59 protein-coding genes (1 of these 59 running past the window's edge) are annotated in these 57,671 nt (G+C 43.4%); 13 read left to right on the top strand and 46 right to left on the bottom strand.

From position 1 onward, the window contains the following. A protein-coding gene (locus tag AC04MN_RS09835) for a flagellar basal body-associated FliL family protein (RefSeq protein ID WP_475383031.1) crosses the window boundary here: on the bottom strand, window positions 1-122 show its start. It extends 397 nt beyond the left edge of the window; the window shows 122 of its 519 coding nt (coding positions 1-122); its start codon is at window positions 120-122; its stop codon lies off the left edge, out of view. Between the two features lie 219 nt (window positions 123-341). Between AC04MN_RS09835 and AC04MN_RS09830 the strand changes: the two genes are divergently transcribed. Then, the gene (locus AC04MN_RS09830; RefSeq protein WP_475383030.1) at window positions 342-1,346 is read left to right on the top strand and encodes a L,D-transpeptidase family protein; all 1,005 of its coding nucleotides are present in this window, start codon (window positions 342-344) and stop codon (window positions 1,344-1,346) included. Window positions 1,347-1,381: 35 nt separating this feature from the next. Here the strand turns inward: AC04MN_RS09830 and AC04MN_RS09825 are convergent, their stop codons facing one another. From AC04MN_RS09825 to tpiA, 19 genes are all read right to left on the bottom strand, one after another. Continuing rightward, window positions 1,382-1,561, bottom strand: a complete 180-nt coding sequence (locus AC04MN_RS09825; protein ID WP_475383029.1) for a hypothetical protein — start codon at window positions 1,559-1,561, stop codon at window positions 1,382-1,384. A gap of 90 nt (window positions 1,562-1,651) precedes the next feature. Next, a complete protein-coding gene (locus AC04MN_RS09820) occupies window positions 1,652-2,413 on the bottom strand; it encodes a rhomboid family intramembrane serine protease (protein ID WP_475383028.1) in 762 nt (253 codons plus the stop codon). 1 nt (window position 2,414) lies between these two features. Further along, a complete protein-coding gene (locus AC04MN_RS09815) occupies window positions 2,415-3,041 on the bottom strand; it encodes an HIT family protein (RefSeq protein WP_475383027.1) in 627 nt (208 codons plus the stop codon). 5 nt (window positions 3,042-3,046) lie between these two features. Continuing rightward, complete coding sequence (gene sppA / locus AC04MN_RS09810; RefSeq protein WP_475383026.1) at window positions 3,047-4,012, bottom strand: signal peptide peptidase SppA; 966 nt, start codon at window positions 4,010-4,012, stop codon at window positions 3,047-3,049. 229 nt (window positions 4,013-4,241) lie between these two features. Next, window positions 4,242-6,038 (bottom strand): 30S ribosomal protein S1, encoded by a 1,797-nt coding sequence (locus AC04MN_RS09805; RefSeq protein ID WP_475383025.1) that lies wholly within the window; start codon window positions 6,036-6,038, stop codon window positions 4,242-4,244. Between the two features lie 167 nt (window positions 6,039-6,205). Then, the gene (locus AC04MN_RS09800) at window positions 6,206-7,060 is read right to left on the bottom strand and encodes a S1 family peptidase (protein ID WP_475383024.1); all 855 of its coding nucleotides are present in this window, start codon (window positions 7,058-7,060) and stop codon (window positions 6,206-6,208) included. A 148-nt stretch (window positions 7,061-7,208) separates the two neighbouring features. Then, on the bottom strand, window positions 7,209-10,766 hold the full coding sequence (locus AC04MN_RS09795; RefSeq protein WP_475383023.1) for a hypothetical protein: 3,558 nt from the start codon (window positions 10,764-10,766) through the stop codon (window positions 7,209-7,211). 78 nt (window positions 10,767-10,844) lie between these two features. After that, a complete protein-coding gene (locus AC04MN_RS09790; protein ID WP_475383022.1) occupies window positions 10,845-11,465 on the bottom strand; it encodes a tail fiber domain-containing protein in 621 nt (206 codons plus the stop codon). Between the two features lie 152 nt (window positions 11,466-11,617). After that, a complete protein-coding gene (locus AC04MN_RS09785; RefSeq protein ID WP_475383021.1) occupies window positions 11,618-14,068 on the bottom strand; it encodes a hypothetical protein in 2,451 nt (816 codons plus the stop codon). A 263-nt stretch (window positions 14,069-14,331) separates the two neighbouring features. Continuing rightward, window positions 14,332-14,985, bottom strand: coding sequence for a (d)CMP kinase (gene cmk, locus AC04MN_RS09780; RefSeq protein ID WP_475383020.1), 654 nt, complete (start codon window positions 14,983-14,985; stop codon window positions 14,332-14,334). A 13-nt stretch (window positions 14,986-14,998) separates the two neighbouring features. Then, window positions 14,999-16,123 carry a histidinol-phosphate transaminase gene (gene hisC / locus AC04MN_RS09775; protein ID WP_475383019.1) on the bottom strand — a complete coding sequence of 375 codons (1,125 nt, stop codon included), beginning with the start codon at window positions 16,121-16,123 and terminating at the stop codon, window positions 14,999-15,001. A 39-nt stretch (window positions 16,124-16,162) separates the two neighbouring features. Further along, window positions 16,163-17,968 (bottom strand): TonB-dependent receptor plug domain-containing protein, encoded by a 1,806-nt coding sequence (locus AC04MN_RS09770; RefSeq protein ID WP_475383018.1) that lies wholly within the window; start codon window positions 17,966-17,968, stop codon window positions 16,163-16,165. Between the two features lie 53 nt (window positions 17,969-18,021). After that, window positions 18,022-18,615: an energy transducer TonB gene (locus tag AC04MN_RS09765; protein ID WP_475383017.1), complete on the bottom strand. Its 594-nt coding sequence runs from the start codon at window positions 18,613-18,615 to the stop codon at window positions 18,022-18,024. 88 nt (window positions 18,616-18,703) lie between these two features. Beyond that, a complete protein-coding gene (locus tag AC04MN_RS09760; RefSeq protein ID WP_475383016.1) occupies window positions 18,704-19,546 on the bottom strand; it encodes a cation:proton antiporter in 843 nt (280 codons plus the stop codon). Next, entirely contained in the window at window positions 19,546-20,133 is a 588-nt protein-coding gene (locus tag AC04MN_RS09755; RefSeq protein ID WP_475383015.1) for a hypothetical protein, read from the bottom strand. Before AC04MN_RS09755 ends, AC04MN_RS09760 begins: the two co-directional genes overlap by 1 nt. A gap of 1 nt (window position 20,134) precedes the next feature. Next, on the bottom strand, window positions 20,135-21,343 hold the full coding sequence (ilvA, locus tag AC04MN_RS09750) for a threonine ammonia-lyase (protein ID WP_475383014.1): 1,209 nt from the start codon (window positions 21,341-21,343) through the stop codon (window positions 20,135-20,137). Beyond that, complete coding sequence (locus AC04MN_RS09745) at window positions 21,340-21,588, bottom strand: hypothetical protein (RefSeq protein WP_475383013.1); 249 nt, start codon at window positions 21,586-21,588, stop codon at window positions 21,340-21,342. The genes ilvA and AC04MN_RS09745 overlap by 4 nt, the downstream gene beginning before the upstream one ends. A gap of 302 nt (window positions 21,589-21,890) precedes the next feature. Then, window positions 21,891-22,613, bottom strand: a complete 723-nt coding sequence (locus tag AC04MN_RS09740) for a substrate-binding periplasmic protein (protein ID WP_475383012.1) — start codon at window positions 22,611-22,613, stop codon at window positions 21,891-21,893. Between the two features lie 78 nt (window positions 22,614-22,691). Next, the gene (tpiA, locus tag AC04MN_RS09735) at window positions 22,692-23,423 is read right to left on the bottom strand and encodes a triose-phosphate isomerase (protein ID WP_475383011.1); all 732 of its coding nucleotides are present in this window, start codon (window positions 23,421-23,423) and stop codon (window positions 22,692-22,694) included. A 193-nt stretch (window positions 23,424-23,616) separates the two neighbouring features. On the opposite strand from tpiA, the gene AC04MN_RS09730 reads away from it, so the two are divergent. After that, window positions 23,617-24,045: a hypothetical protein gene (locus AC04MN_RS09730; RefSeq protein WP_475383010.1), complete on the top strand. Its 429-nt coding sequence runs from the start codon at window positions 23,617-23,619 to the stop codon at window positions 24,043-24,045. Between the two features lie 145 nt (window positions 24,046-24,190). Here the strand turns inward: AC04MN_RS09730 and AC04MN_RS09725 are convergent, their stop codons facing one another. Continuing rightward, window positions 24,191-25,414 carry a phosphoglycerate kinase gene (locus tag AC04MN_RS09725; RefSeq protein WP_475383009.1) on the bottom strand — a complete coding sequence of 408 codons (1,224 nt, stop codon included), beginning with the start codon at window positions 25,412-25,414 and terminating at the stop codon, window positions 24,191-24,193. Window position 25,415: 1 nt separating this feature from the next. Next, window positions 25,416-26,420 carry a type I glyceraldehyde-3-phosphate dehydrogenase gene (gene gap / locus AC04MN_RS09720; RefSeq protein ID WP_475383008.1) on the bottom strand — a complete coding sequence of 335 codons (1,005 nt, stop codon included), beginning with the start codon at window positions 26,418-26,420 and terminating at the stop codon, window positions 25,416-25,418. 171 nt (window positions 26,421-26,591) lie between these two features. Here gap and AC04MN_RS09715 point away from each other — a divergent pair, with 171 nt between their 5' ends. Next, complete coding sequence (locus AC04MN_RS09715) at window positions 26,592-27,059, top strand: hypothetical protein (protein ID WP_475383007.1); 468 nt, start codon at window positions 26,592-26,594, stop codon at window positions 27,057-27,059. Here AC04MN_RS09715 and AC04MN_RS09710 read toward each other — a convergent pair. From AC04MN_RS09710 to AC04MN_RS09690, 5 genes are all read right to left on the bottom strand, one after another. After that, the gene (locus AC04MN_RS09710) at window positions 27,056-27,820 is read right to left on the bottom strand and encodes a TatD family hydrolase (protein WP_475383006.1); all 765 of its coding nucleotides are present in this window, start codon (window positions 27,818-27,820) and stop codon (window positions 27,056-27,058) included. The two genes, AC04MN_RS09715 and AC04MN_RS09710, sit on opposite strands and share 4 nt — an antisense overlap. Then, window positions 27,810-28,763, bottom strand: coding sequence for a DNA polymerase III subunit (locus tag AC04MN_RS09705; RefSeq protein ID WP_475383005.1), 954 nt, complete (start codon window positions 28,761-28,763; stop codon window positions 27,810-27,812). Before AC04MN_RS09705 ends, AC04MN_RS09710 begins: the two co-directional genes overlap by 11 nt. Next, complete coding sequence (tmk, locus tag AC04MN_RS09700) at window positions 28,764-29,414, bottom strand: dTMP kinase (RefSeq protein ID WP_475383004.1); 651 nt, start codon at window positions 29,412-29,414, stop codon at window positions 28,764-28,766. It abuts the gene before it with no gap. 7 nt (window positions 29,415-29,421) lie between these two features. Beyond that, window positions 29,422-30,606 carry a hypothetical protein gene (locus AC04MN_RS09695; protein ID WP_475383003.1) on the bottom strand — a complete coding sequence of 395 codons (1,185 nt, stop codon included), beginning with the start codon at window positions 30,604-30,606 and terminating at the stop codon, window positions 29,422-29,424. Window positions 30,607-30,734: 128 nt separating this feature from the next. Further along, window positions 30,735-31,232, bottom strand: coding sequence for a hypothetical protein (locus tag AC04MN_RS09690; protein ID WP_475383002.1), 498 nt, complete (start codon window positions 31,230-31,232; stop codon window positions 30,735-30,737). A 128-nt stretch (window positions 31,233-31,360) separates the two neighbouring features. On the opposite strand from AC04MN_RS09690, the gene secG reads away from it, so the two are divergent. Both secG and AC04MN_RS09680 read left to right on the top strand, forming a co-directional pair. After that, a complete protein-coding gene (gene secG / locus AC04MN_RS09685) occupies window positions 31,361-31,747 on the top strand; it encodes a preprotein translocase subunit SecG (protein WP_475383001.1) in 387 nt (128 codons plus the stop codon). Between the two features lie 44 nt (window positions 31,748-31,791). After that, a complete protein-coding gene (locus tag AC04MN_RS09680) occupies window positions 31,792-32,598 on the top strand; it encodes an AgmX/PglI C-terminal domain-containing protein (RefSeq protein ID WP_475383000.1) in 807 nt (268 codons plus the stop codon). A 31-nt stretch (window positions 32,599-32,629) separates the two neighbouring features. Here AC04MN_RS09680 and AC04MN_RS09675 read toward each other — a convergent pair whose 3' ends face one another. Both AC04MN_RS09675 and AC04MN_RS09670 read right to left on the bottom strand, forming a co-directional pair. Further along, window positions 32,630-33,706, bottom strand: a complete 1,077-nt coding sequence (locus AC04MN_RS09675) for a phosphatase domain-containing protein (protein WP_475382999.1) — start codon at window positions 33,704-33,706, stop codon at window positions 32,630-32,632. Window positions 33,707-33,741: 35 nt separating this feature from the next. Beyond that, window positions 33,742-35,295 carry a penicillin-insensitive murein endopeptidase gene (locus AC04MN_RS09670; RefSeq protein WP_475382998.1) on the bottom strand — a complete coding sequence of 518 codons (1,554 nt, stop codon included), beginning with the start codon at window positions 35,293-35,295 and terminating at the stop codon, window positions 33,742-33,744. Window positions 35,296-35,401: 106 nt separating this feature from the next. Between AC04MN_RS09670 and AC04MN_RS09665 the strand changes: the two genes are divergently transcribed. Together AC04MN_RS09665 and AC04MN_RS09660 are read left to right on the top strand one after the other, a co-directional pair. After that, window positions 35,402-36,322: a CorA family divalent cation transporter gene (locus AC04MN_RS09665; protein WP_475382997.1), complete on the top strand. Its 921-nt coding sequence runs from the start codon at window positions 35,402-35,404 to the stop codon at window positions 36,320-36,322. A gap of 30 nt (window positions 36,323-36,352) precedes the next feature. After that, on the top strand, window positions 36,353-36,994 hold the full coding sequence (locus AC04MN_RS09660; RefSeq protein ID WP_475382996.1) for an RDD family protein: 642 nt from the start codon (window positions 36,353-36,355) through the stop codon (window positions 36,992-36,994). Here the strand turns inward: AC04MN_RS09660 and AC04MN_RS09655 are convergent. From AC04MN_RS09655 to AC04MN_RS09625, 7 genes are all read right to left on the bottom strand, one after another. After that, window positions 36,991-37,917: a DUF429 domain-containing protein gene (locus tag AC04MN_RS09655; RefSeq protein ID WP_475382995.1), complete on the bottom strand. Its 927-nt coding sequence runs from the start codon at window positions 37,915-37,917 to the stop codon at window positions 36,991-36,993. The two genes, AC04MN_RS09660 and AC04MN_RS09655, sit on opposite strands and share 4 nt — an antisense overlap. After that, on the bottom strand, window positions 37,863-38,876 hold the full coding sequence (locus tag AC04MN_RS09650) for a GHMP family kinase ATP-binding protein (protein WP_475382994.1): 1,014 nt from the start codon (window positions 38,874-38,876) through the stop codon (window positions 37,863-37,865). Before AC04MN_RS09650 ends, AC04MN_RS09655 begins: the two co-directional genes overlap by 55 nt. Continuing rightward, on the bottom strand, window positions 38,854-39,855 hold the full coding sequence (locus AC04MN_RS09645; RefSeq protein ID WP_475382993.1) for a DUF4340 domain-containing protein: 1,002 nt from the start codon (window positions 39,853-39,855) through the stop codon (window positions 38,854-38,856). Before AC04MN_RS09645 ends, AC04MN_RS09650 begins: the two co-directional genes overlap by 23 nt. Before the next feature lie 12 nt (window positions 39,856-39,867). After that, window positions 39,868-41,394, bottom strand: a complete 1,527-nt coding sequence (locus AC04MN_RS09640; RefSeq protein ID WP_475382992.1) for a GldG family protein — start codon at window positions 41,392-41,394, stop codon at window positions 39,868-39,870. Between the two features lie 3 nt (window positions 41,395-41,397). Then, complete coding sequence (locus AC04MN_RS09635; RefSeq protein ID WP_475382991.1) at window positions 41,398-42,171, bottom strand: ABC transporter permease; 774 nt, start codon at window positions 42,169-42,171, stop codon at window positions 41,398-41,400. A 12-nt stretch (window positions 42,172-42,183) separates the two neighbouring features. Further along, the gene (locus AC04MN_RS09630) at window positions 42,184-43,125 is read right to left on the bottom strand and encodes an ABC transporter ATP-binding protein (protein ID WP_475382990.1); all 942 of its coding nucleotides are present in this window, start codon (window positions 43,123-43,125) and stop codon (window positions 42,184-42,186) included. Between the two features lie 104 nt (window positions 43,126-43,229). After that, window positions 43,230-44,522, bottom strand: coding sequence for a DUF814 domain-containing protein (locus tag AC04MN_RS09625; RefSeq protein WP_475382989.1), 1,293 nt, complete (start codon window positions 44,520-44,522; stop codon window positions 43,230-43,232). A 90-nt stretch (window positions 44,523-44,612) separates the two neighbouring features. On the opposite strand from AC04MN_RS09625, the gene AC04MN_RS09620 reads away from it, so the two are divergent. Then, a complete protein-coding gene (locus AC04MN_RS09620; RefSeq protein ID WP_475382988.1) occupies window positions 44,613-44,876 on the top strand; it encodes a DNA-dependent DNA polymerase in 264 nt (87 codons plus the stop codon). Here AC04MN_RS09620 and AC04MN_RS09615 read toward each other — a convergent pair. The 4 genes from AC04MN_RS09615 to phoU are packed head-to-tail and all read right to left on the bottom strand — an operon-like array spanning window position 44,855 to window position 48,606. Further along, entirely contained in the window at window positions 44,855-45,742 is an 888-nt protein-coding gene (locus tag AC04MN_RS09615) for an RsmB/NOP family class I SAM-dependent RNA methyltransferase (protein WP_475382987.1), read from the bottom strand. The two genes, AC04MN_RS09620 and AC04MN_RS09615, sit on opposite strands and share 22 nt — an antisense overlap. A 33-nt stretch (window positions 45,743-45,775) precedes the next feature. Then, on the bottom strand, window positions 45,776-47,209 hold the full coding sequence (locus AC04MN_RS09610) for a sensor histidine kinase (RefSeq protein ID WP_475382986.1): 1,434 nt from the start codon (window positions 47,207-47,209) through the stop codon (window positions 45,776-45,778). A gap of 46 nt (window positions 47,210-47,255) precedes the next feature. Then, window positions 47,256-47,948, bottom strand: coding sequence for a response regulator (locus AC04MN_RS09605; RefSeq protein WP_475382985.1), 693 nt, complete (start codon window positions 47,946-47,948; stop codon window positions 47,256-47,258). Beyond that, window positions 47,941-48,606 carry a phosphate signaling complex protein PhoU gene (phoU, locus tag AC04MN_RS09600; protein WP_475382984.1) on the bottom strand — a complete coding sequence of 222 codons (666 nt, stop codon included), beginning with the start codon at window positions 48,604-48,606 and terminating at the stop codon, window positions 47,941-47,943. The genes AC04MN_RS09605 and phoU overlap by 8 nt, the downstream gene beginning before the upstream one ends. 172 nt (window positions 48,607-48,778) lie before the next feature. Between phoU and AC04MN_RS09595 the strand changes: the two genes are divergently transcribed. After that, window positions 48,779-49,699 (top strand): Ppx/GppA phosphatase family protein, encoded by a 921-nt coding sequence (locus AC04MN_RS09595; protein WP_475382983.1) that lies wholly within the window; start codon window positions 48,779-48,781, stop codon window positions 49,697-49,699. On the opposite strand, the gene sixA is transcribed toward AC04MN_RS09595, so the two are convergent. Both sixA and ppk1 read right to left on the bottom strand, forming a co-directional pair. Further along, entirely contained in the window at window positions 49,696-50,208 is a 513-nt protein-coding gene (gene sixA / locus AC04MN_RS09590) for a phosphohistidine phosphatase SixA (RefSeq protein WP_475382982.1), read from the bottom strand. The genes AC04MN_RS09595 and sixA overlap by 4 nt on opposite strands. Then, window positions 50,208-52,373, bottom strand: coding sequence for a polyphosphate kinase 1 (ppk1, locus tag AC04MN_RS09585; RefSeq protein ID WP_475382981.1), 2,166 nt, complete (start codon window positions 52,371-52,373; stop codon window positions 50,208-50,210). The genes sixA and ppk1 overlap by 1 nt, the downstream gene beginning before the upstream one ends. An 85-nt stretch (window positions 52,374-52,458) precedes the next feature. On the opposite strand from ppk1, the gene thiL reads away from it, so the two are divergent. Beyond that, the gene (gene thiL, locus AC04MN_RS09580) at window positions 52,459-53,403 is read left to right on the top strand and encodes a thiamine-phosphate kinase (RefSeq protein WP_475382980.1); all 945 of its coding nucleotides are present in this window, start codon (window positions 52,459-52,461) and stop codon (window positions 53,401-53,403) included. A gap of 43 nt (window positions 53,404-53,446) precedes the next feature. Beyond that, the gene (locus AC04MN_RS09575) at window positions 53,447-53,983 is read left to right on the top strand and encodes a PilZ domain-containing protein (protein ID WP_475382979.1); all 537 of its coding nucleotides are present in this window, start codon (window positions 53,447-53,449) and stop codon (window positions 53,981-53,983) included. Here the strand turns inward: AC04MN_RS09575 and AC04MN_RS09570 are convergent. Continuing rightward, window positions 53,980-54,876, bottom strand: coding sequence for a LysR family transcriptional regulator (locus AC04MN_RS09570; protein WP_475382978.1), 897 nt, complete (start codon window positions 54,874-54,876; stop codon window positions 53,980-53,982). The genes AC04MN_RS09575 and AC04MN_RS09570 overlap by 4 nt on opposite strands. A gap of 97 nt (window positions 54,877-54,973) precedes the next feature. Here AC04MN_RS09570 and AC04MN_RS09565 point away from each other — a divergent pair, with 97 nt between their 5' ends. Then, window positions 54,974-55,564: a YceI family protein gene (locus AC04MN_RS09565; protein ID WP_475382977.1), complete on the top strand. Its 591-nt coding sequence runs from the start codon at window positions 54,974-54,976 to the stop codon at window positions 55,562-55,564. Next, the gene (locus AC04MN_RS09560) at window positions 55,564-56,340 is read left to right on the top strand and encodes a DODA-type extradiol aromatic ring-opening family dioxygenase (protein WP_475382976.1); all 777 of its coding nucleotides are present in this window, start codon (window positions 55,564-55,566) and stop codon (window positions 56,338-56,340) included. The genes AC04MN_RS09565 and AC04MN_RS09560 overlap by 1 nt, the downstream gene beginning before the upstream one ends. On the opposite strand, the gene AC04MN_RS09555 is transcribed toward AC04MN_RS09560, so the two are convergent. From AC04MN_RS09555 to AC04MN_RS09545, 3 genes are all read right to left on the bottom strand, one after another. Beyond that, complete coding sequence (locus AC04MN_RS09555) at window positions 56,311-56,763, bottom strand: P-loop NTPase family protein (RefSeq protein WP_475382975.1); 453 nt, start codon at window positions 56,761-56,763, stop codon at window positions 56,311-56,313. The genes AC04MN_RS09560 and AC04MN_RS09555 overlap by 30 nt on opposite strands. 245 nt (window positions 56,764-57,008) lie before the next feature. Beyond that, window positions 57,009-57,263: a hypothetical protein gene (locus tag AC04MN_RS09550; protein ID WP_475382974.1), complete on the bottom strand. Its 255-nt coding sequence runs from the start codon at window positions 57,261-57,263 to the stop codon at window positions 57,009-57,011. A gap of 14 nt (window positions 57,264-57,277) precedes the next feature. Then, window positions 57,278-57,671 (bottom strand): RHS repeat-associated core domain-containing protein (locus AC04MN_RS09545; protein ID WP_475382973.1); only part of this gene is annotated, 394 nt, incomplete at its 5' end.

The raw sequence follows: 57,671 nt of genomic DNA, 5'->3' as shown, positions 1-57,671 counted from the left end.
TTGTAGACAAGAAAGGTTCCATAACCCATCACACCTAGGTTGATGACCGCAAAAATAATCTGTAAAAGCATACCTTTATTTTTGGGTTTTTCTGGTGCCTGTTCTTTTGCTGCTTCAGCCATGCGAACCTCTCTAATTTATCTTCAACAAATTTATCGGAGATTAAAGTCGAGTCCTTAATGCCAAGGTCTAAGAATCATCCACTTTTTTATAGTTGTTACTTCGGCTCATCAAACAACTGCGTGAATAGACAGAAATGTTCATCAAAATGACTAGGTTTTAAACAGGCCTCATAGACCGGTCTTGACACGGGACCGCCTATTCAAGGCATAATAGAGTAAATGCGCTTATTAGATCTTAAACCTATCTACAAAGTGATCGCGGTGGCCGCCCTCGTGGGAGCTGCCTCTTTGATTAGTCCTTACGCAATCTCAGCGGCAGAGTCTCAAAAAGAGACATCTGAAGAACTTTTCCCATCAGATTTACTTTCAATCACCGAAACAGATGCTTTTTCTAAATTTGTTTTTGTTGTTGATAAGAGCGCTCGCAAGCTAACCATCTACGAACGTAATGGTAAGCAAATCAAAAAAGTAAATGAGTTCCCAGCAGATATCGGAAAATCGGATGGCAATAAAACCAAACGAGACGATCACAAAACTCCAGAGGGAATTTATTTTCTTCAAAAAAGACTGACCCAGCCCGAAATTCCATTTCAGCTTTATGGTGACCTGGCTTTTACCACCAACTACCCAAATCTTTTTGATCAACGCGAAGATAAGACCGGATCGGGAATTTGGCTTCACGCCATTCCAGACAGCGTCCCACTAACTCGTGGAAGTCGAGGTTGCGTAGTGGTACGTAACAACGTCATCAAACAAATTGCAGAGTATATTAAACTAGGTGAAACGCCGATCCTAATTTTCGATAAAGTTGATTACGTTGGACTGACCGAACACGAAAAGCGCCGTGAAGAGATCAGTCAATATTTGCAAGCATGGACTTCGGCTTGGGAGTCCATGGATGTTGAAAAATATATCTCTTATTATGATGAAAAATTCGAAGCTCCTGGATTCAACTATAAAACTTGGAAAGCCCACAAAACCAATTTAAAAGCCAAGTATAAGTACATCAAAGTTCAACTTTACCAGCCCTATATTTTACTTAATAAAAATCAGTTAATTGTAAAGGCCCTGCAAAGATACGAATCCGATCAATTCACTGACTACGGTGTCAAAACCATCTATGCTTTGAAAAACAAAAATTCCTGGAGAATTATTCGAGAAGAGTGGGCTCCTGCTACAGACCGTTTGGCACAAAATCTAAAACCCACTAGCGATCAAAATTAAGCGTAAAAAAACCGGCCTTCAGCCGGTTTTTTTATTTAGTGAACATCATCACCGTCTTCGCGATCAATATTGATCAAATCAATATTTTCCGCCATATCAGGAAGCTCTTTTAACATTTTATCGTACTCTTCTTTAGACAAAGTCCCGTTTTGAAGATTTTTTTCAATCATGCGCTTGTCCCATTTAAGGTTCAACAATGCTTTATCTAATGACATCTTAGGCTCCTTATAATGTGCTATCTTACCTGAATCCCCATATTTAAACCATATTTTTCAGGAAATCCAGCGTCTTCAATCTAAAAAAAATCAATTCCAATACTTTGGCGGCTTATCTTTGGGGTCTTTCTCATTATCGACAACCAGGCGCAGATTTCGGCCCTTTTTCTTCGATTTTTGCTTATTTTCCCAATTTATAAAGGATCCTCGGCTTAACAACAGAGTATATCCTGACACAAGGCCCCCAAGATGGGCTAGATAAGCCACTTCACTGCCAGCCACCCCAGAGGTCATCATAGAAGCCAACTGAACAGCCCCCATTATAGCCACAAAGTATTTCGTCTTCATCGGAAAGACCATAAAGAAGTAAACAATACGTTCACCAAATAAAATCCCATGAGCCAACATCAAACCGAATACAGCGCCACTCGCTCCGACCACGGGAATCGCCAAAGACATCTGCCCCTGACCCGTCGCTAAAACCCAGCCGACGATCCCAGTGACGTAAAGAATAGCCGCCCCAATTCCCGAACCAAGATAGTAAAACAAAAAGAATTTACCACCCCAACGCTGCTCAAGCTCGGCTCCAAAAAACCACAACATCAGCATATTAAATAAAATATGCGTCACCGAGTTCGAGTGCAGAAACATATAAGAAAAAAGCTGCCAAATATTATAATCGTACACAACCTTGCCTGGAAAAAGGCCAAAAAGATTTGTGATCACCGGCAGGTTCATCATATTTTCTAGGATCACCTGCAAGAAAAACCAAACTCCAACATTGATGATCAAAAGCCACTTCACAACCGGAGTCATTGGCACCGACATATTCATTGAAACTCGTTGACTCATTTTATGAACCCTTTCTGGAATTAAAATACTGACTCAGTTTTTCGTAGGTCTGCTCTAGGCTCTCGACCATAACCTTTGTTTCCGCAATCAACGGAAAGAAATTAAGATCCCCACTCCATCGTGGGATCACATGAAAATGAAGATGCTCTGGAATCCCGGCACCAGCAGCGGCCCCGTGATTTAAACCTTGATTGATACCACTGGGCTGATAGACGTCCATCAATGCGGCCATAGTTCGTCTTAACAACATCATTAAGTCGGAATATTGCTCGTCGCTTAATTTTAAAATATCACCACAATGCTGCCGAGGCAAAACAAGTACATGGCCACTGTTATAAGGAAACTTATTAAGTAAAACCATCGAGTGTTCTGTTTTATAAACACACAAAGTTTCCATCGAAGGAGCCTGCGCCTCGGCCTGACAAAATACACATCCGCTTTGAGGGATTAGCTTTCGCACATACTTCAACCGATCCGGGCGAAACAAAACATCTTTTTCCAGCGGCCATATATCTTTATCTATTTGTATAAATGCAGAAGACTTCGCCGGCTTAACTTTAGGCGAAGTCTTCACTTTTTTCTTGGGCAAAGCTTTTTTCAAGCTTTTTTGTGCTGGCTTTTTGGCCATTCGACCTACTCCCAATAACCTGGCATCAAATAAAGAGGTTGATTCAACAACTCGGTACGCAGAACTTTTTTACTTACAGCCTCAATTGCCGAGCTTTTAGAATTAAGAGCTTTTGCAACTTCAGACAATCCATTTAAAGAATCCTCTTCATCAGTTTCGCCAAGATCGAAAATCGACATCTTGCGCTTTGGAACTTCAAAAAGTGTATAGTCATCACCCAATTGAGCGATCTCTGCAGTTAGCTTCACGGCATCTTTGAAGTAGCCTTCTTGATCTGCAAAACCCAACTTCACCGCCGTCGTGCCAGTGAAGACACGGCCATCAGCATACTCTAACATTATTTCTTCTTTTAAATTACGTGACTCCATGACCGTCTTCTTAAACTGCCCATAGACCTCGTCGATCATAGATTGAAACAAGGCACGCTCATCGTCCCTCATGGCGCGGAATTCGGCCCCAGAGTCTTTAAACTTTCCCGACGTTATCGTGAAGCGACTGATGTGAGCCCAATCATACAGCTTCTCTAAGTTGGCAAATTCCATGATGACACCAATCGAGCCAACAAGGGCTCCGGGAGCCACGACAATTTTATCACAAGCGACTGCTGAATAGTAACCACCGCTTGCCATGATGCCCGTCGTGACACAAATAATTGGTTTTTTAAGTTCTTCACGCACCATCTTAATAGCGTGATAGATTTCCTGCGAAGGCCCAACAGCCCCGCCCGGAGAATTGATTTCGACAACAACTGCTTTGACCTTGTCGTTCTCGGCATATTTGTCTAAATTTTTAATAAACTTTTTACCGTTTAAGATAACACCCTTCAGCTCAACATGAAGAATCGTATTTTTTGCAGTTACACTTTTGTCCGAAGAATCAAACCATTCGCTGGCCATTCTCAACACAGCACCAATTCCAATAAACACAAAAACGATAATAAAAAACTTTTTAAATGAACTTGTACGACTCATCTCAAACTCCGATTTCCCCGATGGGGTTTAGGTCCTATGATGATGACAAGGGCTTAAAGAAGAGTCATGACGCTTGGCAATGTGCATTTTCGCCCAACGGCCACTGTCTAGCGATGAATCGCCTTTCGCCTGACGGCCGCTGTCTAGCACTTCGTGCTTTTCGCGCGGCACGCGCCAAAAAAAAGGGACTCCGAGGAGTCCCTTATAAATCTTATGAAACGTTCAGCAATTAGTTTTTGCCGTCTGTTTTAAGACCTTTCAATTGCTCAGCAAAAACATCACCGAATGAAGTTTTTGAAGTTGCAGTTGCTTTCTTCACATAGTCATCAACGTCTGCTTTCGCATCACGAAGTTTAACTAGTTTAGAAGACAAACCGATCTTACGAGCGTCTTTGTCGATAGAGATAACTTCAGCTTTAACAGTTCCGCCTGCTTTAACAAAGTCTTCCACTTTCTCAATCTTATCAGTTGTAAGCTCAGAAATGTGGATCAAACCTTCGATATCAGACTCAAGCTCAACGAAAGCACCAAACTCAGTTGTTTTAGTTACTTTAACGTCGTGTTGTGAACCGATAGCATATTTAGCTTCGATGTTAGCCCAAGGATCGTTCTCAAGTTGCTTGATACCCAAAGAGAATCTTTCGTTCTCGATGTCTACACCAAGTACAACTGCGCGAACTTTTTGTCCTTTAGCGAACATTTCAGAAGGATGATTTACACGCTTAGTCCAAGAGAAGTCAGAGATGTGAACTAGGCCGTCGATACCTTCTTCGATACCAATGAAGATACCGAAATCAGTCACAGACTTGATTTCACCTTCAATGATAGTTCCTGGAGCGTACGACTCTTTCAACTCAACCCATGGATTTGGCATCAATTGCTTCATGCCCAAGCTAATGCGGCGGTTTTCAGTGTCTACGTCAAGAACAACAACGTCTACTACAGAGTCTACGTTAACAACTTGTGAAGGATGCTTCACGCGTTTAGTCCAAGACATTTCAGAAACGTGGATCAAACCTTCTACGCCTTCGCCAAGTTCAACGAATGCACCGTAGTCAGCCAATGAAACCACTTTACCTTGAAGCTTCTTGCCGATTGCGTATTCAGCTTTAACGCTTTCCCAAGGATCTTCAGTCATTTGTTTCAAGCCCAAAGATACGCGTTCTTTGTCTTGATCGTACTTAAGAACTTTAACATTGATATCGTCACCAACATTCAACACTTCAGAAGGGTGTTTTACACGGCCCCATGACATGTCTGTGATGTGAAGAAGTCCATCCATACCGCCCAAGTCAATGAACGCACCGTAATCAGTGATGTTCTTAACTGTACCAGTAACGATTGAACCCTCTTTCATAGTATCAAGAGTTTGAGATTTCAAAGTATCGCGTTCTTCTTCAAGAAGTGCACGGCGAGAAAGAACAATGTTACCGCGTTTTTTATTGAACTTGATAACTTTGAATTTATATTTCTTACCGATGTAAACGTCCATGTTGCGAACTGGGCGTAGATCGATTTGCGAACCAGGCAAGAATGCCTTAACGCCGATATCAACAGAAAGACCGCCTTTAACTTTAGCAACAACAGTACCTTCGATAACTTCTTCGTTTTCAGCAGCTTTAGAGATATCAGACCAAGCACGAAGCATATCTGCTTTGTCTTTAGAAAGAACGATCATGCCGTTTTCGTTTTCGATACGGTCGATCAATACTTCTACTTTATCGCCAACTTTAACTTCGCGAACGCCGTCAACAATACGGAATTCGTTTACAGGAATTAGACCTTCTGATTTGTAGTTGATATCAACTAGAACATAGTCAGATTGAACTTCTACTACAGAACCAGTGACAACATCACCGACCTTGAAATCTTGTTCATTCATTGATGCTTCGAAAAGTTTATCAAAATCAGTCTTTTCGATTTTTGAATCCGCACCTGGATTGGCAGGGATCTTCGCGTCTTCTGCATCAAGAAGTGCGAGGACTTTTTGTTTTTCAAGTTCAGCTTTGCTTAATTGTTTACCCATTATTGTATTATATACCTCCCACGATGTGGCGCCTCTGGGTGTTTGGGCCCCACTCGTTATTTTTTATTACTCTGACTGTTTAAATGACTAATTCAGAGCGAAGCATTGATTTATAGGTGCTTCACCCTGAATGTCAAAGGAATTAACGCTTGGCGTCCTAAGAATTATTACTTCGCCACAGAAGCTAGGCCCAGAGCCTTAAACACGGGAGCCTGAGCTCCTAATTTCCTAGCTCCATCAATTATGAAATCCTTGAAAATAGACGCATAAGTGTACTCGCCGTAAGCATGACAGTGCTGCGCAGCCTCATGAGGCCCTCGAGTGATACCTAAAACAACGAGTTCGTTGCCAGACTTAAGATACGCGGGACCGCCAGAGTCCCCTGCGCAAGCGCCCGAACCATTACGCTGGTCCGTTACCAGTATCTTGCCATCCATTACACGGACCATACTGACCTCGACTTGATTCAAGCCCGAAGCGGGGATTCCCATAACGTCGTTTATCAAACCAAATCCAGCTAACAAAAGCTTAGCACCTGCAGCTGGTTCAGATGAGGGGTCTAAAATCTTAACAGGAGTCGCCCCAGGAAGAGCCTTGCTAAGTTTTATCAGCGCGATATCGTTATAAGCCGTCTTGAAGTTCCCGTCCTCAGTCAATACGATTTCGTATTTATCGTGGCGTTCGATAGCCTCGACCTCTTGCAAACGGGCATCCGTCATTTGAGTCGGTAATGTTGTACCCAAGAAAACATGTATGTCAGACTCTTCAAACTCTTCGACACAGTGAAAAGCTGTCATAATCAAATCTTCAGAAATAACTGTACCTGTACAAAAAGAAGCCGGTTCGCCACCGTTATCAAGCATTAAAGAAACTGTCGATTTAGCAGCCAAATCAGACCAAGCTACTGCTTTACCACCGATGATAGAGTCAGAAGTCGCTTTTGCTTGAAAAGAACTTTCTAATTTATTTCCGTTACAAGCCGCCAACGACAAAGCCAAAAATGATAAAGCGATTTTTTTCAAACAAGCCTCCTAAAAGATGGACCTTTATAGCCTACTTGCAGGAAAGATTCGCCTCAAAAACCGAGTTCCACTGAATTTATAAACGGGACAGATAAAAAAGAAAGGGCTGTCTAAAAATAAGACAGCCCCCTTTAAGTAAAATCAAAAATTAGGGTGGCGGCGGAGGCAACGAAAATACATAAGCAGCTCCCGAGTTATTACTGCCGGAATCATACCCAATCGACGAGTTATCGCCGTTCTGCACATCGCCAGCCGCCGTAGCTTGTTGAGGCGCCCCTACCACTAAGATTCGTTCACTGGAAGAGCTAGGTGTCCCCAACGCTAAAGAATGCCCAAATCTTTCGGCATTACCAAAGGGAGAAAGAATAGTTTGGGTCAAGCTAAAGGTCCCCCCACTTGCTGCAGAATAACCATAAATGGCTCCACTTTCAGAGTTTGTACCCGGCGCTCCAACAAAAATATGATCATTTGTTCCATCTCGCCGAATCGCGGCTGTGAAGCCAAATTTATCCGCCCCAGACACTCCTCCGGGCAATGTGAAATTCGACACCAAGCTATTTGCAGGAGTCACAATATCAAAACGAATAAGCTTAGCCACGCTGGCGTCAGGAATCGTAAATAAAATCAACCGACCATCATCTGAAATAGAAACCTTGCCCGGACTGCTCGAAGAATCATTGATCTGCTGTACCGAGTTGGTAAAGCCATCATCTGATTTAAAAATTTTTACCTGAGTTGGAATAAGAAATGAGAGGTTACCGCTAATCAACGCCAGGACAACCCCATCTCGGCTCAGAGCAATCTCGCTTGCCAAAGAACGGTTTGCAACATCCCCCGTCATAGAAGGAGACAATTGAGTGTCCCCCGTCGTAGAGTTGAAATTAAACTTATACAAAGCGCCAATTCGGGAAAGACCACTTGAGTATGTGGGGTCACCGACAACTACTGTCCCTGTGACCGGAGAAAAATCCATCGCAGCTCCAAATTGATCCTCCGAGCTCGTCAAAGAATTAGAATAGACTCGAAACGAAGGCGTAAAGTTCGTACCATCAAAGGTGTAGCCATAAACAGAAGCTTGATTCCCTGCCGAGATCGCCAACGGAGCCGATACCAAAAGTTTTTGTCCCTTAAAAACAACTTTCTTTCCAAAGTTCTTAGCAACAGAACCCGGATTGTTCATTCGCGCCTTATAGACCCAACCCGTGACGGTCTTCTTAAAGAAGAAAACCGCTCCGCTGCCTGCATTGTAAAAAGGAGCTCCAACGGCCAGAAGATTTCCATCCATCGCCATCGAAAGACCTGCCTTTGCGTTTGCGGCAAAGTCATTCGCCTTCAAGTAGCTCTGTCTACATAACAACGCATTTCCACAAAACTGACGCCATCCCAACGTCAGCGGACTCGAGTAGTTTTCAGCAGCATCCCGCCCTTTAACTGATAAATAGTAATTTTCACCATTCAAAAACGATGAGCTTAAACCATTTAGGCCAGACGAGCTGACCGCCGAACCAAGTTGAAATGGGTAATATCCTAAATCAAAAGCTCCTGCTGTTGATCCTACGTAAGCCATAAACCCAGTTGCTGGATTGGAATCCGTGTAAATCGCCGAAAATGCGGGGCTCGTTAAGGGATTAACATGGTAACCAGAATAGGAAGTCCAATTTAACGACGACAAGATCGGAGCAATATCATCGTGAGTGATATTCTGACCAAAACACGAACTCACATTGTTCACGCCGTCCGTGATTTTGAAGTAGACAGTATTCACGGCATTCGTTAAAGCAAGATTAACAGGAACATTTGAAACAACTGAGTTTAAGGATTGCCAAGTGTTTGAAGAGTTGCAAGCTGCTAGACTTGAAAATGGTCCCGCATATTTATGTTCTGGATGCTCAGTAACAGCCACCACCGGCGGAGAAATCGTCACAGACGGACCTGTCATCACGGGCGAATAGAAAGATCCATTCGCAGACTTCAGACCATTCCAACTCAAATTTATCCCAGAGGGTGCCTCGTCATCGGACTTTAAATACGCAAGAAACTCCATGGCATTTGAGGAAATCCCACTCGCACTTGTTGCGGCGCCAGCATCGATGGAGATATCAACAGCACCCATACCCGAACATGAATTGACATGCACTTGATACTGTCCCAAACCAACAGTCACCAATCCAAAAGAGCACGGAGCACCCGCGCCCGAAAAGTGAATCATCGATGAAATTAAATTATAAGTCGAAGCCCCTGATATCGTGAGTGTCAAAGTGTTGGAATAATTAGGTCCGATCCAGTCTTCAGTTTTCGACATTGAAATAGCCGGAGGAGTTCGGTTCACTGTGAATTCGTAAATAGTTGCAGATGCAAATGCCTGCCATAAATCTAATGTGTTCTTACCAACCAAACAAAGGCGGTAGTTGCCGTTTGTCGGTGGCGGAGGCATCACCATCGTACCAACCAATTCATTGGTGTAAGTAGCCGTTCCACAGTCCCCACCAGAACTTATCACAGAATACCTATAGGCCGATAAGCTAGGGCCAGCCCCGGAATTTCTAACGGTGTCGGTAAAATCATTCACCCCCAACACCGGGATCGAGCCAGACTGTAAAACAGCGATAGGAGTTCGTGAGTCTAATTGGTAGGCCAGTGCCGAGGAACATGCACTGCGATTTCCAACTGAATCAACCGCCTGAATAAAAAATTGATAACTTCCATCAGTCAAAGTCGGCAATGGCAAAGTTTGAGAACTGCCCGATGCCGTCCAAGTCGAAAATGGAGTCCCAGAACAATTATCTTTGAATAAGTGAATGTAATCTCCAGCAACTAAGCCCGTAGCAGAAAACTCGGGACTTGCGTCCGCCGAAGGCGAGGCCGCAGGCATGTAGTAACCTAGCGATGGTGTCGCTGGAGCCGTAGTGTCGATACGAATATCTTTTTGCGCAGCTAGCCCATAGGCCACAGCAGCCAAACTACCATCTACGGCTTCTCCGTAAACATCCTTTAAGGACGCCGCGGAATAAACTAAACTAATAAAATCAAGGTCACCTGAATTTTGACCATTTAAAACGGAATAATTAAAAAATAATTTATCGCCCGAAGTCGACTGCAACGGGATTCCGCTTCCCACGTCCAGACTCATAGTAACGGTTCCAGTAACAATAACTGGATTCGAGAACTGTGCTTGTAAAGAAATTACGCTACCGACTCCGTACGCTTGGTCCGCAGCTGATGAAGTCACTGACAACAATTTTGTTTGATAGGCCCTGGTCCATCTTTTCTCTATAAGATAATCGTTCCAGCCTAAATTATTTGAAGAAGCACTGGTAGCCCACAGACACAAAAGATAGGTCCCCTGAGGTAATCCCGTAGTCGTGATCGTCGTGTTTGCCGAGATCTCAATCAATGTCCCAGAAGGAGTTGCACTGCACACCGGAGAGACAGACGTTGAATTCAAGGTATATTTAACTTTACTAACCTGAGACCAATTCGCCCCGACCTCAAATTGCTGTTTAGTAAAACCAAAAGTTTGATTTGAGCTGATCCGCGTACCGCTGGTGGATTCACTCACCCAGACGAGTTGCGATTCACTATTCGAAGACTTTAAAAGAGAAGTGATTTGCGGAACCACTTTTGAACAGGACATTAAGACTGCAGACATCCCCACAAGCAACAGCTGAAAAAGTTCATGTTTTTTTGAATGCCACAATGAATTCATCTAGTTATCTATCGGAAAAAAAACGAGGGCGCTTAATAGCACCCTCGTCTTAATTTGAGAAAATATAACTTATTATGTTTAGTTTATTCCTAACAGAGCCTCGATACGATTCAGTCTTGTTTTCAACTCAATCTGTTCTTTCTCAAGGTCCTTGATTCGCTGTTCAGCCGCGGCCTGCCCCGATTGATTCGAAGCTACATCCCGCTTTAACTGATCAATATCGGTTTTTACCTCTACGATACTCTGAGCAAGAAGTTTTATCTCGGCTTTAACAGCATCTATCTCTGCAGAGCTAGCGCCCTGGCCTCGTGAGGCCAACTCTCCTATTGCCTGAACAACCAATGCCATTAAACGCTCTTCAGAGATAACCTTCTGACCGCTAGATACATAGACGGCTTGCGGAAAAACTTTTTCGACCTCTTGAGCACTAAGACCAATATCACTTCGCATATCTCCGCAATAACTTCGCGCTTTAAATGAATATCCTTTTAAAGCTTTAAATTTGTCGATCACAGATGCCAAGACTACTTTGTCTTTGACATAACGATCATCAGACTGTGGCCCCACTGCATTGTCTAAATGACGACAGAGTTGACCATAGCCACCTAAAATGGAACTGTGCGCACTCGCAATCGACGGACTTGTCGCTAGAACGTACCCAAGAAATCCTATCGCCAGCAACTTCGTCTTTCCTCGCATGAACCCTCCAAACAAAAAGGAATAAGTAATTCGCTTATTATTTCTTCGGAGTAATGCGACCTAGACTTTAGACCATGTATGGATTTTGTTTAATTTTTGTCTCTTAATTTGAGACGACTCATTTTGAAATAGTCGAATATCGACAAATAAATTTACGGGTACAGATCAAAAACAGGGAACGGAGTGTCCTTGACTGTGGCCGGAGAAGGGTCGCTCAAACCAAAATTTCCAAACACATTCGAACCCGAGCAACTCACTTTGCCCAACAGGATTCCACAAGTGGCATAGTAAGTCCCCCCCTGAAGTCCGAAGTTGTAGTAATGACTCCAATTAGTGGACATCTCAGTGGCAGTCGCTCCGTCGTGACGATACATCTTTCCATCCGCAACGTAATTAAGACTTCCATAGTCATCTAGCTTAATGCTTGATGCGACAACTCCTGCAGTCCCAGGAAGTAGCGCAGGCCCCATCCCACTGCCCCAGCAGATAATGCCTCCAGAAGCTCTAGTTGCACAACTTCTTTCGTAACCTGAATCAACCTCAATGAAGTCGTTATAGGCGCTATCAATAAGACGAGGCTCAGCAGTGTCTCCTCCGGCACTGCCTAATTGATTGGATGACGATAACCCCCAGCAATAAACTTGTCCTGATTTGATCGCACATGAATGCTCAAAGCCTGTGGAGATGTCGGTAACATTTACATTCATATTCTGTACGGCCTGTGGCGTGGTATTACAAGAATCGACGCACGAATTCACTCCAAGGACGGCAGAGTCGCTCCACCCCCAACAATATGCAGCCCCATTAGCAAGACCACAAAAATGTGCATACCCGTCAATTTCGCTAGCATTCGAAATCGCGCTTCCTACTCTATGAAAACTTGAGTGATAGCTAGATCCTGCACAATAAAATCCTCCATTACGAGATATGCAAGTGTCTGATCCTATTGTGGCTACATCGCTCACCCCAGAAGAAAAAATCTGTTTTGCTAGAGGAATTGATTGCAAATTGCCAGCGCCGCAGGCTCCAGAAGAGTTTTTCCCCCAACAGTAAAGTGCTCCACCAGAATCTATTGCATAACCATTTTCATCCATGGCAATTTTGACAATATTTGAAAGGCTTGGGATTTCAACGGGGGCCGCTGAAGAAATTTTACTTTTCGCCCCACCAATCCCTAACATTCCATATTTATGCTCACCCCAACAGTAAACATGTTGGTTTGAAATGCCGCAAAAAGTATTGGTATAGCCTGCCATGTCTGCTTTAAGGATATTCGTGAGTCCGTAGGATTTCTCGACAAGTGCATGATTGCCACTCTCCCAGCATTTCAAGTGCGTCTCATCTTCAGCAGTTACACACCAAGAACTTGTGTTCATTGTCGAATGAAGATTCTTAACCGCACCGCTGACTCCCGCAATTTCGACGGGAACTGTTCCGTACGAAGTACCCCAACAGTAAACCTTACGAGGAAGCGGCATAACTCCTGTTTCTACAATTACGCAATGATTGTTTTCATAGCTGGCGCCCGATTCAATTTCAACAATTCCTGAAGGCATGTTTTCAGCCTGAACCGCTGTTGTATACATAGCGCCCGCACTCTTGGCCATGCCACCATCACTGTTGGAGCCCCAGCACCAAACCTCACCGTTGCTTTTGACAGCGCAGGCGCTGGACTGACCCACACTCAAATCCACGAAAGTTCCAGTCAACCCCAAGACATCCCCGGCAGGAATCCCGCTCCCCGAAGAGCTTCCGTTACCAAGTATACCATGATTGTTATCACCCCAACATTTAATTAAGCCTGTATTCATGATTGCGCAGCCCGAGGTAGCTGAACCTATGGCGATTTTAACAGCACCAGAGTTAATAACCTGATGTGGTGGATTTAAACTCCAAGTGTGACCTGGTGTAAAGGTACCCCAGCACCAAACTTCACCACCTGTTTTTAGGGCGCAACTGTATGCCCATGTCATATCAAAATCCAAAACTCCAGATGACATTTGAAGAGGAGTGACAGGAGAGGCTTCCCCATTATAGGAAGAGTAATTGATCCCATTACCTAATTGCCCTCCGTAATTGCCCTCCCCCCAGCAACGCAAAGATCCATTTGAAAGTCGTGCGCAGAACATCATCACACCAGCACGCACATCCACTGCATGTACAGTAGAGTTCGCGGCGGCAATCAGGGGAAGTGAATGAGTGTGATCCACTCCCGTGTACTCGTATTTAATTTCAAAATCATCCCGAAAACTAGCTGGGGCGTAGGCTGAAAATTCTAGAGTCAATGAACAAGAAGCACCTGCCGCCAAGGTTGCCCCACACGTACCACCAATTCCAGGAAAATCACCGCCAAAATATTTAAACGGGAAATTAAGCTTCCACGTTCTTAACCCCGTAGCTTCCTCAGAACCTTGATTGATAATGGTGACAATCCTAGAATTTGAAGTCCCAATTTGAACCTCACCGAACTCCACCTGCTGAATACTGAACACCAAAGACGCATTGGACTCTACAGGAACGGCTGTGCTATTGCTTAATGAAGAACTCAGAAGCTTTGCATCCAAAGTGCATGCAGAGGTTATAAAAGATGTAGATGTTACCAAGAGTAATTTTTTTAAAATGAAATTATTCAAGTAGCACCTCACAACCTAAACGTCTAATGAGTATAACCTTCCGATCTAATTATCGGTATTGCATGAGGATTTATTAAGAGTACAATCCACATAAAAATTTACGTTAATCTTTTTGTCTAAAAAAATGTTTCACTTTGAAACGAATGAAAATGATTAAGGTTATCTCAAAAAATATCGAAATACTTCGAATATTTCATAATATTAAACTTGTTCCACTGATTGCCGGCTATTTTTTAGATCTTTTGTCTAACATATTTCTCTACAGATTGAACAACTTGCTCAAGATTCAAAGTTGTAGTGTCAACAACAAAGGCATTCTCGGGAATAGCCATTGGCGCGGCTTTGCGTGTTGAATCCTGCTGATCCCTAAGTTTTTGTGCTTTCTCAATTTCGGCAGCATCGGCACCGTGCTCGGCCGCTCTTCGAGCCGCGCGATTTTCACTCGACGCTGTCAGAAAAACTTTTGCGGTCGCATCTGGAAATACCACTGTTCCACAGTCACGTCCTTCGGCCACCAATCCCGGAACATTGTTCGAACAGCGTCGCTGCGCCTCTAGCAAGGCCTTACGAACATCAGGATAAAATGAAACACGAGAGGCAAACGCCCCCACATCTTCATGAGCAATCTGATCGGTCACTTCTTGGTCTTTAAAATAAACCAAAGTTTTTTCCGGAGACATGCGAACGCTCCAAACGGGGCTGTCGCAAAGGTCGGCCAAAGACTGAACATCATCTAAAGAAATATTTAATTGAATGGCAGCAAAGGCCAACCCACGATAAAAGGCTCCTGTTGAAACCCAACTCCAACCCAGACGCTTCGCAAGTTCGCGACTCACCGAGGATTTTCCAGATGCTGCAGGACCATCAATCGTAACAACTAAACCCATTCGTACTTCCCGTTTACTTAAGTGCTGGTATCTCTTTGAGGACTTCCGCTAATGCAATCATAGCGGCTTCGTTTTCAACCTCGAGCCCGACACTCAATCTGAGGTGCGTTTTAAATCCATAGTTTAAAACAGGACGCATAATGATCCCTTTACGCAATAAGGCTTCGTTCACCTGAACGGCGTCACGTAAAGTATCAAAAAGAACAAAGTTCCCCTGAGATTCAATGTAAGGCAGGCCTAAGTTTTGAAGCTTCTCGTAAAAGTAATCAAGGCCTTTCCATGTGATTTGCTGCGATGCTCGGACATAATCCTTGTCACGCAAAGCAGCAACAAGGGCCACTTGTGCAAGATCACTCACATTGAATGGTTTGCGCACCCTGTTATACAAATCAATGACTTCTTTAGGAGCAATCATGGCCCCTACACGAAAACCAGCTAATCCGTAAATTTTAGAAAATGTTCTTAGAACAATCAGATTCGAATACTGTTTCTGGTACGCCTGTGCCGAGACATAATCTTTAGCGCGAACAAATTCGTTATAGGCCTCGTCAAAAACAACCAATACGTCATCACGGTTGCCTACTTTTTTAAGGAATGACTCCAGCTCGGCCTGGCTCGCGTAACTGCCTGTTGGGTTGTTTGGATTCGCCACAAAAATTAGACGAATTTTATCCTGCAGACCCTTTGATAAAAAATAGTCAGCAATGCCATCTAAATCAAACTTCATGCCTTCTTTTAAGGGAACGGTATGCAAACGCGCTCTATTCGCGCCCGCCGAAACAGCATAGGCCGCAAACGCAGCCTGCGACGTCAATATACCGTCGCCTTGTTCGCAATAAATTCGACAAAGAAAATCGATAATCTCATCAGAACCACAGCCCAATGCCATTCGCTCTCGCGGCTCGTTCCATTCTTCAGAAAGGGCCGTCAAAGCTTCATAAGCTGCGGGATCCGGGTAACGATGTTGATTTTCTAAAGCGGACCTCACCGCAGCTAAAGCTTTTGGACTAGGACCCAAAGGATTTTCGTTAGACGCAAGTTTATAGACTTTATCCAAACCATATTCCCGTTGAGTTTCCGAGATCGGTTTACCAGGCTTATAAGGCACCAAATTAAGTAATTCTGCTGATACTTTCATAGGGCCTCAGACTTAGCAATAAAGAGCTCTTCAGGCAAATTAAAACAAGATTTCAGCCCCCGCAGTACCTTCGACTCCACGATTGAAGTATCCTGAAAACTCTTCGTATCGATGGTCCAAGACGTTATCAACGCGACCATATAAATTGACTGAGTCCGAATACTTCTCGTTCCAGGTCAAACCCAGCACGCCATAACCTGGAAGTTTTTTACTACTGTCATAACGCGAACCTGCCATACGCAGCTGTATCGAAGCCGAATGAGTCTCCCACTGTTTCGACAGCTGAACACTGCCTGAGCTCAGTGGACGACGTGAAAGCCATTTACGTGAAGTTTGATCCCACGGCTCTTGATAACCGAGCGCCGCATTTAAACTATAGTCGCGACCTAATTTTGTCGCATAGTTTAGTTCTATCCCCTGAATAAGTGCCTTCGAAATATTGTTGTATCGTAAATTTGGATAATTGCCCGTTGTACCAATTAAGTCTTTAAATTCGGATCTAAATACAGTGGCGCTTAACTGACTTTGCTCGTTCAATGCTAGATCATGACTTAAGCTAGAATGAACTGCGCTTTCGATTTTAAGATTTCTATTTCCATAATTGCTGTACAAATGAAACAGTGAAGGATTTCTAAAAGAGTTCGACAACTCGAAGTGAGTGTTCTTCCAGAACGAAACCCCCAGATGAGCAGAGTTTCTTTCTCCAACAACATCTAATTTGTCGTATCTTAGCCCCAACTCGAATTGAAATTCCTCCGAAATATTCTTATCCGCTTTAGCAAAAACTCCAAATGAGGTCTGCTGCTTATCCGTAACGACAGTATTGTTACTGTCGTATTTAAGTTGCTCGTTGGTAGAGCTTAAACCCAAATCTAAATTAAACATGTTCGATCGAACGGCTTCGACTTCGATCCGAGACGCCAGTGTCGTCCCCGTGTATTCATCGTTAGCTCCCAAGACGATAGCACCCGTTTGAGTATTTTCAGTGTAAGTTCGATGAGCCTGATTCAACGTCAAAGAAAGTCGGGGCTTCATCAACACATCATTTAATTTTGTAACAAATGAGGCCGAGTTTAATTCCGATTTTTGCCTAAAGTTATCAGAATCCAAAGCCTGATAAGGGGACGTCTGATTCGTCGTAGACAATCTCAAATCATCCTGCGCTCGCAGGAGCTTTGCCATAAAATCAACCGAGGAGTTCTTCTTAAGATAAATTAAATCAAATGAGCCGACCTGCGCGGGATACTCTTTGGAAGAATTCTTAACTGGTGACTTATTTTCCTTTGCGGACAAAAATAATCGCGAGCTAAAGCTGGAATCCTCTGAGAGCAACTTGCTACCGATCAAACCAAGATCGGCGCCCCCCAAGTGCGTCCCCTGAACCAAGACCTTTGCCTGCCTTTTTGGAGAATCTATCGTTGTTACTTTTATAACTCCCCCCGAAGCCTGCCCACCGTATAAAACAGATTGACCGCCCTTGATGATCTCGATTTTCTCTACCGAACGCACATCAATGGAATTCAAATTCAAAGTTCGCTGTGTTGTTGAAGCATCATACACGGGGACTCCATCAATCAAGATAAGCACGTACCCGGCATCGCTTCCCCGCAAGTATATTGAGCTGGGCTGAAACGGATTTGCAGCGACCACGATATTGGCTTGAGTCGAAAGGACACCGGCCAACGTCGTTGCTCGAGTTTTTTCGATTGCCGCTCGATCTAAAACAACCTTTGAAGATGTATTAAAAATAGTTTCTTGAACCGTGGTTTCATACTCTTGCGCCAAAACTGCAGTGGTAGAAAAAAGAATTCCACACATTAAAAGGGATAAAATTTTAGTCGTCATTTCCGCGTTTCCTCGACATTGTTTTCTAGGTCTAATTTAAATAAATATCTAGACTATTGGGTTTCCAACTTAAAGTTGTATTTATAAATTAATTGATAGGCCTGAATTCCCTCCGGCGCTTGAACTTCTGAAAATTCAAACTGCTGAAGGGCCTTCTGTGCCGCCAAATTCAATTCTTCCGACGGACCGTCTAAGATTCTCACGTCTTTGACGTGCCCATCCAATCCAACTAATACTTGCATCCGAACAACACCTTGTTGCCGCGCAGATCGAGCTTTTTCGGGGTATTCAGCCTTCACTTCTTTAATCACCCGAGGCTTCGAGTACAGACGGCTAACCTCGGCAATAGCTCCTTCACCTAGCACTGCCCCAGTCGAAGCTGGAGCGACAGAGTTAGAGTTCGCATCCGATGAGCTTACTGAACTCTCTTTCGATTCAGTGGAAAAATTGCCTTTGGAACTGCCTTTTGAAGGAACCACCTGCGCCTTGTTTGCAGATACAATCCGAAACTCTGAGGAAAAATTTCCCACATCAACGGCAAATTCTGTTCCGCGCTGAACAACGTAAGCTAATAACACCAAAACAAGAATATGAATTCCAGTCGAGATAATATTAAATACCAGCGTTTTACTTCTAAAAAAATTCAAAGCACGGCCTCTTTATGGTCCCTATTTGCAAAGGTGTCAGATTAAAAGTCAAGCTCACTAAGATATGAACCAACGCAATGAAAACGAATTAATCAAAAGAGCTTTTATTCAAGAATGGAATCGCAAAAAGTGTCGACAACAGTGACAACAGCACCAGAGCTGAAAAAACTTGAATATCAATAAGCTGAGCTTGGTATGCAAAATGGGCCGCCACGATTTCCATGGCTCCACGAATATTGACCAGTAGGCCAAAATTTAAGCTCTGACGATGAGTGTGACCTGCCCAACGAGCAGACCAATACCCACCAACCATTTTTGTCAAAAACCCGACTAATAAAATCGGCAATACGATACTCCAAGCTGCGGAAAGGGATTCCTGAATTCCCCAACCCATCGAAATAAAAAAAAGTGGGGCAAATACCTGTTGGTTCCATCTTGCTGGCCACCGGAACGAGGCAATTGCTGAATTCAAAAAACCTAAAAAGAAGAACATCAAAGGCCAATGCCCAATCAACCACGCACTTAAGTTCTGCGCTGGCAACAAGAAGGCAATTCCAATCCACGCCGCCAAGTCACACAAACTTCCTACTACTAAGGCGTTTTGCCCCAAGGTCGCTGAACTCAATTGTTTTTCTTTTAATACCTGAACGATCACGGGTAGTGCCGTGATCGACAACGCCAAAGCGATAAGTACTGATTTATCGAAATAGAAAAAACCGACAACGAAGGGGAAAAAAAATGATAAACTAAACAACTTAAAAAAATAGGTCTTTTCTTTGATAAATCGGCCCCAGCGCAATTCACTGCCGGCATCAAATAAATAGGCCGCACCAACGATTTGTGCCAAAATTCCAAACCAAGGGGGATAAGTCATCCCTAAGCCCGTCGGACCTAGAAAAATCCCCAATAAGATCCAAAGTAAAAGGCGCATCAATTATCCTTGTAATTACGAAAAGCAAAAAAACTTAACGAAACCACCGTCGTCATTATCGCGAGGGTGACGTAAATCTTCCCCTCTACAGTGCCCTCTTCTGCAGACTTCAATCCGAAATAAAAGATGGCCGTTTTCGTGACGATTGCCGTTTGCATCATCGCCCAAATATACATAAATAGCTTTCGACTATTCCTCTGCTCGGCTGTCAGTGGTTTTTTTTCTTTTTTAGGAAGTGGTCTCTCTCCCCAGACTTCAACGCCTTGATGACTACTCGCATGAGTGTTTTGGTGAAAGTCTCGCACCACCAGAACCCAAGCCGAACCAAGATCCCCCGCCGTGACGTCTCGATTTGAAGGCACAGACTTCAACGCCTCACAAAATTTTTTTATAGCATGAACACGAAAGCTCTGAATGCTGGTCTCACTCCAGTGGCCGCCCCGGCTTTTCCAAAGATCTTCGGCAATGCTAGTTTCTAACGACATCAAAAAATCTTGCACTTGTTTCTGATTCAATTTTTGAAAATTTGCCGAGCTTTGATTTTCATTCTGAGTTTGGCGAACCCAAATATCGTGAAGCGATTCCATTTTAAACTTTTATTCTAGCGCCAATAGCAGATAGAGCCTGACGAACACGTTCGATATGGTCATGACTTGTTGTCTCTAAGACGAAATCAATTTGGGTTTCCCGTAAGTACAACCCCTGCGAAATCCGATCATGCTTAACTTCAATGACATTAGCTTTTTGTTCCGCAATCGCTGCAGTTAAGCGAGCTAAGTTCCCAGGAAGGTCATCGACCACCACCGACAATTCAACTAAACGGCCACGCTTGGTTTGGCCTTTTTCGATAATTTTAGCAACGATATTAAGATCAATATTTCCACCACTAAGAACGATGCCCGTTTTTGGACCTAATTTTACTTTTCCATTCATGGCAGCTGCCATCCCAACGGCTCCAGCACCTTCACAGACTGTTTTAGCGCGCTCAAGCAAAAATACGATGGATTCGGCGATCTCGTCGTCGGTGACAGATACGACATCATCAACATATTTTGAAATAAAATTTTCGTAAATTGCCTGAGAGGGATACTTAATAGCTATACCATCAGCGATTGTGGATACTTTTTTATTAAGCACTGGCATTTCTGACTTCTTATAAAGACTTAACATGCCTGGAGCATTCACACTTTGAACTCCAATAACTTTTATAGATGGCTTCAAGGCCTTTACAGCAACAGAGATTCCTGAAATCATCCCTCCACCACCAATTGGTACAATCAAAGTATCTAGCTCAGGATTGGCTGCCAACAGCTCGAGCCCCATCGTGCCCTGCCCGGCGATAACTTTTTCATCTTCATAGGGATGAACAAAAATATAGCCGTGCTCTTGAACAAGCTCTCGTGCTTTTTTGGTCGCATCATCAACAACTTCACCATGCAAAACTACCTCAGCCCCATAAGATTGAGTCGCTTGAACTTTTCCAAGCGGCGCGTTTTCCGGCATGATGATCCGCGAATTAACCCCTAGTAAAGTTGCACTCAAAGCAACACCCTGTGCATGGTTGCCAGCGCTAGATGCGATGACTCCCATTTTCTTTTCGGCTTCGGTTAAGGATGAAATTTTATTATACGCACCCCGAAGTTTGAACGAGCCTGCTCTTTGCGTATTTTCAAATTTAAAAAAAATATCAGTGCCAAGAAGTTTGCTGGCACTGATACTATGACTAAGCTCTGTAATGACGGTGATGTTCTTAAGTCGCTGTTGCGCTTGCTGAATATCCTCTAAGGTGACTTTCATCCTTGCTCCCAATAAGCAGTTAAACCAAAAATCGGCGGGTATTCCCGAAAAGGCAATTTCGATATCATCGCCTCTTCATAAGAACTTCTTTCCGCAGGTTTTAGACCCATAGCTCTACTTTCGTCAAAATAATAGAAAGGGGCAAGGTGCTTTCCGCATTCAGAGCACTCGCATACGAGTTTCTCTTCGGCTTCATTGACGGTTCCACAAATGTGACAGATTCGATAGTGAATACGAGAACTCATTTTCCACCCTCCTCTTCGGCTTAGTGGTAGGCCTAACGGTAAACTAAGAATACCTTCCGGATAACTAGCGAAGCAAGTTGCGGTCTCAAATTAAGTTATTGAATTCACATAACAAAAATGATCAATGACTTTTCGCGTTATCAAAAGACGTCTGCAAAATCTTACAAAATCCGAGTCATCTAAACTAGTTCGCCAATCGCCTCAGAACGGGGCTAATTAGCTTCTCAGATTGAAGCAGAATAAAAAAAAAGACAGCTTTAAATGAGCTGTCTTTTTTCGATAAAAACCAATTTATTACTTTTTTACGGAGCCGGATAGGTCACGCCGTACTTCTTATAAATAGCGGCAGCTGTTCCATTTTTAACATACTCTGCTAATTTCTGATCCCATCGAGCCGCATATCCTTCACCCTTACCATCTCGATGAAAAACAACATAGGATTTTTCAATAATCCCACTTGGAGTAAATCCAATTTGATCACATTTTACACCTGATTTTTTGCAATTCATCTCGAAGTCATATTCGTAGTCGATAAGAATATCAAATCGTCCGGCCTCGAGCATTTTATAACCCGTCGGCACATCATTCACCTCAGAAAAAGCCATCTTGTAAGATACCAATTTGTCATAACCATAACCACGGTTCCACGCAATCTTCTTAGTTTTTAAGGCTTCTTCGCCCTTGAAATCACCTTTAGATTTAATAAAAAATGCCGTCAAATTTGATTGATCCAATACATACTGAGGACGAACCATTGAAGCATCATCGATGCGGTTCTCGGCAATAATCCCAGTGCAATTTTTCTTCTTAAACTCTTCCTGAGCCCGTGGCCAAGGATAAAATTTAAATACCACTTTGTGATCAGGCTCGAAGACTTTTTTTACGAGTTCTAAATAGGATCCAGTCCCATCCGCATTCGTCTGATTTTCCCAGTTATCCGTACAAAAAATCAAATCGTCAGCGCAAGCAAAACTTGCCGATATAGTTATAGAAAATACGATAAAACATTTGTTGAATATATTCATGAGCCCTCACCTTTAAGAATAAAGTTATTCTCTGGCTAGAGGGCCGAGCCGCCAATAAAAATATGAAATCTCAGGACCTTAAGAGTGGCAAATTTTTGCGAAGCTTGCTGGCTCTAAAGATGCGCCTCCAACCAAAAAGCCACTCACATGCTTTTGTTTTATCAAGTCCGCTGCGTTGTCGGGCTTAACACTGCCACCATAAAGGATTGCAGTTTCTGGAAGATCCATCGAATTTAAAATTTCGCGCACCCACGTATGAGTCTCGGCGACTTGCTCGGAAGTAGCCACCTTACCTGTCCCGATCGCCCATACTGGCTCGTAAGCAATCACTAAAGCTTTGCTGCGATCAACCTTGGACAATGCCCCATGAAGTTGTACTTCTAATACCGCCTTGGTCTTCTGACTCTCGCGTTCAGTCAACGTCTCGCCAATACATAGCATTGGAATCAGCCCCAAAGATTGAACGTATTCTACTTTTTGAGCCAACAAAGAGTCCGACTCTGAAAACAATGAACGTCGTTCGCTATGTCCGATCAAAACATAATGACAGCCGATTTGTTTTGCCACCTCTGCCGAATTCTCTCCGGTAAAGGCGCCTTCATTTTTAAAGTAGGCGTTTTGAACTCCGACTTTAATATCCGCACCCGAACCGCGTACTGCAGAACAAACGGCCTCTAAAGAAATCGCACTGGGAAATATCACGATTTCAGAGTTCACATCTAAAACCAAGGAAGAAAAGTCTTTGATAAATGCTCGCGCATTTTCAGGGTTTTTATACATTTTCCAATTGGCCGCAAATATCTTTCTCATCGGTAATACTCCTAATTCCAACAACTTACACCAGTTCCACTTCAGAACCAATTCCAATTTGGCTCACCACTTTGGAACCATTAACTCGCCGCGCCGTCAAATGAGCTGCTGTTTATTTTTATCTGAGCAGCTTTCGGCTTTGGCATCAAGTTTGCTTTAAAAGATGTCGTAACTAACTTCTGGAGGAACAAAAATGAAAAAAATGATCTTCACAGCAATCGCATCTTTGATTTCTATCTCTGCACACGCCCTTCCCTATCAAGTTAGCAATCTTGCTTTAAGCTGCAAAGACTCTTCAATTCGCATCCCTGGGACGCAAATGCTGGTTGAGGTTTTCTCTGCAACTCAACAAAATCCAAACCACCAACTTCGCATCACTCGCTTAGATATGAATCAAGGTGATATCGTTCTTTTTGAAGGACCTGTTCAAGAAAACTTCGGCGAGAAATCAAGCGCTCTTGTCAGCGACACTGCTGAACTGCATGTGACTGCAAACAACAAAGGCCAAATCGCAGGCAAAGCAACGGTTCTTGTTCAAACTGAAAATGGCACAGAGACTCTTAACTTCCCTGTAACTTGCCAAAAGTTCTACCAGATTATGAAATCTGCGGAACTTGAATAACTTTAGATTTCGTTTCCCAACGGTTTGTGTCAGCCCCTCTGAACACAAACCAAAAAGCCGAGTTTAAAACTCGGCTTTTTCTTTTTTATAACCAAACTCTTTTGCGCACAAAAAAAGGACTCTTAGCGAGTCCCTTTTTTTTAGGCTAAATTGAATTATTCAGTCTTCGCTTATCACGAAGGATTTCCAAACCTGGCAAGCGATCCCCTTGAAGGTATTCCAAACTCGCCCCACCACCTGTCGAAATATGCGTCATCTTATCGGCATATCCTGAAGCATGGGCCGCAGAAGCAGAGTCTCCACCACCAACAATCTTTACTCCGTTGCTTTCAGCAATGGCTTGCGCTACTCCGAAAGTGCCTTTAGCAAAAGCTGGCGTTTCGAAAACACCCATAGGGCCATTCCAAAAGATAGTTCCAGCTTCTTTTAATGCTGCCGAATACTGACGAATTGTCGTCGGACCAATATCCACACCCATCCAGCCATCATCAATGCTAACGCCAGTCGTGGTTTTTGAACCAGATGTGTCTGCTAAGCTTTGAGTCACAACATGATCTACAGGCAGCAGCAAAGTCTTATTACGAACTTCAATACGCTCGATCATCTCTTTAGCGTAGCGAATTTTATCTTCTTCCACTAAAGACTTACCAACACTGTGACCTTTCGCCTTTAGGAATGTATATGCCATAGCCCCACCAATGATGAAGCCGTCCACAACGTCTAAAAGCTTTTCAATCACATCAATTTTATCTGAAACTTTAGCTCCGCCCATCACAGCCAGATAAGGACGCTTTGGGTTGTGCATAAGGCTATCAAGCATCGTCACTTCTTTTTCGATCAAGAAACCTATACCACTTTTATTTGGCATAAGCTCTGGAAGCGCATGAATAGAAGCGTGAGCGCGGTGAGAGGCTCCAAAAGCATCATTGATATAAAAATCAATATTGGTTGCTAAAGCATTCGCAAACTCTTGAGAGTTTTTTGTCTCGCCTGGATGAAAGCGTAAATTCTCAAGAAGAAGAATTTGATTCTTTTTTAACGTGTGCAATAGCGCCTTCGTTGCATCTGAATCTGGTTCGTCGATTAAAATAACTTCCATATTCAAAAGCTCTGAAAGACGATGCCCTACAGGCTCTAATGAGTACTCTTTATCATCCGCTGACTTTGGACGGCCAAAGTGCGAAGCCATAATGACCTTCGCTCCTTTTTCAATGCAATACTGAATCGTCGGCAAACTTGCAGTAATCCGAGTCTCATCCGAGATCTTACCATCTTCCATCGGAACATTAAGATCCAAACGCAAGAAAACCGTTTTTCCCGTAATTTCAAAATCTCGAATAGTTTGAATCGCTTTAAGTCCTAAAGACATCTTAAAGCCCCTTCGCAGCCATGAACTTGATCATGTCAATCATACGGTGCGAGAAACCTGTTTCGTTGTCATACCAAGAAATCACCTTGGCCATATGCTTACCAACGATCATCGTGCACTTCAGATCAATAGTTGAAGATGCTGGGTTGCCATTGAAATCGACAGAAACCAGTTCTTTATGTTCTACGGCCAAAACACCCTTCAAGTTACCCTGAGACGCTTTGATCAAAGCCTCATTGATCGCTTCTTTTGTAAGCTCAGATTTAGAAGTGAAGCTTAAGTCGACCATGCTCACATTTGGAGTTGGAACGCGCACTGAAAAACCGTCGATCTTCCCTTTAAGCTCTGGCAATACTAAACCCACTGCTTTTGCAGCACCCGTCGTTGTTGGAATCATGCTGACCGCGCCTGCACGAGCTCGGCGCATATCACTGTGGGACGCATCCAAGATATTTTGGTCATTCGTGTACGAGTGGACCGTCGTCATCACACCACTCTCAATACCAAACGCCTCGTGAAGAACTTTAGCTAAAGGTGCTAAGCAATTTGTCGTGCATGAGGCATTCGAAATAAACTGGTGTTTTGATGGATCGTAAGATTCATGATTGATTCCGTACACAACAGTCAAATCAACGCCATCTGCAGGAGCTGAAATGAAAACTTTCTTTGCACCAGCAGTGATATGCTTCTGGTAATCGTCCTTACCTTTAAGCTTGCCTGTACACTCTAATACAACATCCACTCCCCATTCTTTCCAAGGAATCTCTAAAGGATTTTTAGTTGAAGAATAAGGGATCTTTTTGCCATTGACGATGATGTGGTTGTCATCATGAGAAACATCTGCTTTAAAAATTCCGTGTGCAGAATCGTACTTCAAAAGATGCGCAGCACCCTCTACTTTATCCATTGAGTTGATACCGACGATTTCTACCTGATCAAAGCCAGCTCGGAAAAGAACACGACCAATACGACCAAAGCCATTAATACCTACGCGAAGTTTTGCCATTTTAAGCTCCTTTTATGAACCCCTCTAATATGCGCCTCTATAGCTAAAAAAGCCATGCTAGACGCAACTGGACGTGACTAAAGATTGATCAATCAAGCAGCTTTTTCGCAACAGCCTTTCAAAGCATAAAGTTCGTAGAAATTCGAAGCCCTATCGGATAAAAAGCAGCCTATGAAACGCCTGCTATTTCTGCTGATTTTCTTACCGTATTGCCTGAGCTTCGCCCAAGTCTGCAAAGACAAAAACTCGGTCATGCAAACAAACAACCGTCAGGTCGTGAACTGGATAGAATTCATGGAAAACCAGTTTCAAGCAAGAGCTTATGTCGATGGCACGATCGTTCGCCTTCTGGAAGATCGCCAAGGCCACGTTCACTGGGAAATTGATTTAGACAACAATTTGGCAACGACAGATGACCATGTCGAAATTATATATAATATTAAATATGGAGCCATTCCAGAGTGGATTCCAGGCGACCGCCTGATTGCCTGCGGAGACTTTATAAAAGACCCTTACTCACCTTTAAAGGGAGTCATCCATTGGCTGCACATCAACGAACGTCAAAAAAATGGACATGAGGACGGCTTTTTAATCATTAACGGTCAACTGACCGGCCGCACTTTAAAAAATAAAAATTAGTTCAAAATTTTAGGAAACATCTTATGGGCATTTTGACGAGTCTGCTCTGCCAAAGCCTCTACCGAAATACCCTTTAAGTCAGCCACGAATGCAGCGGTGTGCACGATATAAGCCGGTGTATTCGACTTTCCCCGTTTAGGAATGGGCGCTAAAAAAGGCGCATCCGTTTCGACATGAATTCGATCCAAAGGAAGCATTCGAACCGTGTCACGCAAAGAGTCCGCATTTTTAAAAGTCACAACTCCGCTGATTGAAATATTAAAATCCAAATCCAAGCATTGCTTTGCAAGCCACTCTGTTCCGGTGAAGCAGTGAATGATACCGCGAACATCACCTTTATATCTCTTCAAGATCTCGACCGTATCTTCTTCCGCATCTCGAGTGTGAATTTCCACGGGCATTTTAAATTTTTTTGCGATCTCGAGCTGGGCAATGAATGCCTCGCGCTGCGCTTCGACCGGCGACGTTTTATAGTAATAATCTAAACCTATTTCACCGACAGCTATCACTTTAGGCTTCGCTAGGTGTTGTTCGATAAAAAGACCAACCTCGGGAGTGTAGGTCGCCCCATCGTGCGGATGAATACCCAGTGTACAATAAACTTGAGAATACTGCTCTGAAAGGCCCATCACGACTTTTAAGTCCTGAGGATCAGTGCCTATTGTTACCAACTTTTCGACCCCAGCCTCTTTTGCTAAATTCAACGCGGCTTCAACGCCCTCTTCAAGTTTATCTAAATGAGTGTGCAGATCATACCACATGATTTTTTACCGCCTCGACATGCATTTTCTCTATCAACAAGACAACGTCCTGATTGCCCAAGATCCCCTGTTCAACCCTGAGTGCCTCGTCTAGTAAGTTCACCAGATGATCCGTCGGAAGTTCAAAAAGGCTTTTTAGAAGCTTACCTTGATCAACATTTAAGACCATTTCTTTATTTTGACCTTTTAAAACCATCGCATCCCTTAAAAAAGAGATCCAATATGAGACCATTCGCAACGAAGCTCCACGATCCTTCATACCATCACGCCAGGTTTCGTTGGTTAGAAAGTCCTGATCTTGAACCAACAAGCCTAGAAGATCGGCCGCTTTTGCACGGACTTCAATTTCATGAGATTCCTGAAGCTGCTCAAGTTTTTCAAAGGACCCACCGCAAGCCCGTAAAGCCCAAGCTGGGGCCTCGACCCGACGAGCAACCTCATCCATATTAAGAGGTTTAAATTGCACCACTCGAGATCGCGAACGTATCGTCGGAAGAATCCCGGCATTACTCGGAGCAATCAAAAAAAAGAAAGTACCCACTGGAGGCTCTTCTAAAATTTTAAGTAAGGCATTAGAGGCCTGAGCATTCATGCTTTGTGCCTGATCAATGATAACCACTCGATTTTCCGTCAAGCTTTGCAATGATAGAAACTCGATCACCTCGCGGGCCTGATCAATTTTAATATGGGCCCCGTCGGGACTTAAAACGCGAAGAGACTCATGATGCTCTTGAGCTGCTCGCAAACACGATCCACACTGACCGCAGGCAGATCGCCCTCGCTCACAAAGAAGGGCCTGAGCCATCCCCAAAGCAACCAGCTTTTTCCCAATGCCACTGGGACCTAGAAACAAAAAAGTCTGACCGGGTTTTTCACTACTAAAAACCTCGACCAATCTTTCTATCACAAATTGATGTCCTAGGACTTTGTCTAAAATTCTCACTTAGTTACCCAATGCAGTTTTCAAAATACCCCGGCTGATTAATTGCTCAATCATTTCAACTTTTAACTCTTCCGGAGACTTCCGAGCATCTAGCACCAACCAACCCTTTGGATTTTGTCGAGCTTGTTTTAGAAATCCTTCCCGTACGCGTTCATGAAAAGCATCGGCTTCAGCCTCGATACGATCTTCCGCTTCGCCCGTCGAGGCTTCACGACCACTGCGACGACGTTTGGATTCTTCAACCGACAGGTCTAATAAAATTGTTAAGTCTGGATGCAAGTTTTGTGTGGCAAAATTATTTAACATCACAACATCAGACTCGGAAATTTCACGACCACCGGCCTGAAATGCTATCGAGCTTGCAGCAAAGCGATCACTAATAACCCACTGACCTTCGCGTATTTTCGGAAGGATGATTTCATCCACATGTTGCGCACGACTGGCTTCGTACAAAAGCAATTCAGCCCGAGGCATCGGATTTGGCGGAGTTTTACGAAGAATGATTTGACGAATTTCCTCGCCCAGAGGAGTGCCTCCAGGTTCTCGTGTTCTGTAAAAAGACTGCCCCAAGCCTGTTAGATGCTTTTCCAGGGCGACCATCAATGAGCTTTTTCCAGAGCCATCTAGCCCTTCAAATACGATAAATGCCATGGGCAGGTTATGGCACGGCAAAGACTTGCTGGCAAGAAGAGCGGCCCAAAAGAAGGACTTTACCTCGAATCGCGTTGAAGACCTCGACAAACCTGTAAGTTATTAACTTCATTGATGTTTTAACATCCCCGATCTGAACGCGAATAAAGCCCTTCACCACCGGAGAAACCGAGATACGAAGGATGGCATTTCTTTGAAATTTCGTCGAAAAAGTCAAAAAATCGGCGATGGGCGGAGGCGGAAATCCTAAGCCCGTAGAAAGACCCGCCGTGAATAATTCGGGACCGGCCGCCGTCGATCCTGGAAACGCCGGAGGATAAAACACGCCCCCTTTAACTTCTTTCGTTGGCTTTTCCATATCCCGAGAGCTCATTGCAACTCCGGCCTTGCCGTTGATGCCAATGTTAATGACAGGCAGTGCAGCACTTTCGAAGCGTTCTGAAGAGTGAAAAATTTCAAAGACAAAGGCTTTCTGTGTTTTATTAAATGCCAAACTTAATCCGACTTCTTCAACTCCGCCGCCGCCTTTTTTCATAAATCCTGACAGACCAATGATGCCGACCGAGGCTTGAATTCCAAATTCATTAGCATGTATAACCAAAGGTGCTTGCGACCACAGCTTATAATCCAACCCCTGCAAAATACCTTGAATCGCTAGCCGCTTACGCTCTGAAATTTCTGCTTTTTCAGCCTGCGATGATCCTTTACCTATTAGTTTTTTAGAGGTCTCTTTGATAAAACTTAATGAATCACCTACAACAATACCAACGCCAACCGCACCTTGCATTTTATCTAGGATCCGTGCCGCTTGTACTAAGAACTGCAACCGAACTGATTCGAAACTTCGGCGCTGGTCTTCGGACATTGTTTCGTAAGCTTCCATCGGATTAATATCAGGAACAACGCCACCACTTGCTTCGATCTTCGCACGAACTTCATCAGAAACGGAAAGCCCCAAGGCCTGCTTCATTTTTTCAAGATGAGGTACAAAATCCAATTCGACAACGCCGTCTTTTTGAAGAAACAAACGAATACGATTTTCGCTAGACTCGATATTGAGCCGCGACAAGACCTGCTCTTCCATCTCAATTCGAGACGGCTGATCCTTACCCACCTCTTCGGACCAAGCAAGGCCCAACTGAGAAAGGTAGGAAACTGTGAGTACAAATAGAAAAACAAAAATATGCTTCAAGACTCAACTCCAAACAAAAGGCATAGCCTGCACTTGGATGTGCAAAAAAAAGACCCCTATTACGGGGCCTCTAATTCATTACAGTTGAATCTTGATGTCATTTTTGTGAAACAGTGACAATTTCGGGCTTATTCTTGAGTTGGTTGCGGCTTTTGGATTTTATCGAAAACGAATTTATCGCCGATTTTATTATAGAGTAAAATCAACTCGACCTGCTCTTGTCCACGCACCATTCCGTCTTGTTGTTCGATCAACTGCGAGGCATTTCCCATATTAAACTTACTGGCCTTAGCTCCAAATTGTTTGCCCGCAATTTCGGCTAATACAATCAGATTTTTTATCGGAATTGTCTTAACTTGAACTTTCACCGTCGCATTATTAGCCGTTTCTGTGGACTCGATCACTTCGACTTCTAGCTTCTTGCCCATAAAAGATTGGTAATCGCCGAAAAGTTCATGATTCGGAGGTAGGGCACTTTGAGTCTTCCCCGCGATATCGCTTAAAAACAATTGCTTAGCGTCTTCCGTAGCTTTTTCGTCCAACGCCTTCGTACATCCAACCACCGAGGCCAGAAATCCCCCCAATAGAACCAGAATCATGATCTTATGAAGTTTTTTGTTTAACATCGCAGCCCTCCGAACCTATTTTAGGCATCGGTTTTTAAAAATTCGAAGAACAATTGATGACTGCATTGCGTTATGTTGTGACTAACTCCCCCTTTTCTCCCTATAGTGAGGGGCTTCAGGAGATGTTCATGACTACTTTAATCACTGTGATCCATATTATTGTCGCTTTGGCCCTTATCGCTCTTGTTCTTTTGCAAGACTCTAAAAGTGATGGCGCACTTGGAATGGGTAGCTCAAACAATGCCAATTCTGTCTTAGGTGCAACTGGCGCTCAAACTTTGGCTGGCAAAATGACTATGTGGGCAGCCATCATCTTTGCGGTAACTTGCTTGGCGCTTACTTACATTACTTCACACGGACAGACGGCTTCTGTTGTTGATAACTTGCCTCTTCCAACTGCCCCTGCAGCAGCTCCGGCAACGACTCCAGCTACTGAGGCGGCAACTGCTCCTGCTACAGAAACAGCGGCTCCTGCGACGGCAGCACCTGCTGCGGCTCCTACTGAAAAAAAATAATTAGATAATGACATCAATCCATTGTTCTTCGCTATAATAGCTTTATGACGAAGAACAATGGTACCTTGCTCATCCTTATTGCTACTGGCGCACTTTGTTTAGCCATTTCTTACTGGCTACTTAAATCTCCGACGACTCCAACATCTAAAAATTATCTTGCGACCGTTGAACCCAGCTATGGCACTGTCAGCGTTCTTCGAAAATCATACAGTTCAAAAGAAGACATTAAAGGTACAACCTCTTTATATCCTTTAGACACTATTGAAGTTGGATCTGACGCCGAAGCAAACTTAGATTTTCCATCAGGACAACAACTGATTTTAACAGCAAATTCAGCAGTAACTATCAATCAAGAATCGAATGCCATCATTCTTGTTCTGCGAAGAGGCCTTATTCAGCAAACCAAGACTGGCGAAAAAAATCGAATTTTTATCTCTAAAAATGGAGTTCGCTGGGAATTGAACGACTACCTGTCAATGAACTCACACGAAGCCCCGCTTTTAAGTACTTCGGATGCTCCAGCCGTTCGCCCCTTAACGTCAGACTCGCCAACTCCAGAATATATTGCCTCCATTTTGACTGGCTACCGAGATTCCTTTCAGCGCTGCTACTCGCAATTGATCCTAAAAGACCCCCAAGCTAAAGGTGAATGCTCACTCAGCTTTACCGTTCAAAAAAATGGTAAAACAAGTGATGTTAAAACAGTTTCTTGCACTATGACTGGACCAGATTCAGATAAATCATTCCTAAAAATATTCGACAAATGCCTACATGAAGTCGTCCGCAGAGCCCAGTTTAAATCCTTTTCTGGAGAACCTGTGACCACTGTTTTTCCTTTGAAGTTTGAATAACAAAAAACCCGCTTGTGAGGCGGGTTTTTTGTTATCGGTAATCATGAAGATAATCAATTCGATCCTGAACCCATGGTTCATGCGCACCCTCTAAAGCGTAGACTCGCCCATCCCGTTTATCCAATTCTCGCTGAGGTGACACCGTCGTCTCAAACGTGGGATGCATTAATCCCTTTTCCACCAAGAACACACGCAGCTGACCATAAGCTTCCATCCCCAAAACACCTCGACGAACAATTTCATCCAAGGACTTCATCAGCTCTTCAGGGGTAAAGTTGTAATTGTAAATCATATCCTGGCAGACCGCATAGACTCCGGCTAAATCCAAACGATGATCTTGAAAAAGATCAACGGCCACTTGAAACGTGCTATAGGTCGCTAATGTTCTTCGGCCAAATTTTAAATAATAGTCTGGATCGGTATCAGTCGCCAAATTTATATAAATTTTTTCGACTGGATCCGAAACAGGAACCTGCAGCTGAAGATGTAAAATATCGTCAATCTGAGAAGACGGAACCCAAAACTTTTCTAGGACAGAGCGAATTTCAGCCGCACTAATTCTGCGCGCACAAATATCACTGTAAAGATTGTAGATAACCGCATCAGTCTCTGAATCATCGCCCCAACAAATCTGCTTCACTTCATCACCAAGACGCATCCGAAGCTGCATCAATGCCTGAAGTTTATATCCAACTTGCTTAGTTAAACGCCAAAAACGATTCGGTCGTAGGTTGGCTAAATTGTCTTTATAGAAACAGCCAAAAGGACGAATATTATCTAAAAGAAATTTTTCACTAATACGTTCTTCCATCTGAGGTGGCGACGCAGTGATGAAATAAATCGGAAAATCTCTGCGTTGTAAAACTTCGCGCCGAAACTGTGCAAGACCCTGCAGCAAAACTGGCGTGCCTGGAATATTTTTTTTATTGAAAGCACGCTCAAGAATAGTTGTTAACAATCCAGAAATAGAATCAATCGTTGTATCAAGATAGGTTTTATCCAAATCCCAGATAAATACTTCTTGAGCACCTTTTTCCATGTCTTCGTTCATGTATTGAAAAAAGACCACGTCACCATTCATTTCACTGCGTTCACGCCAATCAGCCATAGAACCATTTGAACAGGAACTTTTGAATTTGGCAATTAGAAGCATCCCGTCGTTTCGGGAGGCGCCGCCATTTGACGACAACGACGTTGATCCGGTGGACACTTAATGCGCAGATGAAAGTGGGAGTTGTGCTCGGTATCCGCGATTAAACGACGAAGAGTCTCGAAGGCTAGACCCGACTTATCGGCCTGACGAATCTCTCCATTGCGAATAGCGCGATCACAAATTGCCGCCTTCACTGTTCGGTGCAGAAATATACGATCCACTTTTTTAGAGCTCACGGCCGTTTTGAATAAGTGCCAGTTCGCTTCGATCAACAAATCACTGTTTAAACGTCCTTTGACGACCGAGTATTGAAAGCCCTTATAGCTGGCATCTCGGAAAAGATAAGCAATGTCCGCATCCAACCCTGATTGGTGACTTTTATGAGTTCCAATACGACCGCCTTTTTCAGCGGCAATATCGCCAATGATAAGATCGTATTTTTTAAGCCACTTATACAACCACTTACCAAGTCCAACAATCAGCTGTGCTAAATCACTTGAGGCATAATAACGTTTCCGATCGACGCGAATCAAATCAAAGCCTGCCGTATCACCCAGCTCTTTGCGCTTATTTAACATATTCACGCCGCCTGAAAGAGCGCCGTCATAGACAGCTCCAATCACTTGGTCTCGGTCTACACGGGCATTATCCGTAGAAAGCTGTCCACTCTGCCCGTTGTTTTTTGAAGGCTCTTCGGCTTTCACCGGAGGCTGAGACTTAGGAGGACTGACCGGTTCTGACTGCTTAACCGGAGGCTTTCCAGGATCTTTTTCAGGCCCCTTGTCGGTCCCTTCAACCGGAGGCTTGTCGGATTCTGCGTTGGAAGACTTTTTAGTTGTCGATTCTTCGATCTCCTGACGAGTCACAGTTTGCTCGTAGGCTCCAGATTTTTCCTCTTCAGGCTCAGAGACTTCTTCATCGTCGGGAACCGAACGCGGATCCACCGGCTCTACCTTTGTTGGCAACTCGGGCAAATCTTGTAGCTTTTCCGTTTTTATCTCTGAAAATTCGAATTGATGTTGAAAGATCTGCTGATCTTCAAGACGCAAAAATAAATCTATGACGGCTTTTGAACAATCAAAACTATTTCCATCTTCCGCTGGCTTTAGACAAAGTGCCTTTCCGCCGACACTCCAGTCAGCCTGAGCGGCTGCCAAATCAGGACTGTAACTTCGAAGAGCAACCGTGCCATCCGGTTGTAAAAAACCTCGTTGAGCAATTTTGACGATTTCTTTTTTGGTTGCGTTGATTGAGACTTCAAGTTCCCCATCAACGATCAAGGCTTGATTTTTTATATCCCAGCGAACATTCGATTTAATCCAACGAGTGGCCCCCTTGATCATTTTTAATTGCTCTTTTTCAACGACGATCGGCTTTTCGTAAATCATCGTATCTCGGGGTTTATAATCCAAAAATGGAGTTGAATATGGCGATGCTTCATCGGCCTTTTGTCTAGGCGAAGCGGCAGGCGCACAGGCGTTCAGCACCCCAGCCAGGGCGAACCAAAAACTTGCTCGTGTAACGTATCCCAGGATCGTTTTCATCAAAGTCCAAATACTGCAAACCAAGACCCAACCTAAAGCGGAGTTTATAGAGTTTAAACCGTCAATAAAATAGACAGAGGACAAAGTGGGGCATTATCCTTTATGCATGCGCGTATTTACTCAGCAATTTGAAAAATTCACTTGGATCGACTGCGAAGCCCCCTCACAGGAAGATCTGATGCATATCGCAGACGAAACCGACCTTCCTTTAAAATGGCTTTCGATCTGTTTAGACTCGGAACATCTTCCAAAGTTCGAGCAACTTGGCTCGGCGTTCATGCTAATCCTGCGCTCCTACGATTTCGAATCCCATGCGATGGCGGACACCCCTCAAGAGCTTTCATCAAAATTGGTTGCATTTATTAAATCAGATCTTTTAGTGACCTTACATCGAGCACCGAAAAGCTTTATCCAGGAAAAAAGAGAAAAATGTGCATTCGAAACCTATCAAACTCCTTACCAACTGATCGGTCACTTTGCTGATTGCTGCTTTAAAAGCTTCGACCCAATCATAACAGAAATGGAAGCACGTACCGACGCCATTGAAGATCGAGTTTACGCTTTAAAAAAGAATAAAATCTTAAGAGATGGCTATATAGTAAAAAGAAAAACGGGAGCGCTTCGTAAGCTTTTTAAAATGTCTCAAGATGCCATGCAAAGATATGCCTCACATCCGGAAATCTGCTGGACCGAGTTCAATGACTCGAAAAGCTATTTAGACCGTCTAACTTTTTATGCAGATGACATTATCGAGAACTTATCCGGCCTCATGAACCTTCATATAAACTTACTATCACAGCAAACCAATGAAGCGTCTTACAAAACTAACGAGGTTATGCGAGTCCTGACGATATTTTCGATATTCTTTTTACCATTGAATTTTATTGCTGGCGTCTATGGCATGAACTTTAAGGTGATGCCAGAACTTGAATTTGAATATGGATATTATTTAACGCTAGGCTTGATGATAGCAATTGGTGTTGGTATATACATCTGGATTAAACGCAAGGGCTGGCTTAGTACCTAACACAATCCCTTACAACGAAAGAAAATAGCTATGGAAACGATGAGCTCGAACAATAGTCATTCACTATTTAATAGCGATAAAGAATATGCGGGTTTTTGGATTCGCTTTGCGGCAACACTGATTGATGGACTGATTTTAGCAATTCCAAGTTTTATTCTAGCGTGGATCATTCCGGTTTTTGGCGGCTTCCTCGCGTCCATAATTTACAAACCCTTCTTTGAAAGTAGCCGCCTTCAGGGCACTCCAGGCAAGGCGTTGTTGGGTTTAGTCATTGAAAGAACATCCGGAGAACGCATTAGCTTTAAAGACGCGATGGTTCGCTACGCAATGAGCTTTATAAGTTCATGTATTTTAGCAATTGGCTACATCATGGCAGCGTTCACTGGAAAAAAACAAACTCTACATGACCTTGTTGCAGATACTGTTGTTGTAAAAAAAGCCGTTCCTGAAATGAATTACTTCGATGCTTGGTTAGACGAAGTCAGCGAAGTTTTTGGAATCACTCGCCGGGTAACAACGGTGCCCCCACCCGATGGCGTTCGCACATCCAGCACAAGCTCACAAAGCAAAATCGCTGACAAGTTGAAAGAGCTGAATGATCTATATAAACAAGGACTCATTACCGAAGAAGAGTTTTTAAACAAAAAAGCTGATATTTTAAAAGAGTTCTAAACCCAGCTGACTTTCTTTTTCGGAAAATGAATCCAATCTTCATTTTCCGGAAATCCCTCGGGAGCCTCTTCCGTCATCCCTTTGTATTTTAAGTAGCCTGTTAGCGCACACAAAAATGCTTCAAAGGCATGATTGTTTGCGATCATCAATTTTACATCCTGCTCATAGACAAAAGCCACGTTATGATCAGATAAAGCATTCAAAATTTGCTTTCGACTTTCCTCTCCACCCACAGCATGGCGATGGAATCTTAGGTGACTCTTCATCACTCCTAACAAACTTCCTATTCGCCACAAAGAAACACGGGGGTTGACCTCGATAGTTTCAATATCTAGTCGCTGTTTTAAAAACATCGCGCGAGCCAACAGCGGCGCCGTATTTGACCCCATTGCATGCCCCAGCTGAAAGGGCTCTTCAAGGCCCGACTGTAAAAATAGTTCAACACAGCGCTGGGTGTAGGGGGTAAATAATTTTTTAGGCCTTTTGACCTTTTGGATTTTGCGAGTGTACTCCCACATCCATTCAATATGCGGCTCACTGCAGTTTTCATAGCCCGGGCATTTCAGTTTACAGCGCAAACAACTAGGAAGCTGATTCGGAACATCAAAAGCGACCAGATCGAATTCTTCACGATAAAACTCAAAAATTTCATGAATCTTTAAATCGGCGGAAATATTATCTTCGCTTTTAATGCGATCAATGACTCGAGCTAGAAATATTTTTTTGTGCTTTGGATAATACTCGACAACAGCAACACAAGCTTTGTCTGTTTTACCTCCGGCCAGACTCACACCTAAAAAACGATGCACTTTGCCAATATCATTAGCCTCGCTGCTACTTTTTAATGTGGTCTTTAAGGTCGATTGCTTTAAAGTGGTTCCACGGGTCTTGCGCCCATGACTTGGAATCCGGCTTTTTGACATGCGTCCCTCACTTTTTCTTGTTTTTCCGGAGAGCACCACACCAGAACACAACCGCCCCCACCCGCTCCACAAATTTTTACAGCCAATGCACCATTCTCTAAACTTAACTTTTGCAGCTTTTCAATCTCTGGGCTTGAAAACTCGGCGCACAATCGCACGCGAGCTTCATACTCCTGATTAAATAATCCGGGAATCAACTGCCACTGCTTTTGGCGAATAGCACTCTCGGTTTGAACTGCAATTTCCCGAAGGTCTTTCAGTGCCGTCATAGTCTTTACGTCTTTGGCCACTGCAGCCTTCATCACTTCAAAATTATTCAGACCAGAATGGTGCGCCTTCCCCGTATAGATCAACATAAAATGGGTCGATAACGGAGTATCTCCCAGCTTCAAAATATCCTGTTGAATTCCATCTGACGAGTAATGCAATATATTAAGACCGCCACTTGCTGCTGGATAATAATCTTGCGTGCCTGTTGGGGTATTAAGTATCTGAGCCTCAATATTATGTGCAACTTGCACCAGTTGATGAGTATTCTGAAAAGGCCGATCACACCAACGACTAAATGCCTTCATAAGCGAGATAGTTAAACTAGAGCTACCCCCTAAACCACCCCCCACCGGACTTTCGGAAGTACTTAAAAGATGAAAGCCACGCGAGCGATCTAAATGGGGCTGCCAATACTTAATCTGGCTTTGCAATAACACGGCTTTTGGATCGGTATCAGCCAGCACCTCATCCAGCGAGGCATATTCTTTTTTAAACTGAATATCTGGGCTTTCAATGATGCATTTGGCAGTCCCAGTCTCTTTCAGCTCTACCCGAGTCCAAACATCAATCGCAACGTTCACAGTGCTAGCACCTTCAATAAAAGTATAAAGAGGCCACAAATCTAATGTTCCCCCTGCTAAATCTACACGTGTTGGAGACTGAATTTTAATGTGCTGTGGACTGTTCACGAGTTGCTCCCTTATCACCAGATGCATCGACCTTAAAGTCATTTTCAGTGAATCTAAGCACATCGTCAATAGCACCAGACTCCATCAAGCCAATAAAACCGGGGTCCTCGACAAGGGAAAAAACCTGAAATTGAGCATTTTGCCCAACCGTAGCTCGCCATGATCCTTCGCCAAGCTTAATCACGATTTCGGCTTTGGGCTTTTGCAAGCCCCACTTAGATAAGTCCAAATTTTTATCAAGAGCCTTTCCGGCCAAAATACCTTCGATTTCGAAATCTGATACCTTGGCTTCGGCGATTCCTTTTAAAAACTGGCGCACCTTGTTTTGATCCAAAGCTTGTTTTCCAGATAAAAGAACCCACTGGTTGTTTTGGTTTTCAATATGAAAACTTCCATGAGTATTTCTAACTACAACCCCAGATATCGATGCCATTCGCTTTTTGAAAAAACGTCGATCTCGAAAATCCAACAACCCACGCTGAGCCCTATCATACCAAGTAGATGGCACTACCCATACTTTAGATTCCGAATTTTTACGTAAAAAATGATTCCCCTCAAAATTACGTTCTTTGGATATTTGAAAAACCAACTCTTTCTTAAGACTGTCACGAAAGCGATAGGTCGCTAAAGGAGCGTCCAATCCATAAATCTTCCAATCTATGCCTGCCCCTTCTTTTGCGATTTCGATAGCTTCTTCTTTTTCCAGTTGTGATAAAAGATCTTGAATAAACTCATTATCTGCATTCATTACTCGATCGGGCTGCCGAATGTCCCAGCCTTCAACTCCCCGAACTAAGAGGACTTCTTTTCCTTCACGGATAAAATCAATTTCCGTTACCTGATTGACATCTAAATCGAAAAGTCTTCTTTGCTCTTTATCGCCTTCAAAATGATGACGAGTACGGTAATAGTCAACCCCCACCACAAGTGCCAAAGCCGCCACAACTAAAAAGGTATAGACCAGATTATTTTGCTTCATGGAACTCCTTAATTAGGCATGACGACGACGAACCCAAAGCCCCACAGCCATAGCCAAAAACAACAAAGGAAATGGAATTATGAACCCGAACAAAAATAGCGCGAACTTAGTATCTGTCAGCATCATCTTTGTAACCTGAGGCTCTTTCGTTGTAATTGACACTGCATTTTCGTCCCGAGCGACCGTTGCGACTATATTCAGCGCCAAGTCGCGATTCAAATTTTGATAAAGCATCTGATTAGAAATAAAATCTGCATCACCAACAACAACGGCCACTGACTCCTTATCTCCACCAAATTTGCCTTTTACTTGAACCCCAAGGTGAAATGGACCACCAGGTCCTTCTTTGGTCAATGCCAAATCATTAAAGGCCATAGAGTTCTTACCGGTTCCAACAAAGACAGTTTGCTCTAAAGTGGGGATGCTTTTTAATTCTAAAGATGAAGGATATCTAAATAAGGTGATCTCTCCTTTTTTAAACATCTTCGTAATTGCAGATTGCATTTGAAACTCGGTACCCATCGTGGGACCTTGATTCACACCTCGCCCTAACATCGTCTCGACAACATTGACGACGTAATTATTGCCAAATTTTACCCCTAAATCAGCTATTAAAGATTCTAAATTAACAGGCGTTTGACTTTCTAGCGCCAAGAAAAGCCCCCCGCCCTGTCGCAGATAGTCCCGCAAATATTGAACTTCAAAGTCTTGATAAGCTTGTTTTGGCCCAGCTACAACGACCACATCCGCATCTGCGGGAACCCCTTTGCCCGAATTTGCAAAATTTAAATCTCGAACTTCAAATTGATTGTTTTCTAGCAGAAGTTTAAACGCATTTAAGCCACGGCCCTCTCGCATGTCCTCGGGATCCAATTCCTGATGCCCCGAAACAAAATAGACTTTTCGGGTTACCGACAGAGTCACTTTGATCATTGCATTGGTAAGCTCTTGTTCTTCGATCTTTTCAATTCGGTTCTTTCTGCCTTGATACGATACAAAGACAACACCACTTCCTTTATCAACACCAAACTCTTTGGCCAGATCAGGACGTTCATTAACTTCGACAAAATTCAGCTTTACCTTCGCTGAAACATCTTGATAACGCTTAACTAGGTCCTTAAAAAGTCGCCGATTTTCTTCGTTCCCCTCGACGCCCTTTTTATAAAATAGCAAGACCTGCATATCATCCTGCAGACGACTTAATACCTGAACAGACTGCGGAGATAACGTATTGAGTTTGTTTATCGAAAAATCGAAGGTTGTGTAATACTTAAGACCTAACAGATTTAGAAGACCCAGCCCACATACCACCAACAGTATCAGCACTCCCATGCTCATACCCTGCTTCGTCGTTTTCAATGATAAAAATTGCCCTAACAATTGACGATCCCAATAAGCCGCAAAACCCGAAAAAAACACCGTTAAAAATAAGGCGACCCAGCAAAATGGAACCCACTCGCCGACCAAATATCGAATCAATGACATCGATAGTAAGCTCAGACCTGCAAACAATAAGCTAACTTTTGAAATCTTACTCATAAACTATCTCCAACGATTTGATTCAACTACACGCTCGGAAAGAAATAAAAATAAGCCCACCAAACTAAATAAAAAAATCAAACTATTCGTTCTCACGGTGCCCTCGACTAGATTTGAAAGATGCGAGTTTAAGGAAACATGTTCGAAAAATCGACGACTGGCTTCTCCATCGACAATCTCAGCACCGATCCCGATAAACCACACCGAAACATTCAAAATAACACTGGTTACGTACGCAATCAGTGAGCTTTCTGTCACAGACGAACTAAATAAATTCATTGCCGTGTAAACAGCTCCTACCATGAATATGCCCAAAAAGGCGATCAATAAGGGGCCCCAAGAAATTTGTGCCATCACAGAAGTTGCGACAGGATAAGCTAGGGCAATAAGCACCACCATTCCTACGGCACTCAACGCGGCTAAATACTTTCCTAAGACGATCTGCAAAGAAGTCACTGGCGAGGTCAATAACAAATCAAAACTTCTTAGCTTCTTTTCTTCCGCTAAAAGCTTCATCGTAAAGGCGGGAACTACGAATATTAAAAATAAATTCAAATAGCTAAGCTGCCGCAAGAATACACCATAATGGATGTTCAGTTGTTGCAATGGCACACCTTGCTGTAGGACATAATTTTCTAATAACTTTGCAAATAAGTTCAGCTGGATGGGATAGACCCAACTAAAAACAATACTTACAAAAAATAAAATGACATAAAAAGTTGGACTATAAAAAAATCCTCGAGCTTCTTTTTTAAAAATCGTTTTTATTGCATTCATTGGTCACCTCACCTAGGACTGACTTGCGGACTCACGTCCATAGGTTACTTTTATAAAAACATCCTCTAGATCCATTTTTTGTGGAGTCAGTTCGACAAGGCCTGCTCCTTGAGTCGCAAGAAACTTTGCAAGTTCTGCAACCTGAGCATCGCCGCCCTTTAAGTCAACACGCCAATGTCGATCCGAGTGGCCACGTTCAATCGAAATCAAATCTTTAAAGCGAGCTATTTCCGTTGGCAGACTTGCCATCTCTGATGCCAAACGAATATTGAGGCGCGTATGCCCTTGCTCGAGATTTGCCAAATGCTCGATCGTATCTTGTAGTACGATCTCACCCTTATTGATAATAATCACTTTTTCACAAGTTGCTTGAACTTCCGAAAGAATATGTGTCGACAATACGATGGTGTGCTGTCCACGTAAACTCTGAATCAAATCACGAATTTCTGCCACTTGCTTAGGATCGAGCCCGACTGTGGGCTCATCTAGAATTAGCACCTCTGGATCAGAGACCAGAGCTTGAGCGATGCCAACCCTCTGTTTAAAACCTTTTGAAAGATTTTGAATCAATCGCTTTTGTACTTCTTCTAAATGGGTCTTTTCAATGGCGGCATCGACGAAAGATTTAATCTTAGATGCTGGCACTTGCTTCAACTGCGCCACGTATTCAAGGTACTCCCGAACATACATATCAACATATACTGGTGGAGTTTCAGGCAAATACCCGATTCGCTTCTTAACCTCGATAGGAAATTCGAAAACATCAAACCCAGCCACCTTAGCTTCGCCGCTGGTTGGCGCCATAAATCCAGTAATAATCTTCATCGTTGTCGATTTGCCGGCTCCGTTAGGACCCAAAAATCCCACCACATCCCCTTTCTGAATTGTAAAGTTCAGATTGGAAATAGCTCGACGTTGACCGTACTCTTTGGACAGATTCTTGACTTCGATCATGATCCATTGCTCCCGTATAATTTATAAATCTTATTACGGTTCAAAAAGCTGTCAAGAAAGGGCTTGGTCACAATCACGAATATTGAATTTGAAACGCACTGAGACTAAAGAATCACATCAATTGTTTTTGCGTTGGTATAAGTAACTTTTCCAGCCTTATCTCCCTTGATCGGTCGCACAAAGCGACACTCTACAAGTACAACTGAAAGACGCGAACCCGGCTGCAGATTTTTAGCCGAGCTGGATTCTTTGGCAACCCACAAAGCTACTTTCTGAATTTCCTGATCCGGAATTTTTTGATCTTTATGGCGATGAATAACCGCGTGAGCCCCAGGATAATCGCGTAGATGAAACCACAAATCCCAGGCTTTTGCGGCCCTTAAGATAGCTAAGTTATCAGCAGCTGAACGCCCTAGATAGGCGACCAATCCGCCTTCCAAATTAAGCTTTCTTCCCCTGGCCTCGGATTGCTTCATGAGATCACGCGAAGAACTTTGTGAGCTGTTACTTGCTTTATAGACGGCATTTTCTAAATATTGAATTTCTTTTAAAACCAAGTCTCGCCGATGCAAGGTTCCTGTTTTTTTAGCTTCAATCTGTTTTGCTTTATGAAAAGCCCGTTCCATATTCTGAGCCACGTCGAGCTTGCTATCGAACATTGAATTCCAAGCCTCGGGAACAACCAAGGCGTGGTTCTTAACGCCCAGCTGCGTTTTTAAAAAGTCTCCAAAAGAATACCACTTTGTTGACTCATCACTTTGGATTTGTTTTTCAATTTCCTGCAACGCTTTTTTCTTTTTTTCGATATCACGCAGTCTTTGCTTATCCCATGCTTCTTTCGGATCCGTCTGAACCCTTGCTGAAGTTGACTGTTGGGCTATCATCAACCATTGCTGATGGATCTGCTCGAAACTCCGAACTTCTGTGGGTTCTTCTATTTGAGGAGGCGCCACCAACTCTTTCGGCTTGTCCCATGCAATAGATTTTCCCTCGCAACGAACTATGATGTTTGCTTGTTTTGGAATAAGCTGCACTTCAAGATCTACAACTTTATCTTGATCATTATTTTTTGATATAAATCGAATAAGAACCACACGACCTAAATTATCAAGTACCTTGGCATCTTGAAAGTAGCCATCCAATGCGTGAGACTTTAAAAACAAGCTTAATGGTTTGGGCTTACTAATTTTTTTCCAAGGCGACCGGCCTTCAAAAAAAAGTATTGCAGGAACCGCAGCGTTTAGATCCACCACTAAAAAATAAGATTGCCCCCGTTGACGAAAACCCATGACTAAACCTCGCTCATTGCAAAACACGTCTTGCAATTGAGCCCTCTGAAGGGCTGGCCCCCAGCCATCAACCAAGGTCTTAACTTCTTTATAATTCAAGGCTTTCATAGGGACAACCTAGCACTTTCCAGACCTTTTTAACAAGAAATTTACAAGTTTTGGACTGAAGCCAATCCCTTCGCGACCGATACGAGATCTATGCAAAATGATCTACTTTATACGATATTTATGACTCAGCTAGAAGACTCTCACCGTATCTCTGAACACTGCTCAGAGTTCATACAAAGAGTCGCCCGGCTTTACTCGATACAGCTTACTAAATCAGGAGCAGTTCCTTTGCATATGATTTCCGATGTGATCGAAGATATCGAAGCCGAAGTCATCGAAATGTACCGCAAAAAAACTTATGGTTTCTTCAGCCTTGAAGAGTACCGAAAACATCATTTTTCTAAAACTGCATAATACAAAGGCCCGAATCCACATCGATCTGGAAGAAAAATAAACCCACATTCCGTGCGTTCGGCTTTTTCATAAGGCAATGCTGTTTCAACCAGACGAATCGCGCCTTTCTTCTTTTTCAAAATCTTTTTTACAACTTCATCGTTTTCCGCAGGACTGATCGAACACGTCGAATAAACAATTCGCGCACCTGGTTTGGCTGCTAAAAAGGCAGCACTTAGCAACGAATACTGACGAGTTGCTTGGTGTTCGGTCCGTCGCGGACCCCAATCTGCTAAGGCCTTTGGATTTTCCAGAACATGACGTTCTCCAGAGCACGGCGCATCTAGCAAAATGCGATCATAAGATTCAGGTTCACGCAATCCATATTGAACGGCATCTTTTCCGTGCACCCACACATGATCGCGAATGTCTCGTGGCACATATTGCTGAATAACCTTTTTTAACCTTTCCCGACGTTCCGGCGAAAGATCATTTGCAATAACCTCACCGTCAACACCAGCCCCCTCGATCAGAACCAATGTCTTGCCTCCGGGAGCCGCACACATATCTAAAACACGGTCTCCGGCTTGAACATCCAATGCCCTTGCAACAAAAACACTGCCAGGGTCCATAACATAGGCATCTAAAAGATCGAATTCAGAACGTTGAGGAACATAGACTTCTCCCTCGGGAATCCAACTACACCCCGGAAGCTCGGGTAAAACTGGCCACGCACTGGCTGCCTCTACAGGCTTCCCGACGATATGCCGATTCCATCTAGCTACTTGTTTTTCCTTCTGTAAAAGAGCAGAAAAAAGAGCGGGCCATCTGTCTTGGTAGATCTTTTCAAAATATTGATAGATTGGATGATTTTGCAACTCAGACAATGGCCACCTCTTTAAGCATTTAAAGACAATAGCTTATTTTATGGAGGCTGGGAATACACAAATAAATTCTGCTCCGTGATCGATTTCAGACCGAATAGACACCGAGCCACCATGACTTTGCATAATGTGCTTAACAATCGCAAGCCCCAAACCTGTCCCACCAGCGTCTCGAGCTCGGCCCTTATCGATGCGATAGAAACGCTCGAAAAGACGATCATGATGCTCGGGAGGGATTCCCGGCCCATCATCTTTGACACTCAAAAGAGTTTCTTTTTTATCATTCAATTGCCAGCGAACTTCAATGGTGCGATCGCGCCCAATATACTTCACGGAATTGCTTACCAGATTTCGCAAAACCTGCGCCACCTTCCGCTGATCTGCCATAAACGAGGGACAATCAGCAAAGACTCGAATATTTTGCCCTTTTTCATCCATCAAAACTTTAAGTTCTGCCACTATCTGCTCAGAGATAAGCATTGGACTGACCGGCTCAATTTTTAATTCAGAGTGAGACTCCAGTTGGCTAATACTAAGAAGATCATTAACAAGGTCAATCAGACGATCGACATTCCTGGAAATAACATCCGCAAATTGAGCCGCATAATCATAATTGCCCGACTTAAGATCATCTTTCAGCGTCTCCATATAACCCTTGATTGAAGTCAAAGGAGTCCGCAACTCATGAGACGCATTGCCAACGAAATCAATACGAATCTGCTCGGCTCGTTTTAACTCGGTGATATCGTGGAAAATACCCAACGATCCATAAGTCAAATCTTCGCCTCGCTTCACCAAAGGATTAATAGTGACCGCAAAAAAACGAGACTGCGAATCCATCAAAGTCGGCAACTTCAAGACGACCTTCTGCACCTGCCCCACCTTCAGGGCTTGCTGAAAGGCCTCGCCAAGTTCTGGCACGCGAATAACTTCACTCAATGTAAATCCGGATTCGCGCCCTAATACTGCCGAGGGCACAAATTGCGCCGCAAACTGAGAATTGAAAAACACGACTTTACCATCAAGACCCACGGACACTAATCCCTCGGCCACCGCACTCATGAAGGCTTGATTCTCTTCACGTTCGCGAATAAATCTCTCTCTTTTTCTTTTAAGCTTTTTATCAATTCGATTTAAAGCATTTTCGATTTGCCAGTACTCTCCAGCCTCTTCAACCAAAAGATCCTCTTCGTACTCGCCCATCTCGTCTCGGACTCGGCGCGAAGCCAAGCGCATGGCCTTAAGAATAAGAACCTCTAAAGGTTTTGTAAAAAGCCAACTTGTCGCAGCCGAAAAAATTAACGAAAATACAGCAAAATTAAGAATGGCCTCGTTGTAAACCCAGGGAAGCGTACGATATCTAAGGTCTACGATAGAGATAACAGCGAATGCTAAGATATTAAATGCAAGCAGCTGAGCGAAAAAGAAACGCCAAAATATATTCCAAGGAAAGCGTTTCCATTTCTCCATGTGCCTCTACCTGTCTTCCAAAATAAAATATCAAAATTAACTGAAACTAAATTAAATCAGAACGAACACGATAGCCAACACCTCGAATAGTCTCGATGTTGTCTCCCCAAACTCCTAGCTTCTTACGTAAACCAAAAACATGGGTATCGACCGTCCGCCCAACTACATTCACACCTTCACCTTGAATCTGCTCGATGAGGGATTCCCGAGTCAAGACTTTGCCATGATTTTGAACCAAAGCCGTCAATAATTTAAACTCTGAAGGGGTTAAATGCAGCTCTTCGTTTTGAACCGAAATTTTGTAGGTGGCCAAATTAAGATAAAGGCTTCCCAAAGTAATTTGATCACCAACAACTTCTTCCAACGAACTAGAGCGTCGCAGAAGGGCTTTAACCCTAGCGATCAACACCGCTGGCTCAAAAGGCTTGGTCACATAATCATCAGCCCCTTTTTCAAGGCCTTCAACTATATCTTGAGGTTCGGTCTTAGCCGTCAACATCAGTACCGTAGCTTGAGGATGCTGCTGCTTAATTTGGGGTATCAATTCAACCCCGGCCTTCCCAGGAAGCATCCAATCCAAAACAAAAAGTGAGAACTTTTGAGAGGCCAATACTGACTCCGCCTCTTCAACTGATCCCACTTCTGTCACCTTGTAGCCCTGCCTCAATAAATGCAAGGCAACGAGTTCTCTAATTTCTCTTTCATCCTCAACGATCAAGACCTGCTGTTTTTCAGCCAAAGGAACCTCCATGACGAACATCTTTTCCGGTGTAAGCAAATATCACGTCTTCCGCAATATTGGTGGCGTGATCCCCGAGTCTTTCAAGGTTCCGTGCAATCAAAATCAAATCCAAGCCCGTCTCAACATCCTGCGAGTTCGCCTTCATATGGGCTTGCACTTCTTTAAAAATTTTATTCTTTAATTGATCTAACTCATCATCCATTTTTAGGATTTCACGCGCCTGCTCCAGATCCCCCCGAACAAAAGAATCCAAAGACGAGGTAACCATTTGCCGAGCCACTTCAAACATGCGCTGAATTTCAGGAATAAATAATGTCAAAGGCGCACGACTAAAATAGTCCTTGCCCGTATGGGAGATATTCACACATTGATCGCCCATTCTCTCTAAATCCGTATTAATCTTGATAACAGAAAGAATCAAACGCAGATCTCGCGCCACGGGGCCTTGCTTTGCAAGTATCGATAAGCAAACATTATCCACCTGAATATGACACTCATTAATTTTCTTTTCGATTTCATGAACGAAGGGGAACTGGGAAGGATCTTTTTTCACAACAGCGGTCATCGCATGTTGAAGAGCGTTTTCGACATAACCGCCCATCGAGAGAATTAATTTCTTTAGATCGTCCAGCGCGTGGTCTAGAGTTCGCTCCATTTTTTCCCCTTCCTATACCTACCCCAAACGAGGCGCATCAAGGTAGATCTAATATTAGACCTAACAAAATCCTAACATGAGTCTTATAAACCCCTCTTTATCGTCCCATTGTTTGTTTTGTTTGCCAAGTAAGGTAATTGAATTTTATCCTATCTTTTCAGGGAGATAATCTGTGTCTGTAAAAACCTTTTCTGCCATCGATGTCGGTTCGAACGCGATGCGAATTATTATTGCAGAGCTTAAGCCTAACTCCCCGATCAAGGTCCTAAAAAAGGTGCGCGTCCCAATTCGCTTAGGAAAAGATGTTTTTCTTGGTGGCTCCATTAGTGAAAATACTCTAGCTGCGGCCGAGCGGGCCTTTATTCGCTTCAAGGAACTAAACCAAAAATTTAACGTAGCCGCCTGTCGTGCTGTCGCCACTAGCGCCACCCGTGAAGCCTTGAATGGTATAGAATTTATCGATCGAATCGCGAAAAGCAGCGGCATTCAAATCGACATTATCGATGGCACCCTCGAGGGCCAACTCGTTCACAAAGCCATTACTCACGAATTGGAACTAAAAAATAAAAAAGCCATGGGCATCGATATCGGCGGTGGCTCTGTCGAAATCACCTTTTCAGAAGAAAATAAAATTATTTCGACTCAGTCCTTTCCGCTGGGCACGGTTCGCTTGATCGACCAAATGCAAAAGAATAAAGTTGGCGAAGAAGGACTACCACTTTTAATAGGCAAACTCATTGGCCCACTCAGCTCGCATATTTACTCATATGTCGAACATGAAAAATTGGATTTTGCAATCGGCACAGGAGGCAACTTAGAATGCCTGGGCCGACTTAAAATTCAGCTCTTGAAGAAAACTCCAAATACGTTTGTGACCCTTTTCGAACTGCACGAAATAATGGAAAAGCTGAATAAACTAACTATCAAACAAAGAATCGAAAAATTGGACATGCGACCCGATCGCGCCGACGTGATCGTCCCGGCATGTTATGTAATCGCCACCGTAATGAGACAGGCGGAGGTTGAAAAAATTCTAATTCCCGGCGTTGGCCTCCGAGATGGATTGCTGTGGTCCATGTACGAGACTCTCTAAAGTTCATCAATAATTTTTGGAGAGACCAAATAGCTCAACGAACTGACTCCGGGCTTAAGATCTTCAAAACTTTCAAACTCGATCGAACAAAGTCCGCCTTTTTTTAGCTCGATAAAGGACTCCTTAGCTCCACTCAAAAGATACGATGCAAAACTGCTTAGATGTGGCTCATGCCCGACCACAATTATTTTCTTATGTGTGCGTCCGCGTATTCTGAGCCATTTTAAAAAAGCGAGCGATGGAGCCTGGGGCACAAGCTCTGGTATTTCAACAACCTCAATCTTATCAAAGACCGTCTGAATAATTTCCGCCGTTTGCTTCGAACGAGTAAAGGGGCTCGTGACAATCAAGTCTGCAGACTTCGTCAATTGCTTTAAATACTGAGCCATTTTTAAAGTTTTTTTGCGTCCTTTCAGAGTCAACGGACGTAGGTGATCTTCCAAACCCGTTTTCTTTGCAAATTCTTCTCGCTCTTCAGCAAGACCATGCCGAAAAATAATCAACTCCATCAGTGCTCGCCCCCATCGACCGGATCTGGGTTGTGGACTTGATCCTCTTGAATCTTAATTCGTGATTTCGCAAGCTGCATCAGCTGCTGATGAGTTCCAATATCCGCCCCACGCCGCTGTGTATAGCTTCCATCCGAATGCATTTGCCAAGCCTGACGCTGATCTTTCAAAGTGATTTGCAACATCTCCCAACATTTTTCCTTTAGATTGCGATCTAAAATTGGAACAATCGCCTCAACACGGGCGTGAAGATTGCGGTACATCCAATCGGCCGAGCCAATATAGAATTCTCCATCGACAGGATCTTTGGCTCCATTTCTAAAATAGAAAATTCGCGAATGCTCTAAAAAACGACCAATCACAGACAGCACTCGAATCTTCTCGCTCATCTTAGGAACGCCTGGTCGCAAACAACAAAATCCACGAACAATAAGATCGATTTCAACCCCAGCATTCGATGCGGCATACAAGGCCAAGGAGATATCATTTTCTTCCATGTTATTAAACTTGGCAATAATCTGAGCAGGTCGTCCACTGCGAGCGTGCTCGGCCTCGCGCTCGATCATATTCTTAAATTTTGAAAACATATTGACGGGTGCAATAAGCACCTGCCGATAATCACTCTTTAAGGATCTTCCAGTCAGATAATTAAAAAATTCGACAATTTCGTCAGTGACCTCCGGTCGACTGGTCAGCAATCCTAAATCCGTATAAAACTTTGAGGTCGCTACGTTGTAGTTTCCAGTCCCGATGTGCGCATAACATCTTAGACCATCCAGTTCCTGTCGCACCACTAAGGTCGTCTTAGCATGAGTCTTTAAACCGACAATTCCATAAACGACATGCACTCCGGCATTTTCAAGCTCTTGCGCCCAATAGATATTTCTTTCTTCATCAAATCGCGCTTTAAGCTCAATCAGGCAAACTACTTGCTTCCCTAAATTTGCGGCCCGAATCAGCGAGCGCATAATCGGACTATTGTCACCTGTGCGATATAAAGTCATCTTTATAGCAAGTACTTTGGGATCATCGGCAGCGATACGAACAAAACGCTCGACCGTCGCAGGAAAGCTCTCGTAGGGATGATGCATAAGATGATCTTGTGTGCGAATAGCTTGAAAAAAGTCAGCGCCGCTAACAGCCAGCGCCGGTGGAACCACCGCTGTATAGTTATCAAATTTCAAATCCGGCCTATGCGCATCGATTACAGGAGCCAGATCTGAATAGTCCAACATGCCTGGGCCTTCATAAATATCATCTTCCGTTAAATCTAGTTCTTCACGAAGAAACTGAACCATCCAAGCATCTGGATTTGGCCCGTGCTCTAACCGAACAACTTCAGCAAAACGCCTCTGCCGAAGTTCTTCTTCGATCATTTCTAACAGATCTTCAGTATCTTCCTCGTCACGATCCGAGTCCGCATTTCGAGTGAGTCGAAATGGCATCACGTTTAGTACCTGCATCGCAGGAAATAGATCTGCAATATTTTCTTTGATAAGATCTAACAAAGAAATAAATCGATAAATCGAATCTTCAGGATTGACCCGAATCCACGGCGGCAACACTTTAGGAACTTTGACCCGAGCAAATAAAACTTCTTCAGTTCCTGGATGCCTTAGTGTTACCCCCAAGGACGTTGACAAATTTGAGATAAATGGAAACGGATGACCAGGATCTACCGAAAGCGGAGTTAAAACAGGAAACACATTCTTCTTGTAGTATTCTTGCAGCCAATTCTTTTCTTTGGCAGTCATGTCAGGAAACTTAATAAGATGAATTCCGTTCAGCGCTAAGGCCGGCTTCAATTTATAATAAACACGAGCTTGCTCGGCCACCATGGGTAATACGTAGTTGCGGATTTCCTTTAACTGCGCAGTGGCATCTTTGCTGTCACTAGACTTTGCCGTAATGCCATAGGCAACCTGACGCTTCAATCCTCCAACTCGTTTCATGAAAAACTCATCTAAGTTAGTAGATGAAATCGCTAAAAATCGTAGACGCTCTAACAAAGGCGTTCGCTCGTCGTCAGCCTCATGAAGAACTCTACGATTAAAATTCAACCAACCAATTTCACGGTTAGTAAAATAGTCCGCCGAAGAGCGCGGATGTTCGACAACTTTCATTTTTTTGGAAGTCGTTTTTTTGGTCGTTCTTTTAACACTCATATTTTTTGTCTTCGGACTCATAGGTGGAACTCGCTTGAAGATGTCTTAATCTTATTGTGAAATAGACTGAAAAGGATGTCCAATCATGAGAAATCAACCTGTCGAAATCGCTCGACTCCAGGCCATACAATCTAAAGTCTTGCAGCAAAGAAGCTTCGCCAAGGCTTCCATCGCCATGGATATCGGCGATGACGCCTTTGCCTTTCATCCGCCTAAAGGCCTGCAGGTCATTGCTCAAGACATGATGGTCGAGCACGTCCACTTTAAATCCGATTATTTTTCAGCATCCGACTTAGGCTGGAAAAGCATTGCCGTTAATCTTAGTGACCTTGCCGCCAAAGGCGCTGAAGCCTTTGCTGTTCAAATATCGCTGGCACTGCCCCCATCCATTGATGATCATTGGCTCGAAGCTTTCTATAAAGGAGCCCTAGAAATCTGCGAAAAGTACAATGTGATTATTGCCGGAGGCGATCTATGCGCTGCTAAAAATGACATTGTCATCGATGTCTCGGTTTATGGATTTGCAGATCATGTTTTTACTCGAGGTGGCTTAGAAGTCGGAGATGTTTTATTATCGTCCGGAGAGCTAGGGCTTGCGACACTTGGATTTAAATATCTTAACTCTAAAGATCAAATCAAAGAGGGTCCTCAGCTTGAAGTTGCAATTCAAAAACATCTCCGCCCCCAACCACGTTTAGATTTAGTCAAAGATCTTCAAAAAAATAAGCACCTTATCCATGCCACCATTGATCTATCCGATGGCCTCGTCAATGAATGCTCTCAATTATTAAGGGCCTCGATACAAAAAAGTAATCAAATGCTTGGAATTGATTTACAGGCGAATTCCGAGCTAGCCCTTTGGGGTGGCGAGGATTATGAAATTCTGATCGCTATTCCCGCCAAAGCTATTACCTACTTTCAGGACTGGATTTGCGTCGGCACAGTACAGGACAAAGGAGGCATTCGAATTCAAAATGCCGCTGGACAGTTCGAATTGATTACCGAATATGCAGGTTGGTCACATTTTTAATTACTAGCCTCAAGGCTATGATTTCTGAAACCGATAAATAGGCATGACTCAAAGCCTTGCCCGATATCACGCTCGTAGCCCCCGTTACACCTTGAACACCGAGGACAACTCGCTGATTCGAGTTGCGGGTGCTAATCAACTTCCCTGGGAAGAGGGCACTGATATTCGCAATGTTTCACTAACGGGATTGGCCTTTACTGCCCCTTCCGATCTTTGCCCCATCTTAGGCGAAGTTATTCGCATTCAATTTGTGGCTCCGGGCGGAAAACAAATGGCGACGCATGCCTTGGTAACTCGAATCGATTCCATCTCGAAGGATAACTCTTTGGTCGCCGTTCATTTCTATAAAATGGAAATGGGACATCGAGTGGCACTAGCTCAAGGCTTATCTAAACGCTTCAAAGACTCAGGAACACGCTCAAGAATTGATATCGGCCTTCCGCCAATGGCGGGCTTTCGTGAACGTATTCCCTCTGCAGTATTTATGATTGCAAGTGCAACTCTTTGGCTCGAGTTTTACTTCCTAATCAATCGTTTCTCGTGGGGCACCCTTTTCGGAATGCTAAAAAGCTATTTCTAAAACTGCTTTTTAAGTTGTCGTATTAAAAAGTCCCGGAATGTCTTTACCCGCAAAGGCACTTCCTTCTGCCCAGGCAGCACAACGTGCAAAGGCGCGCTTCGCCCCATCCAAGGCTTTAAGATATGCACTAGTTTTCCGCCGTGTAAATCTTCTCGAACTAAAAACTCTGGCAAAAGCGAAATTCCATGCCCCGCGCGCACCAAATCTCGCACCATCACCGGATCGTTTGCTGCAAGCTTTGGATAAACAGTTACTATTTGTTCTTCATTATCCGTCTTAAATAGTCCCCACTGCCCCTTCCGCGGCAAAAGAAAATCCAGACAGGGCAACTTAGGAAGCTGAGACAACGAGTGAATATCTTCGTGCCGCTCTAAAAACTGCGGACTTGCAACTAAGACCGAATCAATTTCAGCAATCTTGGTTACACGCAACGTAGAGTCTTTTAGGTTCGCGATCCGAAGTGCCACGTCTATGCCTTCGGCAACGAGATCCATAATTTGCTGACTTAGTAAAACCTCAAACTCGACCTTGGGATACATTCTGACAAAGTCATCAATGATGGCCGGCAAACACCAACCCCCTAAATCCGTTGGTGCTGTTATTCGAATCAAACCTTCAATTTTTTGCGCAGAGCCCGAGAAACGATCGCGAAGCTCTTCCAATTCTTTAATTTGTTTTTGAGCTGCCTCATAAAACAATCTTCCATGCTCGGTCAGTTGAATTTTGCGGGTCGTTCGATACAACAATTGAGCGTTTAAATTGGCCTCAAGATCGGCAATATGTCTGCTGACCCTGGACTTCGGCTGCCTCAGTGCCGCAGCCGCTTTGGTAAGGCTTCCGGACTCCACAACCTGTATAAATAGGCGTAATTTATTAAGATCTAATTGTTCCATATATAGAACAGTATATCCTAATTATGTCCTCTTTCGCAACTAGACGTTTTTGGCGATACTTAGCGGGTAACTAAAACAAAACCATTAAGGAGGTTCTATGTTTAAAGCGACAATTCTTTCATCTCTTCTGATTTCATCAATGGCGATGGCTCAATCGATCCCAGTTGGGACGTATAAGCTGGACGCGTCTCACTCGAAAGTAGGATTTGAAATCGACCACTTGGTAATTTCCACTGTCGAAGGTAAGTTCAATGCCGCTGAAGGTACGATTGTAATCGACAAAGTCGTTAACAAATCAACTGCGGACATTTCAATTGATGCTGCAAGTATCGATACTGCAAATAAAGATCGTGATGACCACTTACGTAATGCTGACTTTTTTGACGTTGCTAAGTTTCCAAAAATCACTTTCAAATCGAAGTCTGTAGTACTTAAGGGCAAAGAGTTAACTCTAACTGGCGACTTAACAATGAAAAATGTAACGAAACCAGTTGTCCTGAAGGGTAAATATCTTGGCTCTGTTAAAGGACTATATAATGACGAACGTATCGCATTTAAAGCCTCAACAAAAATTGACCGTAAAGCCTTCGGCCTAACTTGGAATAAAGTAATTGAAGCGGGTCCTGCGGTTGGCGAAGAAGTGACAATCGAACTTGCGATCGAAGCTGTTAAGGAAGCGGCTAAGTAATGAGTACGGTTCTTTTTGTCGGACATGGTTCACCAATGAATGCGTTGTCCACAAATCAATGGACCGCAGCACTCAACGAGCTTGGGCAGTCAATGCCCAAGCCCGACTCGATCACGGTCTTTTCTGCACATTGGGAAACTAAAGACCTCGAAATCTTAAAACCTTCGGAACCAAAGACTATCTACGATTTTCGGGGATTTCCCCCTGAACTTTATCAGATCAAATACCCTGCAAAAACTCATCAAAACGTAACAGCGCTTTTACAAAATAAACTTGGCGCAAATGACAACAGTAATTGGGGTTACGACCATGGATTGTGGTCCGTCTTAATGCATATATACCCTCAAGCAAATATCCCCCTAAATGTTATCAGCATTCCCCGCTACAACACATTTGCCGACTACTTCGAACTGGGGCAAAGAACTGCAACCGCCCTTTCCGAAGCTGAAGGAAATCACTGGATTCTTGGCTCGGGAAATATCGTACACAATCTTAGAGCTTTGGATCTTCAAAAAAAGAATCAAGGCGATCCCTTAGCCATTCAATTCGACCAACAAGTTCAAAAAGCCTTGGAAAGCAATTCCATCGAATCACTGATTTCTATGGATCTCTTATCCCAAAAAGATTTTATCTTCAGCAACCCCTCGCCGGATCACTATCTTCCATTCGTCATCTGTCTGGGAGCTGCAAGCATCGACGCCAATAAGCGCAGCAAAACAATCTACGAAGGTTATGAGCTAGGAAGTTTATCGATGCGAAGTGTTTTGTGGGAATAAATCATCCGAGGATAATATATATTTTGCTCCTGCAAAATCATTGAAAATCCTGAGATGACTTTTTTCAGAATTATGTATTCGGCTCTTATACCCTAGAATCCAATTTAACATTTCCATATCGAACAAAGAAGAAAAATTCCGTTCCCCTTTTACTGCACGCTTAATATATCGATATATCAACCAATACCGAGCAGGTGACTTCAGATAAACCATATGAGTAGCAAATTTTGCACATTCTTCAATTTGATAGTCTAATATGCCAGATGCAACCCATTCATTCTTAGAGCAGATATCACGAAGCTTATTTCGCCGAACATCTTTAGCATACATCTTAAAATTCTTATCAAAATGAATAAAATCTAAGTCACAAAATTCGATCATATAATCTTTAGATACTTTCCTAGAGAAATGGGTTTTACCCACACAGGAACCTCCAACAACTAGAACTCTCATAATCTGACCTCGAAAAAATACAAAAAATTGACGAACACTGGACTTAACTACTTTTCGCTTGTCTACGCCCTACGAAGCTGTGACCCGAACGGAGCGAGGGGAACTTAGTTCACTTTGATATTCTACTTTCTTGATCATAAATGACAGCTTTAAAATATGCTGGAAAAATACCCAGCTCCAGCAGATAAGCCACCAATCGCACCACTTAGGTCATACTAAATGAATAGTTTTAAGCACAAAGCAATCAGCAAATTACTAGCCACAACAATAAACATGCCAATTTTCAATAGAAACTTTCGGCGCTGAAATATTATTGCTCCAGCAATAAGAAATGTTCCCACAATAGATGAAAATCCAAACCACAGCAACGACGACCTATAGGACGAGATCAATGGCATCAAAGAAATAACGATTGCCATATAGATAGGAACACCAATGATTAGACAGACAACTAGATTATTGTTCGACATATTTATATTTCTCTTCATAAAACAATTACACCACCAACTACTCCACCCAAAGCTGCTCCGGCAATCGCCGACACAAGCGCAAAAGTCGTTACCCCGGAACTTGCACCTAACAAAGCAGAAGCAACCAAAGGCCCACCAACAAAAGCCGCAGCGAATGCTGTACCTATTACTGCCACTCTTTGAAATTCTTTCCCAAAAGTACCTAAATAAGCACCAAGTAACAGTGCAATGTGTATGAACTTACCACTAGGATCCGTAGCCATAGTAGGCATATTGCTAACATAGGCATATCGATTCACAACTGTATCGGGCCGATTCAGTTTCCCCGGATGTGGATCTTGCTGGATAAACCGCCCCACATTCGCATCGTAGTATCGCGCACGATAATAATACAGCCCAGCTTCTTCG

Source organism: Bdellovibrio sp. ZFWA1 (assembly GCF_056175665.1).
The sequence above is the reverse complement of the archived record's forward strand: the minus strand, read 5'-3'. Positions and strand labels throughout refer to the sequence as shown.

Excerpts from the sequence above, each read along its gene's own strand:
- AC04MN_RS09830 (WP_475383030.1), top strand. The coding sequence starts at position 342 with ATGCGCTTATTAGATCTTAAACCTATCTACAAAGTGATCGCGGTGGCC.
- AC04MN_RS09825 (WP_475383029.1), bottom strand. The coding sequence starts at position 1,561 with ATGTCATTAGATAAAGCATTGTTGAACCTTAAATGGGACAAGCGCATG.
- AC04MN_RS09820 (WP_475383028.1), bottom strand. The coding sequence starts at position 2,413 with ATGAGTCAACGAGTTTCAATGAATATGTCGGTGCCAATGACTCCGGTT.
- AC04MN_RS09815 (WP_475383027.1), bottom strand. The coding sequence starts at position 3,041 with ATGGCCAAAAAGCCAGCACAAAAAAGCTTGAAAAAAGCTTTGCCCAAG.
- sppA (WP_475383026.1), bottom strand. The coding sequence starts at position 4,012 with ATGAGTCGTACAAGTTCATTTAAAAAGTTTTTTATTATCGTTTTTGTG.
- AC04MN_RS09805 (WP_475383025.1), bottom strand. The coding sequence starts at position 6,038 with ATGGGTAAACAATTAAGCAAAGCTGAACTTGAAAAACAAAAAGTCCTC.
- AC04MN_RS09795 (WP_475383023.1), bottom strand. The coding sequence starts at position 10,766 with ATGAATTCATTGTGGCATTCAAAAAAACATGAACTTTTTCAGCTGTTG.
- AC04MN_RS09790 (WP_475383022.1), bottom strand. The coding sequence starts at position 11,465 with ATGCGAGGAAAGACGAAGTTGCTGGCGATAGGATTTCTTGGGTACGTT.
- cmk (WP_475383020.1), bottom strand. The coding sequence starts at position 14,985 with ATGGGTTTAGTTGTTACGATTGATGGTCCTGCAGCATCTGGAAAATCC.
- hisC (WP_475383019.1), bottom strand. The coding sequence starts at position 16,123 with ATGAAAGTATCAGCAGAATTACTTAATTTGGTGCCTTATAAGCCTGGT.
- AC04MN_RS09770 (WP_475383018.1), bottom strand. The coding sequence starts at position 17,968 with ATGACGACTAAAATTTTATCCCTTTTAATGTGTGGAATTCTTTTTTCT.
- AC04MN_RS09760 (WP_475383016.1), bottom strand. The coding sequence starts at position 19,546 with ATGCGCCTTTTACTTTGGATCTTATTGGGGATTTTTCTAGGTCCGACG.
- AC04MN_RS09755 (WP_475383015.1), bottom strand. The coding sequence starts at position 20,133 with ATGGAATCGCTTCACGATATTTGGGTTCGCCAAACTCAGAATGAAAAT.
- ilvA (WP_475383014.1), bottom strand. The coding sequence starts at position 21,343 with ATGAAAGTCACCTTAGAGGATATTCAGCAAGCGCAACAGCGACTTAAG.
- AC04MN_RS09745 (WP_475383013.1), bottom strand. The coding sequence starts at position 21,588 with ATGAGTTCTCGTATTCACTATCGAATCTGTCACATTTGTGGAACCGTC.
- AC04MN_RS09740 (WP_475383012.1), bottom strand. The coding sequence starts at position 22,613 with ATGAATATATTCAACAAATGTTTTATCGTATTTTCTATAACTATATCG.
- tpiA (WP_475383011.1), bottom strand. The coding sequence starts at position 23,423 with ATGAGAAAGATATTTGCGGCCAATTGGAAAATGTATAAAAACCCTGAA.
- AC04MN_RS09730 (WP_475383010.1), top strand. The coding sequence starts at position 23,617 with ATGAAAAAAATGATCTTCACAGCAATCGCATCTTTGATTTCTATCTCT.
- AC04MN_RS09725 (WP_475383009.1), bottom strand. The coding sequence starts at position 25,414 with ATGTCTTTAGGACTTAAAGCGATTCAAACTATTCGAGATTTTGAAATT.
- gap (WP_475383008.1), bottom strand. The coding sequence starts at position 26,420 with ATGGCAAAACTTCGCGTAGGTATTAATGGCTTTGGTCGTATTGGTCGT.
- AC04MN_RS09715 (WP_475383007.1), top strand. The coding sequence starts at position 26,592 with ATGAAACGCCTGCTATTTCTGCTGATTTTCTTACCGTATTGCCTGAGC.
- AC04MN_RS09710 (WP_475383006.1), bottom strand. The coding sequence starts at position 27,820 with ATGTGGTATGATCTGCACACTCATTTAGATAAACTTGAAGAGGGCGTT.
- tmk (WP_475383004.1), bottom strand. The coding sequence starts at position 29,414 with ATGGCATTTATCGTATTTGAAGGGCTAGATGGCTCTGGAAAAAGCTCA.
- AC04MN_RS09690 (WP_475383002.1), bottom strand. The coding sequence starts at position 31,232 with ATGTTAAACAAAAAACTTCATAAGATCATGATTCTGGTTCTATTGGGG.
- secG (WP_475383001.1), top strand. The coding sequence starts at position 31,361 with ATGACTACTTTAATCACTGTGATCCATATTATTGTCGCTTTGGCCCTT.
- AC04MN_RS09680 (WP_475383000.1), top strand. The coding sequence starts at position 31,792 with ATGACGAAGAACAATGGTACCTTGCTCATCCTTATTGCTACTGGCGCA.
- AC04MN_RS09675 (WP_475382999.1), bottom strand. The coding sequence starts at position 33,706 with ATGGCTGATTGGCGTGAACGCAGTGAAATGAATGGTGACGTGGTCTTT.
- AC04MN_RS09670 (WP_475382998.1), bottom strand. The coding sequence starts at position 35,295 with ATGAAAACGATCCTGGGATACGTTACACGAGCAAGTTTTTGGTTCGCC.
- AC04MN_RS09665 (WP_475382997.1), top strand. The coding sequence starts at position 35,402 with ATGCGCGTATTTACTCAGCAATTTGAAAAATTCACTTGGATCGACTGC.
- AC04MN_RS09660 (WP_475382996.1), top strand. The coding sequence starts at position 36,353 with ATGGAAACGATGAGCTCGAACAATAGTCATTCACTATTTAATAGCGAT.
- AC04MN_RS09655 (WP_475382995.1), bottom strand. The coding sequence starts at position 37,917 with ATGTCAAAAAGCCGGATTCCAAGTCATGGGCGCAAGACCCGTGGAACC.
- AC04MN_RS09645 (WP_475382993.1), bottom strand. The coding sequence starts at position 39,855 with ATGAAGCAAAATAATCTGGTCTATACCTTTTTAGTTGTGGCGGCTTTG.
- AC04MN_RS09640 (WP_475382992.1), bottom strand. The coding sequence starts at position 41,394 with ATGAGTAAGATTTCAAAAGTTAGCTTATTGTTTGCAGGTCTGAGCTTA.
- AC04MN_RS09635 (WP_475382991.1), bottom strand. The coding sequence starts at position 42,171 with ATGAATGCAATAAAAACGATTTTTAAAAAAGAAGCTCGAGGATTTTTT.
- AC04MN_RS09630 (WP_475382990.1), bottom strand. The coding sequence starts at position 43,125 with ATGATCGAAGTCAAGAATCTGTCCAAAGAGTACGGTCAACGTCGAGCT.
- AC04MN_RS09625 (WP_475382989.1), bottom strand. The coding sequence starts at position 44,522 with ATGAAAGCCTTGAATTATAAAGAAGTTAAGACCTTGGTTGATGGCTGG.
- AC04MN_RS09620 (WP_475382988.1), top strand. The coding sequence starts at position 44,613 with ATGCAAAATGATCTACTTTATACGATATTTATGACTCAGCTAGAAGAC.
- AC04MN_RS09610 (WP_475382986.1), bottom strand. The coding sequence starts at position 47,209 with ATGGAGAAATGGAAACGCTTTCCTTGGAATATATTTTGGCGTTTCTTT.
- phoU (WP_475382984.1), bottom strand. The coding sequence starts at position 48,606 with ATGGAGCGAACTCTAGACCACGCGCTGGACGATCTAAAGAAATTAATT.
- sixA (WP_475382982.1), bottom strand. The coding sequence starts at position 50,208 with ATGGAGTTGATTATTTTTCGGCATGGTCTTGCTGAAGAGCGAGAAGAA.
- ppk1 (WP_475382981.1), bottom strand. The coding sequence starts at position 52,373 with ATGAGTGTTAAAAGAACGACCAAAAAAACGACTTCCAAAAAAATGAAA.
- thiL (WP_475382980.1), top strand. The coding sequence starts at position 52,459 with ATGAGAAATCAACCTGTCGAAATCGCTCGACTCCAGGCCATACAATCT.
- AC04MN_RS09575 (WP_475382979.1), top strand. The coding sequence starts at position 53,447 with ATGACTCAAAGCCTTGCCCGATATCACGCTCGTAGCCCCCGTTACACC.
- AC04MN_RS09570 (WP_475382978.1), bottom strand. The coding sequence starts at position 54,876 with ATGGAACAATTAGATCTTAATAAATTACGCCTATTTATACAGGTTGTG.
- AC04MN_RS09565 (WP_475382977.1), top strand. The coding sequence starts at position 54,974 with ATGTTTAAAGCGACAATTCTTTCATCTCTTCTGATTTCATCAATGGCG.
- AC04MN_RS09560 (WP_475382976.1), top strand. The coding sequence starts at position 55,564 with ATGAGTACGGTTCTTTTTGTCGGACATGGTTCACCAATGAATGCGTTG.
- AC04MN_RS09550 (WP_475382974.1), bottom strand. The coding sequence starts at position 57,263 with ATGTCGAACAATAATCTAGTTGTCTGTCTAATCATTGGTGTTCCTATC.